This window comes from uncultured Idiomarina sp. (assembly GCF_964010655.1).
Classification (GTDB): domain Bacteria; phylum Pseudomonadota; class Gammaproteobacteria; order Enterobacterales; family Alteromonadaceae; genus Idiomarina; species Idiomarina baltica.
Map to the genome: position 1 here is coordinate 1 of NZ_CAXGLS010000011.1, position 55,958 is coordinate 55,958.

Annotated in this window: 49 protein-coding genes; 22 read left to right on the plus strand and 27 right to left on the minus strand. The window is 46.6% G+C overall.

Features of this window, described 5'->3' with window-relative positions:
- The 3 genes from ABNS04_RS04625 to ABNS04_RS04635 all read right to left on the minus strand — a co-directional run.
- The coding region (locus ABNS04_RS04625; RefSeq protein WP_348671207.1) for an ATP-binding protein at nt 1-916 on the minus strand (916 nt) is incomplete at its 3' end.
- Nucleotides 917-1,001: 85 nt separating this feature from the next.
- Nucleotides 1,002-1,742: a ferredoxin--NADP reductase gene (locus ABNS04_RS04630; protein ID WP_006953949.1), complete on the minus strand. Its 741-nt coding sequence runs from the start codon at nt 1,740-1,742 to the stop codon at nt 1,002-1,004.
- A 14-nt stretch (nt 1,743-1,756) separates the two neighbouring features.
- Entirely contained in the window at nt 1,757-2,008 is a 252-nt protein-coding gene (locus ABNS04_RS04635) for an accessory factor UbiK family protein (protein WP_006953950.1), read from the minus strand.
- A 98-nt stretch (nt 2,009-2,106) separates the two neighbouring features.
- On the opposite strand from ABNS04_RS04635, the gene rep reads away from it, so the two are divergent.
- On the plus strand, nt 2,107-4,125 hold the full coding sequence (gene rep / locus ABNS04_RS04640) for a DNA helicase Rep (RefSeq protein WP_272978320.1): 2,019 nt from the start codon (nt 2,107-2,109) through the stop codon (nt 4,123-4,125).
- Here rep and ABNS04_RS04645 read toward each other — a convergent pair.
- Entirely contained in the window at nt 4,122-6,722 is a 2,601-nt protein-coding gene (locus ABNS04_RS04645; RefSeq protein WP_272978319.1) for a diguanylate cyclase, read from the minus strand. The two genes, rep and ABNS04_RS04645, sit on opposite strands and share 4 nt — an antisense overlap.
- A 194-nt stretch (nt 6,723-6,916) precedes the next feature.
- Nucleotides 6,917-7,288: a cytochrome c5 family protein gene (locus tag ABNS04_RS04650; RefSeq protein WP_083773210.1), complete on the minus strand. Its 372-nt coding sequence runs from the start codon at nt 7,286-7,288 to the stop codon at nt 6,917-6,919.
- A 143-nt stretch (nt 7,289-7,431) separates the two neighbouring features.
- Here ABNS04_RS04650 and dinB point away from each other — a divergent pair, with 143 nt between their 5' ends.
- Nucleotides 7,432-8,493, plus strand: a complete 1,062-nt coding sequence (gene dinB, locus ABNS04_RS04655; protein WP_242603635.1) for a DNA polymerase IV — start codon at nt 7,432-7,434, stop codon at nt 8,491-8,493.
- On the opposite strand, the gene ABNS04_RS04660 is transcribed toward dinB, so the two are convergent.
- From ABNS04_RS04660 to ABNS04_RS04685, 6 genes are read right to left on the minus strand one after another with little or no spacing between them, the layout of a single operon-like run.
- On the minus strand, nt 8,490-8,927 hold the full coding sequence (locus ABNS04_RS04660; RefSeq protein ID WP_272978318.1) for a DUF4399 domain-containing protein: 438 nt from the start codon (nt 8,925-8,927) through the stop codon (nt 8,490-8,492). The two genes, dinB and ABNS04_RS04660, sit on opposite strands and share 4 nt — an antisense overlap.
- A 19-nt stretch (nt 8,928-8,946) precedes the next feature.
- Nucleotides 8,947-10,839, minus strand: a complete 1,893-nt coding sequence (locus ABNS04_RS04665; protein ID WP_006953956.1) for a methyl-accepting chemotaxis protein — start codon at nt 10,837-10,839, stop codon at nt 8,947-8,949.
- A 29-nt stretch (nt 10,840-10,868) separates the two neighbouring features.
- Nucleotides 10,869-12,239, minus strand: coding sequence for a TrkH family potassium uptake protein (locus ABNS04_RS04670; RefSeq protein WP_272978317.1), 1,371 nt, complete (start codon nt 12,237-12,239; stop codon nt 10,869-10,871).
- 1 nt (nt 12,240) lies between these two features.
- Nucleotides 12,241-12,894: a TrkA family potassium uptake protein gene (locus ABNS04_RS04675; protein WP_006953958.1), complete on the minus strand. Its 654-nt coding sequence runs from the start codon at nt 12,892-12,894 to the stop codon at nt 12,241-12,243.
- Nucleotides 12,894-13,925 carry a GGDEF domain-containing protein gene (locus tag ABNS04_RS04680; RefSeq protein ID WP_272978316.1) on the minus strand — a complete coding sequence of 344 codons (1,032 nt, stop codon included), beginning with the start codon at nt 13,923-13,925 and terminating at the stop codon, nt 12,894-12,896. Before ABNS04_RS04680 ends, ABNS04_RS04675 begins: the two co-directional genes overlap by 1 nt.
- Before the next feature lie 18 nt (nt 13,926-13,943).
- Entirely contained in the window at nt 13,944-16,625 is a 2,682-nt protein-coding gene (locus tag ABNS04_RS04685) for a M14 family zinc carboxypeptidase (RefSeq protein ID WP_272978315.1), read from the minus strand.
- 92 nt (nt 16,626-16,717) lie between these two features.
- Between ABNS04_RS04685 and ABNS04_RS04690 the strand changes: the two genes are divergently transcribed.
- The 5 genes from ABNS04_RS04690 (at nt 16,718) to ABNS04_RS04710 (ending at nt 21,147) form a co-directional block, all read left to right on the plus strand.
- On the plus strand, nt 16,718-17,200 hold the full coding sequence (locus ABNS04_RS04690; RefSeq protein ID WP_006953961.1) for a DUF4870 domain-containing protein: 483 nt from the start codon (nt 16,718-16,720) through the stop codon (nt 17,198-17,200).
- Nucleotides 17,201-17,264: 64 nt separating this feature from the next.
- Complete coding sequence (locus ABNS04_RS04695; RefSeq protein WP_006953962.1) at nt 17,265-17,651, plus strand: YbaN family protein; 387 nt, start codon at nt 17,265-17,267, stop codon at nt 17,649-17,651.
- Nucleotides 17,652-17,750: 99 nt separating this feature from the next.
- Nucleotides 17,751-19,106, plus strand: a complete 1,356-nt coding sequence (hemN, locus tag ABNS04_RS04700; protein ID WP_272978314.1) for an oxygen-independent coproporphyrinogen III oxidase — start codon at nt 17,751-17,753, stop codon at nt 19,104-19,106.
- Between the two features lie 161 nt (nt 19,107-19,267).
- The gene (locus ABNS04_RS04705) at nt 19,268-19,957 is read left to right on the plus strand and encodes a helix-turn-helix domain-containing protein (RefSeq protein WP_242603632.1); all 690 of its coding nucleotides are present in this window, start codon (nt 19,268-19,270) and stop codon (nt 19,955-19,957) included.
- Nucleotides 19,958-19,974: 17 nt separating this feature from the next.
- Complete coding sequence (locus ABNS04_RS04710) at nt 19,975-21,147, plus strand: acyl-CoA dehydrogenase (RefSeq protein WP_272978313.1); 1,173 nt, start codon at nt 19,975-19,977, stop codon at nt 21,145-21,147.
- A gap of 24 nt (nt 21,148-21,171) precedes the next feature.
- Here ABNS04_RS04710 and ABNS04_RS04715 read toward each other — a convergent pair whose 3' ends face one another.
- The 5 genes from ABNS04_RS04715 to ABNS04_RS04735 form a co-directional block, all read right to left on the minus strand.
- Complete coding sequence (locus ABNS04_RS04715) at nt 21,172-22,872, minus strand: bacteriohemerythrin (RefSeq protein ID WP_272978312.1); 1,701 nt, start codon at nt 22,870-22,872, stop codon at nt 21,172-21,174.
- A 139-nt stretch (nt 22,873-23,011) separates the two neighbouring features.
- Nucleotides 23,012-24,526, minus strand: coding sequence for a Ppx/GppA phosphatase family protein (locus ABNS04_RS04720; RefSeq protein ID WP_272978311.1), 1,515 nt, complete (start codon nt 24,524-24,526; stop codon nt 23,012-23,014).
- On the minus strand, nt 24,510-26,585 hold the full coding sequence (gene ppk1 / locus ABNS04_RS04725; RefSeq protein WP_272978310.1) for a polyphosphate kinase 1: 2,076 nt from the start codon (nt 26,583-26,585) through the stop codon (nt 24,510-24,512). The genes ABNS04_RS04720 and ppk1 overlap by 17 nt, the downstream gene beginning before the upstream one ends.
- 80 nt (nt 26,586-26,665) lie before the next feature.
- Nucleotides 26,666-27,364, minus strand: coding sequence for an OmpW family outer membrane protein (locus ABNS04_RS04730; protein WP_272978309.1), 699 nt, complete (start codon nt 27,362-27,364; stop codon nt 26,666-26,668).
- An 81-nt stretch (nt 27,365-27,445) separates the two neighbouring features.
- On the minus strand, nt 27,446-28,162 hold the full coding sequence (locus ABNS04_RS04735; protein ID WP_272978308.1) for a YebC/PmpR family DNA-binding transcriptional regulator: 717 nt from the start codon (nt 28,160-28,162) through the stop codon (nt 27,446-27,448).
- Between the two features lie 160 nt (nt 28,163-28,322).
- On the opposite strand from ABNS04_RS04735, the gene ABNS04_RS04740 reads away from it, so the two are divergent.
- A complete protein-coding gene (locus tag ABNS04_RS04740; RefSeq protein WP_272978307.1) occupies nt 28,323-29,132 on the plus strand; it encodes a UDP-2,3-diacylglucosamine diphosphatase in 810 nt (269 codons plus the stop codon).
- On the opposite strand, the gene ABNS04_RS04745 is transcribed toward ABNS04_RS04740, so the two are convergent.
- Entirely contained in the window at nt 29,129-30,775 is a 1,647-nt protein-coding gene (locus ABNS04_RS04745) for a sensor domain-containing diguanylate cyclase (protein WP_272978306.1), read from the minus strand. The genes ABNS04_RS04740 and ABNS04_RS04745 overlap by 4 nt on opposite strands.
- 163 nt (nt 30,776-30,938) lie before the next feature.
- Here ABNS04_RS04745 and ABNS04_RS04750 point away from each other — a divergent pair, with 163 nt between their 5' ends.
- The 9 genes from ABNS04_RS04750 (at nt 30,939) to ABNS04_RS04790 (ending at nt 38,870) form a co-directional block, all read left to right on the plus strand.
- A complete protein-coding gene (locus ABNS04_RS04750; RefSeq protein ID WP_272978305.1) occupies nt 30,939-31,988 on the plus strand; it encodes a 2-oxoglutarate and iron-dependent oxygenase domain-containing protein in 1,050 nt (349 codons plus the stop codon).
- Nucleotides 31,989-32,004: 16 nt separating this feature from the next.
- A complete protein-coding gene (locus ABNS04_RS04755) occupies nt 32,005-32,637 on the plus strand; it encodes a peroxiredoxin (protein ID WP_272978304.1) in 633 nt (210 codons plus the stop codon).
- A gap of 214 nt (nt 32,638-32,851) precedes the next feature.
- Complete coding sequence (gene sufB, locus ABNS04_RS04760; RefSeq protein ID WP_006953975.1) at nt 32,852-34,288, plus strand: Fe-S cluster assembly protein SufB; 1,437 nt, start codon at nt 32,852-32,854, stop codon at nt 34,286-34,288.
- A gap of 3 nt (nt 34,289-34,291) precedes the next feature.
- Nucleotides 34,292-35,053 (plus strand): Fe-S cluster assembly ATPase SufC, encoded by a 762-nt coding sequence (sufC, locus tag ABNS04_RS04765; RefSeq protein WP_272978303.1) that lies wholly within the window; start codon nt 34,292-34,294, stop codon nt 35,051-35,053.
- Nucleotides 35,050-36,297: a Fe-S cluster assembly protein SufD gene (gene sufD / locus ABNS04_RS04770; RefSeq protein ID WP_272978302.1), complete on the plus strand. Its 1,248-nt coding sequence runs from the start codon at nt 35,050-35,052 to the stop codon at nt 36,295-36,297. The genes sufC and sufD overlap by 4 nt, the downstream gene beginning before the upstream one ends.
- Nucleotides 36,294-37,511, plus strand: a complete 1,218-nt coding sequence (locus ABNS04_RS04775) for a cysteine desulfurase (RefSeq protein WP_006953978.1) — start codon at nt 36,294-36,296, stop codon at nt 37,509-37,511. The genes sufD and ABNS04_RS04775 overlap by 4 nt, the downstream gene beginning before the upstream one ends.
- A gap of 16 nt (nt 37,512-37,527) precedes the next feature.
- A complete protein-coding gene (locus ABNS04_RS04780; protein WP_006953979.1) occupies nt 37,528-37,887 on the plus strand; it encodes an iron-sulfur cluster assembly accessory protein in 360 nt (119 codons plus the stop codon).
- 10 nt (nt 37,888-37,897) lie between these two features.
- Nucleotides 37,898-38,431, plus strand: coding sequence for a putative Fe-S cluster assembly protein SufT (gene sufT, locus ABNS04_RS04785; protein ID WP_272978301.1), 534 nt, complete (start codon nt 37,898-37,900; stop codon nt 38,429-38,431).
- A gap of 31 nt (nt 38,432-38,462) precedes the next feature.
- Nucleotides 38,463-38,870: a SufE family protein gene (locus tag ABNS04_RS04790; protein ID WP_006953982.1), complete on the plus strand. Its 408-nt coding sequence runs from the start codon at nt 38,463-38,465 to the stop codon at nt 38,868-38,870.
- 115 nt (nt 38,871-38,985) lie between these two features.
- On the opposite strand, the gene ABNS04_RS04795 is transcribed toward ABNS04_RS04790, so the two are convergent.
- Together ABNS04_RS04795 and ABNS04_RS04800 are read right to left on the minus strand one after the other, a co-directional pair.
- The gene (locus ABNS04_RS04795; RefSeq protein WP_272978300.1) at nt 38,986-39,216 is read right to left on the minus strand and encodes a hypothetical protein; all 231 of its coding nucleotides are present in this window, start codon (nt 39,214-39,216) and stop codon (nt 38,986-38,988) included.
- Nucleotides 39,217-39,235: 19 nt separating this feature from the next.
- Entirely contained in the window at nt 39,236-41,413 is a 2,178-nt protein-coding gene (locus ABNS04_RS04800; protein WP_272978299.1) for a prolyl oligopeptidase family serine peptidase, read from the minus strand.
- A 115-nt stretch (nt 41,414-41,528) separates the two neighbouring features.
- Here ABNS04_RS04800 and ABNS04_RS04805 point away from each other — a divergent pair, with 115 nt between their 5' ends.
- Complete coding sequence (locus ABNS04_RS04805) at nt 41,529-43,427, plus strand: alkaline phosphatase family protein (protein WP_348671208.1); 1,899 nt, start codon at nt 41,529-41,531, stop codon at nt 43,425-43,427.
- An 11-nt stretch (nt 43,428-43,438) separates the two neighbouring features.
- Here ABNS04_RS04805 and ABNS04_RS04810 read toward each other — a convergent pair whose 3' ends face one another.
- The 7 genes from ABNS04_RS04810 to ABNS04_RS04840 all read right to left on the minus strand — a co-directional run bounded on the left by ABNS04_RS04810 (nt 43,439) and on the right by ABNS04_RS04840 (nt 49,258).
- The gene (locus ABNS04_RS04810; protein WP_272978123.1) at nt 43,439-45,667 is read right to left on the minus strand and encodes a glycosyltransferase; all 2,229 of its coding nucleotides are present in this window, start codon (nt 45,665-45,667) and stop codon (nt 43,439-43,441) included.
- Nucleotides 45,664-46,713, minus strand: coding sequence for a lysylphosphatidylglycerol synthase transmembrane domain-containing protein (locus tag ABNS04_RS04815; protein WP_272978124.1), 1,050 nt, complete (start codon nt 46,711-46,713; stop codon nt 45,664-45,666). Before ABNS04_RS04815 ends, ABNS04_RS04810 begins: the two co-directional genes overlap by 4 nt.
- Nucleotides 46,713-47,387, minus strand: a complete 675-nt coding sequence (locus tag ABNS04_RS04820; protein WP_272978125.1) for an SDR family oxidoreductase — start codon at nt 47,385-47,387, stop codon at nt 46,713-46,715. The genes ABNS04_RS04815 and ABNS04_RS04820 overlap by 1 nt, the downstream gene beginning before the upstream one ends.
- Nucleotides 47,388-47,445: 58 nt before the next feature.
- Nucleotides 47,446-47,814, minus strand: a complete 369-nt coding sequence (locus ABNS04_RS04825) for a diacylglycerol kinase (RefSeq protein ID WP_006954002.1) — start codon at nt 47,812-47,814, stop codon at nt 47,446-47,448.
- Between the two features lie 16 nt (nt 47,815-47,830).
- Nucleotides 47,831-48,535, minus strand: a complete 705-nt coding sequence (locus ABNS04_RS04830; RefSeq protein ID WP_006954004.1) for a ZIP family metal transporter — start codon at nt 48,533-48,535, stop codon at nt 47,831-47,833.
- 83 nt (nt 48,536-48,618) lie between these two features.
- Nucleotides 48,619-48,837 (minus strand): helix-turn-helix transcriptional regulator, encoded by a 219-nt coding sequence (locus ABNS04_RS04835; RefSeq protein ID WP_006954006.1) that lies wholly within the window; start codon nt 48,835-48,837, stop codon nt 48,619-48,621.
- A 1-nt stretch (nt 48,838) separates the two neighbouring features.
- The gene (locus ABNS04_RS04840) at nt 48,839-49,258 is read right to left on the minus strand and encodes a hypothetical protein (RefSeq protein WP_348671209.1); all 420 of its coding nucleotides are present in this window, start codon (nt 49,256-49,258) and stop codon (nt 48,839-48,841) included.
- A gap of 43 nt (nt 49,259-49,301) precedes the next feature.
- On the opposite strand from ABNS04_RS04840, the gene ABNS04_RS04845 reads away from it, so the two are divergent.
- The 3 genes from ABNS04_RS04845 to ABNS04_RS04855 all read left to right on the plus strand — a co-directional run bounded on the left by ABNS04_RS04845 (nt 49,302) and on the right by ABNS04_RS04855 (nt 54,540).
- Entirely contained in the window at nt 49,302-49,529 is a 228-nt protein-coding gene (locus ABNS04_RS04845; protein WP_272978888.1) for a cupin domain-containing protein, read from the plus strand.
- Nucleotides 49,530-49,602: 73 nt separating this feature from the next.
- Nucleotides 49,603-51,195: an ABC-F family ATPase gene (locus ABNS04_RS04850; RefSeq protein WP_006954012.1), complete on the plus strand. Its 1,593-nt coding sequence runs from the start codon at nt 49,603-49,605 to the stop codon at nt 51,193-51,195.
- Between the two features lie 138 nt (nt 51,196-51,333).
- On the plus strand, nt 51,334-54,540 hold the full coding sequence (locus ABNS04_RS04855; RefSeq protein WP_348671210.1) for a S41 family peptidase: 3,207 nt from the start codon (nt 51,334-51,336) through the stop codon (nt 54,538-54,540).
- A 64-nt stretch (nt 54,541-54,604) separates the two neighbouring features.
- On the opposite strand, the gene ABNS04_RS04860 is transcribed toward ABNS04_RS04855, so the two are convergent.
- Entirely contained in the window at nt 54,605-54,769 is a 165-nt protein-coding gene (locus tag ABNS04_RS04860) for a hypothetical protein (RefSeq protein WP_272978886.1), read from the minus strand.
- 1,007 nt (nt 54,770-55,776) lie between these two features.
- Here ABNS04_RS04860 and ABNS04_RS04865 point away from each other — a divergent pair.
- Nucleotides 55,777-55,958: hypothetical protein (locus tag ABNS04_RS04865; protein ID WP_348671211.1), on the plus strand; the 182-nt coding region annotated here is incomplete at its 3' end.

Genomic DNA, 55,958 nt, shown 5'->3' on the forward strand with positions numbered 1-55,958 from the left:
GTTCATCAAGGAACAACACGCCCTGATGAGCGAGACTGACTTCACCGGGTTTAGGTGGTGAGCCACCACCGACCAATGCCGCTGCCGAGCATGTATGATGAGGCATACGCAAATTGCGTTGAGTCAGTTGTTGTGGCGCAAGATGTGTCTCAACCAATGACTTAATACATGCGATCTGCATACCTTCACTATGAGTCGGGGTGGGTAGGATAGTTAGAAAACGTTGCGCGAGCATTGTTTTACCAGTCCCAGGCGGCCCAACAAAGAGCAAGTGATGGCGACCTGCTGCAGCAATAAGTAAAGCACGTTTCGCTTGTGTTTGTCCGATAATATCCGCGAGATCGCCAACATCGTTTTCTTGCGATAAATACGGTTTATCGCTTTCTGCGGCGTTGAGTTGATTGTGTCCCTGCAAATGTTCGAACAGCGCAGCTAAATCGGGCACTAAAAAGTGATTTTGCTGCGCCGCATATCCCGCTTCGGCGACATTAGTAGAGGGAACGAAAACAGAGCGATCTGCACGCTTAGCCGCTATTAATGCCGGTATAAGGCCAGACACTGCTTGCGTATTTCCTGCTAAAGCGAGCTCTCCATAAAATTCGAATTTAGCCAGTTGACCCGCATCAATCTGATCGGAGGCGGCAAGAATACCTACGGCTATCGCCAAGTCGAAACGAGCCCCCTGCTTGGGAATTTCAGCGGGAGCTAAGTTGACGATAATACGCGTTGCCGCGGGGAATTCGAGACCTACATTGAGAATCGCTGATTTAACACGATCCCTCGCTTCTCTTACCGATGTCGCAGGCATTCCAACAATCGTGAATGACGGTAACCCACGAGCGAGATCAACTTCTACGCGAACTTCAGGAGCCTCAATACCAATACTGGCGCGGGTAAAAACAGTTGCTGTGGCCATACTCTCTCTCGCAAATAGAGAGAGCATAGCCCTAAACAAGGTTCATCGATGTCAGCTTGTACCGACTTTCATGTCGGTGCAGCTATTACCAATAATTCTCGGAGGTTACTTGTCCGGGTTTACGGCGCGTATTTTTCTCTAAACCGAGCGCTTTTAACTGTTCACGCGATGCTTGTATCATATCGGGATTACCACATAGCATGACCTGACTACGCTCGTTAAAATGAACACCACAGGCCTCTTGTAATTCATTACTCGCGATTAAGTCCGGAATCCGACCGGCCAATGCTTCCGGAAGCGCCTCGCGAGATACGATCGGCTGGTACACGAGCTGCCCAGGATAACGTTGCTGACATTCATTAATAAATTCCCGATACGTCAGATCTTGCGCTTCGCGGACACCTTGCACTATTACGATGCGTTTAAACCGGCGCCAAGGTTGCTCAGTACGCAACATTGAAATAAAAGGGCCAATGCCCGTGCCTGTTGAGAGCATCCACAGATCATCGCCATCGGGTACCTCATCCAGCGTAAAAAAGCCCCCTGCCGGCTGAGTGATATTGACTTCATCGCCTGGCTTCAGCTCTGCTAATAGTGGGCTCAATAATCCACCTTCGACCTTTGCAATCACAAAATCGAGAATAGACTCTTGCGGTGCACTGGCGACCGAATACGCACGTAGAACCTGCTCGCCGCCCACATTTAAGCCGAGTCGCACAAACTGACCGGCTTTAAAGTCAAATGATTCAGTGATTACGCGTAGGCTAAAAACACTGTCACTCCATTGAAAGTTCTCAACGACTTTACCGCTAATCCATTGAATCATCGTGCTCTTTACCCTTACTCTTGAGTGTCGTCTTGCTTATTCTGTTCAGCTAATTGCTGCTCTAACTGCTCTACACGCTCTCGCAGACGTAGCAACAATTGTTGCTGAACATCCATCTCTTCGCGAGTGACGAGATCGAGTTTAGAAAGTTGTGATTGCAAGGTTTGTTTAACACGCTGCTCAACATTACCGGCTAACTCTTTAACGCCAGATGGCATGCTTTCGCTAATTTGTTTAGCAATGTTTTCAATGGTCTTGTTGTCCATAAGGGGTCCTTAATTAATTTAACCGTTTGGGCTCAGACAAAAGTACGCTAAAATCGCCGCTCTTGATTTATTGTACCACTCCTAACCGAGCCTTAATAATGTTAAACGATCGACAGCGACAAGCCGTTCACTATGTGCAAGGTCCTTTACTCGTTTTAGCGGGCGCAGGCAGTGGTAAAACGCGCGTAATTACAGAAAAAATCGCTTATCTTATTCGTGAAAATATTTACACTGCCCGTCAAATCGCTGCGGTTACGTTCACCAATAAAGCCGCGCGCGAAATGCGTGAGCGTGTCAACCAAACCATGGGGGCCGGTGGTGCACGCGGCTTAACAGTATCCACGTTTCACACGCTCGGTCTGAATATTATCCGACGCGAGCTCAGCGCACTCGGTCTCAAGCCCGGATTTTCTTTGTTCGATGATCAAGATACCTATGCACTGCTCAATGGTCTTACCGAAGATGCGTGGGAAGGCGATAAAGCCGTCATTCAAAAATGTCAGCACCGTATCGGTCAATGGAAAAACGCCATGATATCGCCAGAGCAAGCGTTGCAAGAGGCTTCGACGGAAGATGACCGACAATTTGCTACGGTCTTTGCGCAATACGAGAAACACTTGCTGGCATGCAATGCAGTGGATTTCGATGATCTAATTCGCTTACCGAGTCAATTATTACAACGCAACGAACACGTTCGCGCTCGCTGGCAAAAGAAATTTCGCTACTTACTCGTTGATGAGTACCAAGACACTAATACGAGCCAGTACCTTTTGGTCAAACTACTGGTCGGTGAGCGTGCGCGCTTTACTGTAGTTGGTGACGACGATCAATCAATTTACTCATGGCGCGGCGCACAACCACAAAACCTAGCGCTTTTGCAGCAAGACTTCCCTACTTTGAAGGTCGTTAAGTTGGAGCAAAATTACCGCTCTCACGGTCGTATTCTAAAAGCGGCGAATATTCTGATAGAAAATAACCCTCACGTATTTGAGAAAAAATTATTTTCAGATAAAGAGTACGGTGAATCCCTGCGGGTTATTTTTGGCCGCAACGAGGAACATGAGGCGGAGCGTGTAGTCGCCGAAATCGTAAAGCAACGCTTTTTAAGCAAAACACCTTATCATCATTTTGCGATTTTATATCGGGGTAACCATCAGTCTCGTTTGTTCGAAAAGGCGCTGATGAACAACCGGATTCCTTACAAAATTACTGGTGGACAGTCGTTTTTTGCGCGGGCGGAAGTCAAAGATATTATGGCGTATCTACGCCTACTGGTTAACCCTGCTGATGATACTGCGTTCCTACGCATAATAAATGTGCCACGTCGAGGGATAGGTCCACAGACGGTGCAACGCATCGGTGAGCTGTCTAAGCAGCTAGGCTGTAGCCTGCTAGAAGCCTGCGACTCGATTCACTTGAAGACCTTACTGAATACGCAGACCTTTAACGCGGTCGATACCTTTGCTCAGATGATTAAAAACGCTGCGCGGGAAACCGATCATAACGACAGTGCTGCCGTCGCTGTGCGTACTCTGCTTGCAGAAATTGGCTACGATGACTGGTTATTCGAAACCAGTCCAAGCGCTAAGGCCGCGGAAATGCGCGTTAAAAACGTGTATGAGTTGCATAAGTGGGTGTCCGATATGTTAGCGGGCAACGACGAATACGAGCCAATATCACTGGAACAAGCAGTCGCCAAGCTGTGTTTGCGCGACATGATGTCCCGCAATGAAGATGACGAGCAGTTTGATCAAGTACAGCTAATGACATTACACGCATCCAAGGGCTTGGAATTTCCTTTTGTTTTTCTGGTTGGCATGGAAGAAGGCTTGCTTCCCCATCAAAGTAGTATTGAGGGTGATGATATTGAGGAGGAACGTCGACTTGCGTATGTAGGAATTACCCGTGCTCAACATCGTTTAGTGTTTACTCTAGCAAAAGAGCGGCGTCAGTTTGGCGAGGTATTTCAACCTCAACCGAGCCGTTTTTTGTTGGAACTTCCGCAAGATGATATTTCTTGGGAGCACGACAAACATAAACCGAGTGAGGAAGAGCGTGAAACAACCCGGCAGCGCGGTTTAGAAATGCTTAAAAACGCACTCAACAAACCCTCTTAACTTAGCGTGCCATTAGCCTTGCTAGGTGCCTTGGATTCCAGCGACCTGAGTCGTTTTGTGACATAGTTACCTTGGCCAAACTCTACGCCTAATTCACAGAGAATGTTCGCCAAAGATTCATTTTTCACGCCGGCTGCATAAAGTTCAATTTCTAACTCATCACACAGTGTGGCAACGTGACGCAACATTGCTCGAGCACGAGTACTCGTTTCAAGCCGCTGCACATAGTCTTGGTCGAGTTTAAGCTTAGAGAACGGGTAATTGTATAAAAATTGTAGTGGTCCGGCGCCCCGACCAAAGTGATCAATAACCAATTTGAAACCCGCCTGAGATAACCGTCGTAAACTCGCCACCGAGCGTTTATCGTTTTGGGTTAACGCTGTTTCTGAAAACTCTAAAACCAGCTGCGCTGGATTGACCTTGTAGCGCTCGACGATATTGAGCAACTGCCGTATGTAACCGGATTTAAGCAAGTGCCGCACAGAGAGATTTAAATGAATACGTTCAGCTTCAACCTCCGTATTCAATAAGTGCTCGCAGCAACGCTTTAACAGATATTGGTCTAACTTAACGATCAAACCTGTTTTTTCAGCGAGAGCGAGATAATCCGAAGTCTTTACTCGATTGTTTTCGATATTCCATCGCAGAAAAGCTTCTGATGCATGTTTGTGACGACCCGAAATATCTGCAATGGCTTCAAACTCAACGAAGAAATCTTGGTCGATTCGGGCATGACGCAACGCGCGCTCGCGTTTTACCGACTCAACCAATGTACGGTGCATGGTATTATCGAACACCACATAACGACCACGACCCTGTGATTTAGCTTCGTACATTGCCGCATCTGCATCTCTCAGCAAACGTTCAACAGAATCCTGAGAGTCATCACAAATAGCAATGCCAATACTGGCGCCCGAATAATGTTCATGTCCGTTTAATATAAATGGAGCATTCAAACTCGAGATAATACGTTTAGCGATTTCACGCGCATCATCGACCGAAGACATCGTATCGAGTAAAATAACAAATTCGTCGCCCCCAAGTCGGGCAACTAAATCATTCTCTCGAACACAAGTTTGAATGCGTTTACTCACATCGAGTAAGAATTCATCACCTGCCGAGTGTCCCAGCGTATCATTGATATTTTTGAAGCGATCTAGGTCTAAAAATAAGACCGCAAAGAAGTGTTCTGGATGACGCCTCTGGTGAGCAAGCGCTTGTTGCAAACTCTCGGTAAATAAGGCGCGATTCGGTAATCCTGTTAAATTATCGTGGTGCGCATCATGAAACAGTCGGGCTTCGATTTTTTTACGGCGCTCGATCTCGGAAACAAGTTCTTCCGTGCGTTCCTCAACTTTTTTCTCGAGGAATTGATTAACCCGTTGGATTTCTTCGTTCGCTCGACGACGTTCGATTGCTACCGCGACATGTTGAGAGACAAAGTTAAGTAACTCAAGATCCTCGTGCTTGTAGAAAAACTCCTCATCGTACGTTTGTACGGCAATCACGCCAAACACCTTGCCATCGAGGACTAACGGGCTTCCTAGCCACTGCTTTGCAACAATACCTGTATCTTCGGTTAAATTAATTTCGCCATTTTGGGTCAGCAGAGCACGTTGTTCTGCGTCAATGAATGCAGGCTCCGCCTTGCGCATGACGTACTCAGTCAGTCCTTTTCCGATTCGCCGCCGTTCGGCCTTATTGTCTCGTTCATCTTTATGGTAAGGAAAGCGAATATACTTTTTGTCTGTGGACACGAGCGCGACATAAAAATTGTCCGCATGAATCAGTGTCGCAATTTGCTTATGTAGCGCTTCGTAGAAAGTAACCATGTCTTCCGATGTGTTGGTCAGCTCTGAGATTGCAAATAACACTGAGGTTTGTTGCTCGACCTTTTCTCGAACGGTTATTTCTTTCATGAGGCTTTCATTGGCATGACGCAGCTCAGCCGTTTGATGGGCTATTTCCTTTTGTAAAATTTCCTTTTGTTTAAGCCGTTCAAGCGCATTAACAACATGTTGGGATACAAATGTAAGGAGATCTTTGTCACTCTCATCATAGCGGTGGTTATCGTGATAACTCTGTACAACCATCGCGCCAATCACGCTGTTACCGGATATCAGCGGGACGCCAAGCCAATCGATTGGGGCAGACCCCATTTCCTCAACTTCATTTTGCTGAATAAGTTCTTTAAATACTGCTGGAGGACAAAGAAGTGATTGACCCGTTCGCATTACATAGCCCGTTAAGCCGCGTGCCAAGGACTCCATAGGCATTTGTTCGATCACTTGCTTTTCGTCGAGTTCATCTACGAAGTAGGCAAAGTTGACAACCTTTTTATCGGGTTCATAAAAACAAACGTAGAAGTTGCGAGCGTACATTAGCTCGCCAATAATGGCATGCACAGATTGGTAGAAGTTATCCATGCTGCGTGCGGACGCAGCAAGCTCAGAAATACGAAAGAGCGCCTTCTGCACGACTTCTGCTGAGCGATAACTATACGTAAGCCGCTTTAGGCGTCCAATGACCTTAGTCAGCTTTTGATTTTCTTTAGCAAGCGCCGTTTGATTATCATTCGGGCTATTCGTTGCCGCCATGCTGCGGGGACTCCCTACCCATCACTTCTAATTATAGTTGTTTGTTGTTTTTCTTATTGGCTTGTTATAATTATTAACAAACGTAAAGTATAAACTATAACCAGTGGGTTGCAAGAAATTGCCGCTTATATATACAAAAAAGCCACCGCGACTTGCGATGGCTCATATTCTGCCTTTGAGGCACGCTGTAATAATCAGATTTCAGCTGTCATGTATTCAATAGCAGCTTTGATTTCATCTTCAGAACAATCAGCACACGTACCTTTCGGAGGCATCGCATTGTAACCATTAATCGCGTGTTTTAAGACAGTATCCATACCTTGCGCTAGACGCGGCTTCCAATCATCTGCGTTATTGATTTTTGGGGCGCCCATCACACCTGCCGTATGACACGCTGTGCAATACTGACCGAATACTGCTTCGCCTGAGCGAGGTCCACTCGCCGCGGCCTCGTTAGCTGCGCTTTCGCCTGCTACTCGGACTTTACCAATCGGCTCAATACGTTTTGCAATGGCGTCCTTAGACATGCCATCTTGAACAGCGGCAGAGGCACCAAAACTAATCATGGCGGCCAAGCCAAATGAAAGGCCTTTAAGTGCAAGTGTCGTCAATCGTTTCACGAGTGTCTCCTAAGAATCTGGCTGGTACACTATACCCAGTGCTAGGAGATTATACCCACAAAAGCTCAAAGGATAAACACTTGAAAGAAGTGACTCGTAAAATTGCGTTACTTGATCTTGACGCCTTCTTCGCGGCGGTTGAAGTGTTACGCGACCCAAGCCTACAAAATCGTCCCTTTGCTGTCGGTGGCGGGGGCGACCGTGGCGTGGTGGCTACGGCCAATTATATCGCCCGTCGCTTTGGCGTGCACAGCGCCATGTCGGGGCATCGAGCGCGCCAACTATGTCCTCAGCTTGTTTTTGTAAAACCCAACTTTGCCGAGTATAAAGCGCTATCCTATCAAGTCCGCGACATACTCGCTCGCTACACGCCGCTGGTTGAACCTGCATCAATCGATGAGTTTTATCTCGACCTGACTGAAAATGATGCTTTCAAGGGCAGCGCTAGTCTTACCGTTGAGGCGATTAGGAGAGAAATCAGTCAACTCGGAATTACCGGTTCTGCGGGCATTTCTAATCAAAAAATGGTTGCGAAAATTGCTAGTGACGACAATAAACCGAATGGGCAAAAGGTGGTGCCCCCAGAAAACGTATTTGATTATTTAGCCGTTTTGCCGCTTAAACGTGTCCCCGGCGTGGGACCGAAAAGCCAAGCAACCCTTGCGCGATATGGATTTACACACGGGCACCACATACAGGCTGCAAGCACTGAGCAGCTACAACAAATACTAGGGGAAAAAGCAGGTTGGTTGCTCTTTCAACGTTGCCAAGGTATCGACCCACGCCCTGTGACTGTCGACCGAATTCGTAAAAGCGTCGGCGTTGAACAAACGTTACCCGCCGATATACAGCAACTCCGTACTGTACAAGATTATATACAACAACAGTTACTGCCACAGTTAAAGAAACGACTCAAAATTGACCATTGGCGCGAACAGCCTATCAAGACTCAAACGCTGAAATTAAAGTTTTCAGATTTCAACCAGACGACCGTTTCAAAAGGGCACGGGTTTGTGTCACCCAGTTTGTATTATCAGTTGGCTGAAGAGGCATGGCAACGGGGCGCGGGAAAACATGTAAGATTGATTGGAATCAGTGTAACTCTGCCTGATCCCAATCAACAAACTCAACTCGAGCTTGAGCTCGATTAGTCAGCTTTTACAGTGATGGTGATTTTTTTCGAAACAACAGCTGGGTTGTGGGGAACGTGATTCTTATCACCAAGAATAATTTGTAAAGTATGTTCACCCGGCTCAAGCGTTAGCGTTGTCTCTGTCTGACCGCCACCAAAATGGATGATATCACCGCCCATCGGCTGATCCATTGGTGGTAACGAATCCATATCCACTAACAAATGATGGTGTCCAGTATTCTTCACATCAACGCCAGCGGGCGCGACACCCATGCCTGATAAGCCAAATTTAACCTTAAAGGTAGAATTTACAACTTCCCCATCTTGTGGCGAAATAATATAGGCATGAGCATCTTTCGGTGCTTGGCTCTGCGCCATCTCTTGAGCTTGTGCCGTCGCAACGACAGTACTACCGAACATTGCTAGGGCACCAATTAACCATGCGCGCTTCATAATCCTTCTCCTAAATTAGTTACGACAATTTAAACTTACTGACCAAGGACTCTAAACGATCAAATTCACCTTTCAATGATTGACAAGCCTGATGCGTTTTCTTCAAGTTGTGCTGGCTACGCTCATTCATTTCATTGATATCAGTCACATCACGGTCCAGCGAGCGAATCACTTGGCTTTGCTGCTGTGTCGCAGAAGCAACAGAATGATTCATATCATCAATTTGTGCAATGACTTGATCAATTTCGCTCATGTGGCGTGTAGATTCATCGGCGCTTGCCACACAGGCCTCACTGGTTTCTTGACTATCATTAATGATATCGACCACTTTACGGGTACCCTCTCGGACTTGCGAGATCATCGTTTCAATTTCGCCAGCCGACTGCGACGTGCGCTGAGCTAAGCTACGTACTTCATCAGCAACAACAGCAAAGCCACGCCCTGCTTCTCCCGCACGTGCAGCCTCTATGGCTGCATTCAGTGCAAGCAAATTGGTTTGCTCGGTTATTCCCATGATAACTTCGACAATCTTACCAATATTTTGTGTGTTCTCGTCTAAGCTATGAATGGCATCAACCGACTCTTTCATCCGGCGCGAGAGCGTCGTAATCTGCTGCATATTAAACTTCAAAGCCTCACGTGCCGAAACCGATATTTCTGTTGCTCTCGTTGCTTGCTCTGATGCACTGCCCGCGCTTGTGGATATTTCACTTGAACTGGCGCCTAATTCATTGATTGCAGTCACGACCGTATTGGTGCGCTCGGACTGTTCATCACCGAGTGATACTGAGTCTCTATTTGCTGACACCATTTGCTGAACATTGGTTTCCAGCTGATGGGACGCTTTACGAACATCCATAATCGCGTACTGAATTTTTTCGATAAATTCATTCATGCGAGACGCAACCACACCGAATTCATCGTGACTCGTCACCGAGATACGCTGGGTTAAATCGCCCTCACCTCGTGCCAAGTCAGTTACTGCATAGTTGAGTTGACGTAACGGCTTCAGCAGAACCGATAACAACGCATTAAGAAGTAGGATGACGGCAACAATACCAATCACCAGATAGATCAGCGCTGACCATGCAAACGATTCAACGTCGGCGTACGCTTTCTCACTGTCTATTGCTACAGCAAGGTACCAATCTACGCCATCAATTCCTTCAACAGGCTGAAAAGTGAGCATGAATTCGCGATCGTTAATTTGATAATCAACGAGATCTTTAGTAATTCGCGCATCCTTACCTAAGTATTGCGTAATCGTCTTATCGACATTTTCAGTTACCGGATGACTTAAAATTTTACCCTCTTTATTCACCAAAAAGGCAAATCCCAAGCCCATAAAATCGGTGTTATTAACAATCCCGGATACAGTATCGAGCATCATATCGCCACCCGCTACCCCCACTAAACGCCCGTTCTCTTTCATTGGAACAACGGCAGAAATAGTCAGTTCGTTGGTGGTTACATCAATATAAGGTTGTGTATAAGTCGGCTGCTGTTGCTTAACCGCTAATTGATACCAAGGTCGTTGTCGCGCGTCATAATCATCTGGTAAGTCAATTGTTGTGTCATCAAGAATAAACTGACCGTCCGTCAGACCATAGTAAACATTTTTGAAATCGCCCGATCGCTTTGCTTGTTGGACTTTACGTAACGCTGCTTGCGTATCATCAGAAGCGTCATAAGACTGCGCTGACGCTTGAATTATCCGCATGCGGTCATTCAGCCACTGAGCAATATTGTTTGATACCGAGTCGGACATTGCGTTTATCTGGGTACGCAGGTCCTCGCGTATCTGGTCTGACATCTGCCAAAAGTTTGTAGCCGTAAAAATACCGAGTACCAACACCAGTATTGCCGATGCAGCAATAATAACTTTTTGAGTAAACTTCAATGATTTCAACATGTTTTACTATCTCTCAACACCACTTCACGCTAACCGACCTGAATTGTGGTTTGTGGATAACGAATTCTTCTTTTATTTGGGGTTGTTAAAAAATAAACTAAAGTCAATGGTCCAACGCGTCCCGCAAACATCAAAAGCATAATAATGCATTGACTCAGCGGGGTTAGCTGATCAGTGACTCCTCTGGACAACCCAACGGTTGCAGAAGCCGATAAAACTTCAAACGCTATATCTATAAACGGCAGATTGTTCAGAATCATTAGCACAAATATACCAATAAATAGCATTGCGATGGTTACCATCGTCACCGCGAGCGCTTTCATCACCGCTTCTTGAGAGAGCGAACGTTCCATCAATGTGACATGCTCTCTACGGCGAATAAAGGTGTAGGTAGCGAGCATTAAAATAATGAAGGTGCCTAATTTTATGCCGCCCGCAGTACTCATGGAGCCACCACCAATAAACATCAGCAAAAGCATATATACAGCGCTTGCATCAGTTAATGCACCAATATCCACACTATTAAAACCCGCGGTCCGTGGGGTCACGGCTTGAAACCAAGCAGCCGTCCACTGCCCAACGTTTGATAACCCCCCCAAGGTCTGGGGGTTATTATGCTCAAGCCCATAAATCACGAACATTGATACGAGGTTAATAACGAGCGTGGTAATCAGGATACTTTTTGTGTATACCGAAAAATTGCGCCAGCGTCTTCCTTCATACATGTTGGTAATGACCGAAAACCCGAGTCCGCCGACAATAAACAAGCATGAGATAATGAGGTTAATAGGCACATTGCTCGCATAAGGAATCAAGCTATCGGGTGAGAGCCCAAAACCCGCATTATTAAAGGCAGAGATCGCGTAGAAGAGACCATGCCCAAAGGCTTTCAAAAGTGGCATTTCAGGCCACCATAACAACGTCAAAGCAATAGCCGCTACCAACTCACAAATCACAGCGAGTATTAATACGGCTTTTGCCGTTTTAACGATATTCATAAGACTGGTTTGATTCATCGCTTCCTTGGCGAGCAAACGCTGCTGAATTGATATTTTTCCGCCGAGCGACGACACCGCCAGAATCGCAAAAGTCATAAAGCCAATGCCGCCTAATTGAATTAAGACTGCGATAACACTGGTACCGAAGAGCGTAAAATCGCCCCCCGTATCTGCTACAACCAAGCCTGTTACCGTTACCGCCGACGTTGCCGTAAACACCGCTTGTAACCAAGTAATAGGGACAACCGTAGCAAAGGGTAATTTGAGCGCAAGTGTGCCTAAGAGAATCAATACAGCAAAGCCCGAAGCAAGCACCACGGGCGGGCTTGCTTTAAGCGCTTTGCTTTGGGTTCGCGCAGAAGTTTTATATAAAAAGGCGAGTGACGGCTTCCACAACTTCATATTATTTCAACTTCGGAGCCATTGATTTGAGCGCTTTTAAGCTACCCGCAATGACCATTGTCTCATTTCCCTGTAACTCACTCGTGAAGTCAGGACTTGCATGCACTTCATCACGACGTTTAAGTAGTAGGACATGAAAATTATCAACATCATCAGGTAGAATATCGTTGATTGTTTTACCCTCTAAGTTTTCGCTCACTGCGATCTCAACACAAAACCAGTTGTGACCCAGCGACATGTATTCGTTAACCATTGGATAGTTTAGCGATTGCGCGACACGAATACCCATTTCCTCTTCCGGGTGGACGATTCTTGAAACACCGAGCTTAGAAAGTATTTGGTGATGTTCTTTTGAGGTCGCTTTGGCCCAAATTGTCTCAACGCCGATGCTTTTCAAATGCAGGACGGTCAGCAAACTAGCTTGCAGATCTTCACCAATAGCAACCAATACCGTGTCACAGCTTTCCAGGTTTAATTCGCGCAACGCTTGTTCATCGGTGACATCGGCGATAGCGGCATGTGTTAATTGATCAGCCAACGCATCGACACGTTTCTCATCCGAATCAACACCGATGACTTCATGTCCTAAGTTAAGTAATTCTAAAGAGGTCCGTGCACCAAAACGCCCTAAACCGACCACACCAAACTGCGCCATTACGTTATCTCCTGCACCGTATTACGGACTTGGTTTCGTCCCATGTCTTTTGCATGATAAAGCAACTTATCAGCACGCTCTAGCCATGCCAGCCAATTCTCTTCACTCTCAAGTTCACTGACCCCAATCGATATCGTCATATTGACGGGGTCTTCTTTCAACTCAAAGTGATTTGCTGAAAATGTCGCACGCAACTTTTCCGCTGCTCGGGTGGCGCCCTCAAGATCGGTATCTGGCATTAATATAACAAACTCCTCACCACCCACTCTGAATACTTTATCAGACGCCCTAAAACTTGATTTAATCAGCTGCGCTGCCTGGATTAGTAGCCTATCTCCATCAAAGTGACCGTATTTATCATTCACCTCTTTGAAATAGTCAATATCACATAGTGCCGCTGAAATAGGTCGACCATGCCGCTTTTTTAGCGCCACGAGATGTTCAAGATCAGTTTGTAATTGCTTACGGTTATAGACTCCCGTTAAAGTATCCGTCACCGCCAACTCGGTAAAGTGACGTTGCATACGAGTCAATAATCTAACCAAGGTTAAAGTGAGGATCATCAGCACCAACAGAGAGACTAAAGCCCGCCAAGCAACATCAGGTTCTATGGTATAAATGCTGACAGCGGTCAACAGTGTGACGAATACCACGGTCACTACAATAGCTAATTTCCACGCAAGCAAAAAAGCAATCGAAGCCATCACCGGATACGCCCACAGTAGACCGTGGATACCATTAACGAGTGTCGAGTACATCACTGCGGCGCACAATAACGTAATAAAAATAATGTGGCGCCCACGGCGCTTACTCATTTTCTTTACACGCAATGCAGTAAAAGCTGTGTAACACAAGAAAGCACATAGCCATGCCAGCATGAGCCACTTACCCTCAAGTGCCTGAATAACCGTCAGTGGTAAAGTGACTAAGAACGCACCCCAATATATCCGATGGGCAACCTTCCCAGTAAATTGACTAACAACGTCCTCAGCTGAATCACTCGGCGTTTCACTGACCTTGTTTAAATCCATGCTAAAACATGTCCTCTATTAGTGCGTTTTTGCAGGCGCTAAAAACAAACTATTTGTCAAAATAGGTATCCAACCATCCATGTAAGCACGGTAAGTCGGTGATTGCGCATAGGCTATGAGCATTCCATCGCCCATGGGTTCAACCATTAACTGTGGCTTAAATGGAATCTGTCGCTTTATTTCCGGCCACAATAAACCGCTTGCAAGCACTTCCTCTTGTTGGGCGAACCAGGCTAAGTTGCGCCCATCGTCGATACTCAAAGGAGCGAAGACCTGATCCCCAGTGAACGTTGCCACGAGCTCGCGCTGAACGCCAGCGGTTAGCCAGTAATTCTGGTCAACCTTGACTCGCACCAGCGCCCCGGGAACGTAATCAGGGCGTTTATCGGACGCCTTCACTACTTCCTTCAGTTGGCTTTCTGATTCAATCAGCTGCGCTGCCTGCAGAGTCTCCTCTTCATTCATTGCTGGGGTAGCTGAGTCAGCCGCATACTCCATGTGGGTCGATAGTAAGTTCGCCTCTACCGCCCAGCCTGTCGCACTCCCCAAGGTAATGAGAACACCTCCCTGCTCAACCCAACGACGTAATTTCTCCACACTAGCGGTTGAGAAGTAGCTTGAATAACTTGCTTGACTCTCCGGCATGACCAATACATCGATCCCGGCCAGATCAGACTGAACCAGTTGCGTTGTGCGAATCGCCATCACGGGATAGCCGATTTGTCGCTCAATGACAAAGCGCGTGTGACCCGCGCTTAATGAAGAAACAGGCTCATCCCACGCCATAGCGATAGTTGGCGCTGCCAATGATTGCACATTCTCGGAGCCAAAATTGGGTCCCTTAACGATCCAACTGCTATCGACACCTACGATATCGACACCCGTCTCTCGAGCTAAACGCGTTAGCACCGACGGGAGATCGCTTCGTTGATTATCAGCGCGAGTTACAATCACACTGCCGGCAGCAAAAGTGCCTGCTTTTTCATGCGTAAATGACAATTCACTTTGTTTTAGGTTCACGCCTGCGCGGAGCGCTGAGGCGATAAATCGGCTACTATTCGTATCTCCTGACCGCACCAAAAAGGCAACACGAGCCTCTAGATTCTGGACAGTGCCCGGCTTAATCGGCTCAATTATTTCCTGAGCTGTTGGCACGCGTACGACCTCATCGCAAGCGCTGATATTGACGTTAAACATCAACGGCAACGACCAACCGGTGACATCATATATTTGATCAGCTAATAAGTTCGCCTTACGCTGCTGTTGCTGCTCGATAAAATCGCCCGCCATATTAATCTGTTCGTCTAGCAAAACCCGAATGAGGCGGTAATTCGGCTGTGCCATATCGATAAAGTAGCTTCCCTCTGGATATTGATTACCACAGGCATCAATGGCTTTAGAGTTACGCGAGACCTCGATACCGTGCTCTTGCAATAACGACGCTAACCGCTGTTGTCCGGCAACGTTTTTGGGGTCTGCAATAATTAACGTACGTTGCTCACTTTCGCGCCCTTCATTCACGGCACTGACTCGATAGTCACGATATCTTTTTAACAATGCTTCACGACGCTCGCTCGCAGTTTGAATAGTAGCTAAGCTGCTTGTGAAATGGCGTTCAACACCGTCTAAATAAGTCAACGTAGTTCCGTCTTTGCGCGCGAACGTATGTCCTCGCGCTGATGCCATTTCGTAGGTCATCGCTACTGAACCGGAGTATAGCGGCCAACTCGCACCATACCCCGGATAAAAGGCATCAAAAATTTCTCGCGTGTAATAATCGTAGCCAGCGTTATCAAACCAGTTCGCATTATTTCTTCCCACCCAATGTAAAATCTCGCGTTGCGACTCGGTAATGTAGGGGTTGTAAGGTCGCGCCTCGGGCGTAAAGTAGTAGCTTGAGTCCCCCCCCATCTCATGCAAGTCGACAAAAAGTAGCGGTGGAAACTCTTTAAGCGCTGCAACTTGCCCTTTTATTTCTGGTTGCGTCAACGCAATCCAATCACGGTTGAGATCAAATAAGTAGTGATTTGAGCGTCCTTGCGGCCAAGGTTCATTGTGTTCTGCGCTCCGTCGATCGGCATCATGAGTAAGCCCAACGGTGGCATAATAGCGACTCACAAAACGCGCTCTGCCGTCTGGGTTTTGTAGCGGATCGATAAATACCACAGTGTTCTCTAACCAATTTTTTGTTTCGTCTGATGTATCGGCTAAAAGATGATACAGCGTCATCATTGCGGCCTCAGGAGACGATATCTCGTTTCCATGTACGCCGTAAGATAACCAAACACTACTTGGGAGCTTATTCATTAACTGTTCTGCTTCACGAGCAGAGGTTTTGCGCGGATCACCGAACGCTGCCATTCGTTGGGAGTATTTATCTAACTGTGCAATATGGTGAGGTGCCGATACGGCAACGAAGTACAATGGACGATCTTCCCATGACCGGCCATATTCTATTAAGCGCACACGCTCGCTATAGCGCTCGCTTAGAGTTTGGAAATACTTATAAATAGCGTCAGGTGACGAAATTCTTGCGCCCATTTCGTAACCCAATGTGTCCTTGACAGTAGGCACAGACTGTTGATACTGATTGAACACTGGTTTTGCATTCAAAAACGCCGGCGTAGCGAATGAGCAGGCCCAAATTAGCGCGCATATTAAGGGTCGTTTAGGACGTGATAAGCGAATCAGTTTAAGCATTTTCCGTACCTTTTTTAAGCAATAAGCTTACCGACTTTTTTACGTATTGGATAGATATTTAATATCTCGTTTTCCAATCAGATGGACAAATTATGGATTATGAAAAATTAAGAGTGCTCAATCAGTTAAAAGACGAAGGTTCTATTTCAGAGGAAGAGTATCAGCGGCAACGTGAGAAGCTGAGTCGTGAGAGCGAACTCTCTTCCAAATCTGAATTCGATGATCTGCGAAAATTAACTGAAGATGAAAAAACCTACGCATTTTTTATGCACCTGTCTCAGTTCGCTACTTTTATTCTTCCATTAATCGGATTACTAGCCCCCATGATTATGTGGATAATGAAACGAGAAGATCCTTATATCGATGCTCACGGTAAGGTCATTTTCAACTGGTTGCTGAGTATTACTATATATACCAGCGTACTTTTAGTGCTTGCAGTATTCACGTTAGGACTCACTTTTATTCCCATCGTCATTCTTGGGTTGCTTTCAATCATATTCGTCATTCTCGGCGCTAAAAATGCTAAAGAAGGCATTATCAAGGATTACCCATTGGCTATTCGTTTCATGAAGTAGCGCTACTGGTGTTAGTAGCCCCTTTTGCGTAAACTCGGGCTACCGTAAAAATAGAGCGTTTACCATGAAGTGGATGTACATCACAGTCTGGCGTTGTATTGCTATTTTATTTGTCTTGTTGGGCATCATCGGCCTTGCGTTGCCGGTCATGCCCACGGTGCCATTTCTTATTGTCGCTTTATGGGCCGCCAGTAAAGGCTGGCCACAACTGGAAACTTGGCTGTTAAACCATCCTAAATACGGCCCTGATTTGATTGCCTGGCGCGAACATCGACAAATACGGCGTCGCAATAAGATTATTGCCATCCTTATGATGGCAAGTGGATATCTTATTTCTTGGTTTATACCGTTACCCATGTGGCTGCGCATTACTGTGGGAAGTATCTTACTTGTTGTTGCTGTATGGCTCGCGTGCCTTGATGAATATAAAGAGTCTAAAGAGCATGTTTGAACGTTTTTAAACCACCCTTGATGCAAATCAAGGGTGGGTCTAAACCCACCACACTTAACTGCTAAACTGCCATCGTATTGATAGAACGAGAGGTGCAGTATGCAACACTGGGAATGGAACTGGTTAAAAAAGTACAATATTAACGGACCGAGATATACGTCTTATCCAACCGCGTTAAGCTTTCATGAGTCCGTTAATACGGCGACTTGTCAAAACGTCGTTGCCGAGTATCAAAAGCCGATCTCGCTCTATATCCATCTACCGTTTTGCGCTTCACTTTGTTATTACTGTGGTTGTAATAAAGTGATTACTCGGCATCAATATAAAGCAGACGAATACCTTGATGCGCTTGGCACTGAGTTAGAATTATATCGCAGTGTGCTCGCTAAAAAGGATATCGCCAGTGTGCACTTGGGAGGCGGCACGCCAACCTTTTTGAACACGCCACAACTAAGACGTTTAATGGCGTTAATTAAAGACGTCAGTTCAAATCAAGCAATAGATGAACTGAGTATCGAAGTCGATCCACGCCAATGTGATAATGATAAGCTCAGTGTCTTAAGGGCGCTAGGTTTTAACCGCTTAAGCTTCGGCATTCAAGATTTCGATAATGATGTTCAAGTCGCTATCCATCGTACTCAGTCTTATGAGCTTGTTGCTGACCAAGTCAATCATGCTCGCTCACTCGGATTTGAGTCGATTAGCTTTGACCTAATCTATGGACTGCCTCTGCAAACAGAAGCCCGTTTCGCACATACACTGGCTTTAGTTGAACGCCTAAGTCCCGACCGCATATCGCTATTTAACTATGCTCACTTACCCGAGCGATTCGCAGCACAGCGCAAAATAAAAGAGAGCTGGTTACCCAAGGCAGCGCAAAAGTTAGGTTTATTTAAACAGGCCATCGAACACCTGACAGGACTGGATTATCAATTCATCGGTATGGACCATTTTGCAAAACCCAACGACAAACTGGCGATTGCGCAGCGAGAGGGAAGACTCACACGTAACTTCCAAGGGTATGTCACTAAGGATCAGAGTGCAGTACTTGGGCTCGGTGTATCTTCTATTTCTCATATTGATGGGCATTACTGGCAAAATGAAAAAGATTTAAAAAGCTACTATAATGCGCTTATCAAAAATAAGTTGCCCATCGTTAAAGGTTATCACTCGACCACTGAAGATAAAATTCGCGGTGATCTGATAAAACAATTACTGTGTGAATTTGAAGTCAATCTTCAACAATTTTCGACTCGGTGGTCTTTAAATAGCTTTTCTCAACACTTTCACGACGAGCTTCAGCGCCTACAGCCATTTATTGATGACGGGCTAGTCAAGCTATCCGAAGAGCATTTGGTTATCACGAACCCAGGCAAATTACTTGTACGCACAATTGCTAGCTGCTTCGATGAGTATTTAAATATTCATCAAATGCGTTATTCTCGTGTAATATAAGGATAGCGGATAATTTATAACCAACTTGATATAGATCAAGTTTTGCAAAGCAGGCTTTTGCTACGCTCTGCATCACGATTAATACTGATCTATATCAACACCAATAGGTGTTAAGGGGACGTCAGATGTGCCGCATGAATCACCGTCGAAGCGAGTTAGGTATGAGAAACCCAATCCAATGTAACCAATGCAGTATGCAATCTATATGCGTGCCCGCAGGTCTTGTCTCGAGCGAGATCGATAAATTGGATAAAAGCAGCCGTGAGCCTCACGTATATAGCAAGCGTGATATGGTATACAGCCCTGACCAACCGCTTAACTCACTATTTGCGGTAAAGAGTGGTTCCGTGAAATGCTACACCATCGATAGCGAAGGTAAGCAACAAATCACCAGTTTCCATTTAACCGGCGATATCATTGGCATGGAGTCTATTTCTAATGGTGCCGCGGTGACCTACTGCGAAGCGATGGAAACCTCGATGTTGTGCGAAATAAAGCTTAACCGGTTATTCGCACAAAACTTCACCGGTGTTGATAAAAATCTCTTGAGACTCCTCAGTCATCGCATTGGTCAACGTAACACGCATTATCTAAACGTGGTCAATACAACAGCTGAACAGCGGGTTGCTTCATTTATAATGGGTCTTTCAGACCACCTTTATGAACATGGCTTCTCCCGTCATGAGTTTAAACTTCCCATGACACGTACTGACATTGCGAACTACCTTGGTTTAGCAGTAGAAACTGTGAGCCGCGTATTTTCCTCGTTAAAACAAAAGGATATCATCGACACCAAACAGTCGATTCTATTTATCCAAGCGCCAGCTGAACTTAAACAAATGGCGAACTAAAACTTAAGAGAGGTATCATGCCACAACCTGCGTTTGATTGGTCAGATCCACTGAACTTACGCCATCAACTGACTGAAGAAGAGCTGTTAATACAGAAAACAGCTCATCAATATGCGCAGGCGAGGCTGATGCCTCGCGTTCAATCTGCATTTCGCGAAGAACGCTTTGATCGTGAGATTATGCAAGAGCTCGGTCAGTTAGGCTTGCTCGGTGCGACCATTCCAGAAGCATACGGTGGTGCCGGTGTAAATCACGTCAGTTATGGCTTAATTGCTCGGGAAATCGAACGCGTCGATAGTGGTTACCGCAGTGCGATGAGCGTTCAATCCTCGCTCGTCATGCATCCTATTTACGCCTTCGGGAACGAACAGCAACGTAAAAAATACCTCCCTAAACTGGCAACTGGCGAATGGATCGGAAGCTTTGGTTTGACGGAGCCTGACGCGGGCTCTGATCCTGCGAGTATGCGAACTAAGGCGATAAAAACCGAGGCGGGTTATCGCATAACGGGTTCAAAAATGTGGATTACTAATTCACCTATCGCTGATGTGTTTGTTATCTGGGCTAAACTCGAAAACGATATTGTCGGCTTCATTTTAGAACGAGGCATGAAAGGCTTATCTACACCGGAAATCGAGGGTAAGTTTTCATTACGCGCATCGATTACCGGTGAAATTGTAATGGATGAGGTTGAAGTCAGCGAAGAACAACGACTTCCTAATGTGCGCGGGTTGAAGGGACCGTTCAGCTGTCTCAATAAAGCACGATACGGTATCGCTTGGGGAGCCATGGGTGCTGCCGAATTTTGTTGGCATGCAGCGCGTCAATACACCTTGGACCGTGAGCAGTTTGGACGTCCGTTGGCAGCAAACCAACTTATCCAAAAAAAGTTAGCCGATATGCAAACGGAGATAAGCTTGGGCTTGCTTGCAGCGCTTCAGGCGGGTCGTCAACTCGATTTAGACGCACTTAACCCAACGGCTATTTCGCTTATTAAACGCAATAACTGTGGCAAAGCGCTGGATATCGCTCGTCAAGCGCGTGATATGCATGGCGGGAACGGTATTTCCGATGAGTATCATGTGATACGTCACGTTATGAATCTCGAATCGGTTAATACCTACGAGGGAACCCACGATGTGCATGCACTGATCTTAGGTCGCAGTCAAACGGGTATCAGCGCTTTTTAACCACGTAGATAGATTGACGAGGGGTTAATGAACCCCTCGATCATTCAGGTGGGCTTGATAGGCTTTATCACTGTGCTGAATGTGCTGCAATAGCCAACGCTTCACAAATTCGAGCAACTCACCGACCACTTGGTCGCCCCGCTCGATACGGTTACGAAAATCAACGACTTGCTGCACCAACTGCTGATGCTTGTGTTTATGTGCATCCAGGTCGGGGTAGTCGTGGCGCTCCATCAACAGTTCTTCGTAACTAAAATGAGTCGCAGTGTAGTTAATCAACGAGCTCAACAGCCGTTCGACCGCCTGACGGTCGCCACCTCGCTGCTGTATTCGGTACAACTCATTAGCAATGTAAATCAATCGCTGGTGCTGACGATTAATCTCCTCAATGCCTACGTCAAATTGCGACGACCATTCAATTAGCTTTTCCTGCTGCGCCAGACGTGATTCGATTATTTGCGCGTCGACTGAATAGCGGTCGCCTAATGATTGTATCTCACCGCCGAGCGTTGTTAACTGCGCAGCGCTTTCAAGCGCATGTTGAGAGTAGCTGTCGACCTCTTTCGCTGCATCGGTTGCAGTAGTAATCGCTTCTTTGATCGTCGCCGTCGTCATTGCCTGCTGCTCAGTCGCAGAAGCAACTTGAGTATTAAGGTCAGTAATCTGATGAGTGAAAGTGACTATCGTATCGAGTGCAGCTTCCGCCTCTTCAGCTGATAACTTAGCTCGCTCTGCTTGTTGCGCATTATTGTTGAGACTGCTCACCGCTTGCTGAGTATTTTGCTCCAAACGCTCCACCACACTTTGGATCTCGCCGGTTGATGTTTGTACTCGATGAGCAAGCTTACGCACTTCATCAGCGACTACCGCAAAGCCACGTCCTGTCTCCCCTGCTCGCGCTGCTTCGATAGCGGCGTTAAGAGCCAGTAAATTGGTTTGCTCAGCAATGTCATTGATAGTGGTTAAGATCGTGCCGATGGCTTTGCTATCCTCAGAGAGACTCTTGATAACCGATTGAGAATGAAGAATATCTTCGCTTAACGTAATGTTGTGTTGCGCTAACTGTTGAACACGTTCACGTCCTCCGCTAGCAGCATTAAGGCTCTCATGTGCACTGGTTGCTGCACGCTGTGTCGACTCTGATACCTCATTAATAGCTGCCGTCATTTGTTCTGCCGCTGCCGACACCTGATACATCGTGTCTGCCTGTTGCTTCGTTTTTTCTGCCAGCGCCTTGTTTGCATCGTAATTGGCCGTCCCGAGACGGTTTAAACCATCACTTGCAGTCCGGATCGCGTGTACGGAATAGCTTGTCTCAACAGAAATCGTGTTGAGTCGCTCGGTGAGTCGTGCTAGCTCGTCGCTCCCCTTGAGCTGGGCAGTATTATTAAGATCGCCGTTTGCCAGGGCATTTGAAATTCGATTCGCTTCAGCCAGAGAGCGCTTGATACCAGTATACATTGCTGTAAAGACAACCAACTGCACCAAGACCATCCCGGCCAGCATAACCGCGTTCCAAAGAATTACCTGCTTTGGGTCGCTGATATCCATTGCCTGTCCACTGATCGCCGCTTGTTGACGCTGATAAGAGTCCCACATCATGAGCAGGCTCAGCACGATCACGGGTAGAAATAATAATATTCCGGTAATGATAAACTTATTTCTAAAGCGCAGACTGTTAAAAAACAATTGAATTGGTTTAGTGACTGAGACAAGTACCTGCACAAGTCCTCCGCAAATTGACTCAAATAGCTGCCCGGACGGCAGTATTTCAGAAGGCACGTTATCCAATTTGCGTCGGAAATGATTTGATCCCGATCAAAAGTTAACCAAAGATTTGATCTGAACCCGTGGCTTGCGTTAGTTAAGCGATGATCAATTGGTACCCTAAAACACTCAGGTGCTTGTTTTCGCGAGCAATATCGGCCTCTAAAATAGCACTTTTTGCCAATGGCCCTTGTAGGGTAAGAATCAGTTTTGCTCCCTTCAACGAGACCGAACATAACGCCTCGTGAGTTTGCCGACTCGCATTAAGCAATACAGCTAAGCGTATCACCACTATCATGCGCGCCACCGTAAAATGCTCGAACTGAGCAAAATCGGTCAACTCTTCAGCGATGATTTTTTTACGATAATAACGACACAACATCGCCAACACACGCTGTTCATCAGAGCTAAATCCAGGCATATAGGCATTCGCTAGAATATAACCTGAATGCTTTTGAATGCCGCTTGAGCTAATGTTCATACCTACTTCATGTAGGCTACACGCACCGGCCAATAATAATCGGATATCGGGTGTATTAAGTTGCCATGTATTGCCTACGCCTTCCAGTATTAGCTCTGCCGAGGAAAGGACCCGCTTGGCTTGTGCTTCATCGACTTGATAACGAACCGCCATACTTTGAATCGTCTTATACCGTATATCTTTGTGAAATACAGCCTGTTCAGCAAGTTCAAATAGCACACCCTCGCGCAAGGCTGCATCAACAGAACTGAGCTCATCAATACCGATCTCTTCACAGACAGCGATAAGCACTGCTAACCCGCCGACTATCGAGGGGATACGCTGCTGTTCAACATCACTCGAGTTAATCTCCGATATATGCCTTAAAGTTAAAAGCCTATCGCGTAATTGATGCAATGCTTTGAGCGTAATCGTGAGATCACCGTCTGTGCTACCGTGAATCCACTTAGCCAGCGCCTTGATCGTTCCTGAGGTACCTAATACCTGTTCGGCTCGTGCTTTCTTAAGCTGTTTACTAAACGGCTCAAGCTCCTGCTTCACACTCAATACGGCCTTATTAAAACGCTTGGGAGTGACTTTTCCTTTTGCAAAAAAGCGCTCAGAAACCACTAAACTACCAAAACTTTTTGATAATAATAATTCTGGTTCCTCAGCGTGGCCCACGGCAAATTCAGTACTACCACCGCCAATGTCGATAATCAGTCGTACACCACGAAACGGAACTGCTTGTGCCACACCCAAGTATATGAGTCGCGCCTCCTCTCGACCCGAAATGACCTCAATTGGAAACGGCAGTAACTGGCGAGCCGCCTGGATAAACTCCTTGCGATTATTGGCTTCTCGCAACGTATGAGTCGCCACGACACGGACGCGTTCAGGCGCAAAATCTCGTAAATGCATAGCAAATTGGGATAACGCATCTAAGCCTCGATCAAAGGCCTCAACACTAATCCCCTTATTGACTAACCCTTCCGCCAACGATACTCGCTGCTTAAATTTATGTATGGGTTGAATTTGCCCCTCAATGACTCGACCAATGATCAAGTGAAAGCTATTGGAGCCTAAATCAAGCGCCGCCAAGTGTTCTCGACTGTCAGACGTTAGCCGCTGCGTGTCATTTGTTTGAGTCATAGGCTCTGCTTTTAAAGTAGTCATGTATTTTTAACTGTGACCTCAAGCGCTTGCGACGAGGGATTTTGCCACGCTCAGACACTGGAGTGACATACTCATTCACTTGTTCCGCATCGATGCGGCGTGCTTTGATGTTATCGCGCCACTGCATGTCCATAATCGTCAGTATATCTTGTTGTGCCGTGTGATCGTATATGGGACATGCGACCTCAACACGATGATCGACATTACGTGTCATCAAATCAGCCGACGAAATAAAGACCTTTGTATCACCATCGTTACCAAAGATATAGACACGCGCATGCTCTAAAAACCGATCAATAATACTAATGATTTCGATATTTTCGCTGAGCTTAGGCACATTCGGTCGCAGCGTACACATTCCGCGCACAATACACCGAATTTTTACGCCTGCGCGACTCGCTCGGTAGAGTTGTACGATCAGCGCATTATCAACTAGGTTGTTCAGCTTTAGAAAAATTTCCGCGGGCTTGCCATTCTTTGCGTGGTTAATTTCCCGCTCAATAAGTTCGTTAATTCGGGTGCGCAGATTATTCGGTGCCACCAACAACTGGTGCCAAGGGTAAAAACGATAGGGTTGCTCGAGATAATTAAACACATTCTCAATGTCTGAGCAGATCTCAGGATGACAAGTAAACAAGCTAAAGTCGGTATAGAGCTTTGCTGTTTTTTCATGAAAGTTCCCCGTTCCAATAACACCATAACGACGAATAGCATGATCCTCTTGCCGATGTATCAATAATAACTTCGAGTGCACTTTGAGCCCTTGCAGACCAAAAATCACTTTCACACCCGATTCAGTCAGTTCCTTCGCCCATTCTATATTAGCCTCCTCGTCAAACCGCGCTTGCAGCTCGACCATCACAGTGACTTTCTTTCCATTTTGCACAGCCTCCATGAGCGAATGAATAATCCTAGAATTAGGCGCAACACGGTAAATACACATGTGAATTTTTAATACATGAGGGTCATAACAGGCCTGGCGAATTACCTCAGTAAAATGTGCAAACCGGTGATACGGGTAGTAGAGTAAAATGTCATTACGCTTAATCGCATCAAATACATTGTCAGCCTGCTCAAAACGCGGGTGCTTCAGTGCGGGAATCGGTGGGTGCTCGAGCTTTTTGCCACCTAAGTTTTCAAAACTTAGAAAGTCTTTCGTATTACGATAGCGCCCGCCCGCAACCATGGCATCGTACTGATTGAGATGCAGTTTCTTACTCAACAGGTTCAACATATGAATTGGCATTGCACGATCATAGACAAGCCTGACCGGGTCCGCTTTTTCGCGCTGTTTTAAGCCTTCTTCCATACGTTCAAGTAAACTCTGCTCAATATCATCAGAGGGGCGGTACTCTGCATCACGGGTCATTTTGAAAGAAAAGGCAATGATAGACTGAAACGGCACGATGCCTTTAAACAAACTGGCCAAATTGAGTAAAACAACATCATCTAAAAATAGTACTTTACGCAACTTACTATCACGCTTTTTAGGCAAAATAACAAAACGCGATAACTCATGAGAGGGGATCTGCACCGCAGCGTACTTACGTTGCCCAGATTGCTGCAATTGCGCCAGTAAATAAGTTTTGTCTTCGTTTATGACTTTAACTAAATCAGTCGTGTCGTTGATAAGGATGGGAACAATTTGTGGCTTTATTTTGTTATCAAAATATTCCCGTAAGCCTGCCTTTTCGTCTTCTGTAACCTGCTCACCAGAGGCCCAAATAATATTTTCAGCCCGCAACGCTTTTATCACTTTACGGTGAATCAGCTCGAACTGTTCCTGTAACTGCACTACCTTTTGTTGGATAAGATGCAGTAGACGTTCGCTGTCTTTACGCTGTGCATCGGTTTGAGCAAAGAAAATTCGTCGACGCACGTCGGCGACACGGACCTGAAAAAACTCGTCCATGTTAGAGGAAAATATACCAAGGAATCTTACCCGTTCGATAACGGGCACTTCCTCGTCATTGGCTTCTTGAAGCACGCGCTCGTTAAACGAAAGCCAACTCAACTCTTTAAAATAGAACTTCATACAAAAACGCCTGGCCGCTTATCTATTTAATATACAGAATAGCGCGACCAAGCGATTACAGTATGACAGTAAAATGACAACTAGAAGGTATAACGTAGAGCAATCATCGCTACATAAGGGTCAATTGCTACATCCGTCTGCTCAATTGTACTACCATTTAAACGAACCGACGCTGTGGTATCAATATCGATATGGCTTACCATTAACTGCGCGCCCCATTGTTCTGATAGCTTCCAGTTGACACCCGCTTGTATTGCGGCTCCCCAAGAGTTCGACAACGCCAAATCTACGGAGTCGTCAGCGCCCGCTACACCGAGTGTTTGTAACGTTTGGGTTAGCTCGCTCGATGCCTGGTCATCGAAAAACGTGGTGTAGTTAACACCTACGCCAACAAAGGGCTCAAGTCCTTGTACGCCAGTATCCCAATGGTATTGCACGAATAAGGTCGGCGGTAAATGTTTGGTCTTACCAATTGATAAGCCACTCAACGTACCCGAACCGTAGATGTCGTGCGCGAATGGCGTCGCTGCTACCAATTCAAGACCCCAACCATTTTCCCACTGATAGTCAAAAGTCAGACCGAGCTGGGTGTTAGTGTTTACGGCGACACCGGTTGAATTAGCAGGTAGTCCTGCCACTTGCTCTACGGTATTTAATGAGCTGCTGCTATCATCAGGAATCACTGAAATAGCGCCCACATTAATTGAAAAGTCTTGCGCTTGAGCGAAAGATGCGGCGAAAAGTGTTGCAAGTGCAACGGCGGAAGTTAAACGCTTCATGGGTCACTCCTACTTTTAGATGACCCATGAAGCATAACGAGTTTGAGATCAGCGAGGCTTGACCTGTATCAACAGAGCCTTTTATACCTCAGCATTGTGATAGATGTTTTGCACATCATCACAATCGTTAAGCATATCCATCAAACGCTCAAACATCGGCATGTCATCTTCCGCAATTTCGGTCGTGACATGAGGAACAAATTGAATTTCGTCCGTGTCAAAGTCAATATCGGCGAAAGCAGCGGTTAATGCTTGGCGCGTAGCTGCATATTCGGTATGGGGAGCAAATACAGTAACAACACCGTCATCAAACTCCACGTCGCCCACATCCACATCGGCTTCCATCAATGCCTCTAGCACGTCATCTTCGTTGTCATGTTTGAACGCAAAAATCGCACAATGTTCGAACGAGTGCATGACACTGCCCTGCTCACCAATCTTACATTTGCTTTTCGTGAAGCAGTTGCGCACCTCACCAAACGTGCGGTTTGGGTTATCCGTAAGACACTCGACGATAACCATACAGTTACTGGGTCCATAACCCTCGTAACGAGCCGGTGAAAAGTCTTCACCCGCACCGCCCTGAGCTTTATCAAGCGCTTTATCAATTACGTGAGACGGCACTTGCTCTTTTTTAGCCCGGTCAATCAAGCTCCGTAATGCCAAGTTCGCATCAGGGTCGGGCCCACTTTGTTTTGCACAGACATAAATTTCGCGACCAAAGCGACTGTAAACACGGCTTTTTGCGGTCGCTGTTTTTGCAATGGATTCTTTTCGGTTTTGATAGGCGCGGCCCATAATAGTCTCTCTTACCTTACAAATCAGTTCATAAAACGCACCAGATTTTACACAGCCAGGGCTGAACGGTCTATTTTATTCACAGATTTGTCATGCGTTATTAAACGGGCTGTCATCTTTACGGGCTATTTTTTCAGCGTTCATCATCGGGAGGCTGAACATGAGCAAACACAAGCCATCGGTTAATACGCTGTTTCTTTCTGATATTCACCTCGGTTCATCCACCAGTCATTGTGAACTGCTACTTGAGTTTTTAAAGCATATTCGCTTTAAAAAATTAGTATTGGTGGGCGATATCATTGATTTATGGGCGATCCGTAGCAAAGGCCAAGGGCTGGATGAGTCGCATATTAAAGTGATCCGAAAACTGCTCAAGCAGGCGCAAGAAGGCGTACAGGTAATTTATATTACAGGCAATCACGATGGTGGCTTACGCCAGCTACTCGACGACTACCCCTTTGATAAGGGTATCGTCAATATCCAGTTGACCAACACCTATGATTACCAAGCGTTAAATGGTCGCCGTTATATCGTAATGCACGGGGATCAATTTGATAATCAAGTAAGAGGACACCGCCTGCTCAATTGGGTTGGCGATAACATCTATGAAGGGTTGCTTAAAATTAACCGTTGCTTTAATCGTTGGCGCTCTCGAAAGGGTTATGTCTATTGGAGCCTAGCCAAAGCGGTAAAGTCGCGTTCTTCGCAAGCATTAAAATATGTTCACCGTTACCAACATGCTGCGACCGCCTACGCAGAGCGTAAAGGTTATGATGGCGTGATATGCGGACATATTCATGTGCCTGCTGAGCGCCATTTTAATAACACGCACTACTTAAATACCGGTGATTGGCAAGACTCCTGCAGCGCTATCATTGAGCACGAAAATGGCGATTGGGAACTATTAGATGTGCCTTCATGGCTCAACAGCCAAGCGAGCATCAAACAACTCAAACCTCGCGTAGCTTAGCTCACCACACAATTACGTCCGCGACTTTTCGCGGCATACAGTGCCTTGTCAGCGTGACGCAGCACTTCATTATGTGTCGCGCCATTGTGGTGAATAGCAACGCCAAACGACGCTGTCACTTGAATTTCATGACCCTCAGATCGAATCACTAACGCCTCTAAAGCGGCGCGGAATCGCTCAGCAGTACGGGTTGCTTGTTGCAGCGTCTGATTGGGTAACAAAAGCGAAAACTCTTCACCGCCAGTACGCGCAAAGATATCGCTTTCCCGTACCAACCCGCCGAGTGTCTGCACCAACTCAATTAATACGCGATCACCCGCTTCATGACCAAAGTTATCATTAATTCGCTTAAAATGATCGATATCAAACGTGACGATCGCCAAGGATTCTTCGTAGCGCTCACTTCGATACACCAATGTTTCTAAAGCCTCGGTAAAGAAACGTCGATTGTAAGCGCCCGTTAACGGGTCACGTTCAGCTTGTTCTTTCAGTTTCAACTCGAGTTCTTTTTCCTCGGTAATATCCCTGAGTGTACCCAACACCATTTCACCGTCAGCTTCCATTTCCACGATCTGCCGCACCCATAGATAATGCCCATCGGTGTGTTGGATGCGATGCTGAATATCAACCGTGTGACCCGGCTTTAAGTCATGCTCGGCTTGCAGAATTTGTTCAAGATCATCAGGATGGGAGCGCTCTCTAAAGAAATGAAAATCACGACTTTCTGGCTTTTTTTGCCAACCCAGAATGGTATAAATCATGTCTGACCAATAGATTGTTTTTTCTTTAAGGTTGGCTTCCCAGTGGCCAAGTTTGGTTAACGCTTGCGCTTGTTTTAAATTCCGCCGACTGCGTTCGAGCTCGAGTTCCATCATTTTACGCTCAGAGATATCGACAATCATGCCGTACCAGCTAATCGAGTCGTTCGTTTTATAAACCGGTCGAGCTTGCCCGAATACCCAGCGCTCTTTACCATCCACGACCACGCGATATTCACAGATCCAATCAGTCATATTGGCACGCGATTCTGCGATAGTTTCTGTGATGTGAGGCATATCGTCCGGGTGAAGGGTTTCAAAAACCGCCGATGCATCCTCAATGACGTGCTCCGGTTCGACGCCATAAATTTCTTTAATGCCTGCGCTCGCGTATGGGAATCGTGTGCGACCATCTTTAAACTGCTGAAACTCATAGACGACACCTGGAATTAACGAAGCAATCGTCGAAAAGCGATGTCGCAACTCAACCAGATGGGTAATTTCAATATGACTTCCAATGACCCATTCAGGTTTGCCGTCGTCGGTCCACGTCTCACATCGTCCCGAATCGCGTACCCACACCCAATGTCCGTCTTTGTGACGCATACGCGCTTCACATTCATAAAACGGTGATCGACCCGCAAAATGATCCTGTAAGCGCTGATTCGATAGCACCAAATCTTCGGGGTGTGAATGTTGCAGCCAACTATCAATGGTCGGCGCTAGCTCATCTAGTTGATAGCCAATGATTTCAGCCCAGCGTTTGTTAAAACGACACTCGCCGGTTTGTACGTTCCATTCCCATGTGCCTGCTTGAGTCGCCTCAATCATCGATAAAAGCTTTTTTACATACAATGATTCAGGCGGAGTTAAGGATGTAAACATCAGAACGCAGGTTCCTTTTGCTCAATGGTTTTTGATTCAATATTCAGCAAAACAGAATATAGCAGTGAATATAGCGTTTCAATCTAATATAGAAACATTCGTTCGTTTATAAAGTATACCGTGCGTCATATATTGAGCGTCATTAAATTTAAAGGAGGCGCTTATGAATGCACCGACATTACCCGTCATCTCAATGACTGCGCTTGAATCTGAGTCTGGATTAGCTGAACTTCGTCGCGCTGCCAGTGATGTAGGCTTCTTTTATTTAGTTGATCACGGTATCAGTCACGAGAGTCAGCAAGACTATTTGCGGCTAAGCCGTGAGTTTTTTCAACTCTCTGCACAACAAAAACAGTCAGTCGATATGATTCACTCACCACACTTTCGTGGCTATAACGCGATGGGCAGTGAGATGACTGCAGGTCGACTCGATGCGCGTGAGCAGTTTGACTGGATGAACGAAGAACAGGCAATTCCTGACTCAGCATTGTCGCAACCTTGGCAAAAGCTGATTGGGCCTAATCTATGGCCAACCAGTATGCCGGCGTTAAAGCCGTCGTTAACGAAGCTACAAGATCAGTTGAGCGACATCACCGTTAATCTATTACAAAGATTATGTGCGTCGTTAGGTGTTGAAGCGCATGCCCTCGATCACACAATAGGTAAGCAGCCTTATACCCACGCCAAATTGATTCGCTACCCTGGTCAACATACGCCACAGCAAGGAGTCGGAGCGCACAAAGATCCAGGTTACTTAACGTTGGTCATGCAAGATGAGCAAAGTGGGCTTAAGGTTGAACGCAACGGTCAATGGATAGCTGTGGAGCCTATTCCCGGCGCTTTTGTTGTCAATATTGGTGAACTGCTAGAACTTGCATCAAATGGCTTTTTAAAGGCAACTAATCATAAAGTTGAAAGTCCAAAGCAAGGTGTCGAACGCTATTCGATCGCTTTTTTTATGGCGGCTCAGCTCTCTGCGACAGTGCCTGTGCTCGCGTTACCTGAGGAGCTCAAGGCTCGTGCATTGGGGCCAACTACTGATCCCGATAATCCGTTACTGACCGATGTCGGTAATAATGTACTCAAAGGTCGTTTACGTTCACACACACATGTGACACGTCGGTATTACTGTCAGCAACAAGCACGGACATTGTTGGCAAGAAGTTTTGCATACATGCCGATCACCGATATTTGTAATGAATGCAGTATTTAATGTAAGGAGAACAGCAATGGGTTTACGAATTGGCGATACAGCACCAAACTTTGAAATTGAAACCACTCAAGGCAAAATCGACTTCCATGATTGGGCAAAAGGCTCTTGGGTCTTCTTTTTTAGCCATCCAGCCGATTATACCCCCGTGTGTACCACCGAGATGGGCCGAACAGCTCAGCTAGCGCCTGAATTTGAAAAGCGTAATGTGAAGCCACTGGGCTTATCCACGGATACAGTCGACGCACACAAAGGCTGGATTAATGACGTCAACGACACTCAAAACACATTACTTGAGTTCCCGATCGTTGCCGACCAAGAGCGCAAAGTAGCTGAACTCTACGATATGATCCACCCGGGTGAAAGCCAAACGGCAACGGTACGTTCAGTATTTATTATCGATCCCGATCAGAAAATTCGTTTAACCATGACTTACCCGATGACGGTAGGCCGTAATTTTGCGGAAATTCTGCGTGTGATCGACGCACTACAAACTACGGATTCACAAGAGGTGGCTTGTCCCGCTGATTGGGTGCCGGGCGATCGCGTGATTATCCGTCCGACGGTATCGGAAGAAGACGCACAGAAGAAGTTCCCACAAGGCTATGAAACATTGCGTCCATATCTACGCTTAACGGATATCAACAAGTAATTTAAACGAATCTGTTTAATTGAGCCGGCACTTTCGCCGGCTTTTTTGTTTCCTCTCGTGCCACAATCGATCCTTTCATGATCATCCACCGATCCCAGCAAAGACTTGTGCATTAAAAAAGCATATAATACGCGCCCGAAGGGCGGTTTAAAGTTGAGTGTTTTACTCGGGTATTTTATAATGAAAGTATCTTAAGTTCAGCAAGGTGGTAAGCATGAGCGAACAAATTGATCAGGCACTCGCACGTAAATATGATGCGGGTTTTGTCTCAGAAATCGAATCAGAAACCTTTCCCAAGGGGTTAGATGAGGATGTCATCCGCCGCCTGTCGGCCATTAAAGGTGAACCTGAGTGGATGCTTGAATGGCGATTAAAAGCCTACCGAACGTGGCTCAAGCAAACCGAGCCCGAGTGGGCGCACGTGGATTATCCAAAGATCGACTATCAAGATATTTCCTATTACTCTGCGCCGAAGTCGATGAAAGACAAGCCGAAGTCACTGGATGAGGTTGACCCTGAGTTATTACGCACCTATGAAAAGCTTGGGATTCCTCTGCATGAGCAAGAAATGCTTGCGGGCGTGGCGGTTGATGCTGTGTTTGATTCTGTTTCCGTGGTCACCACCTTCCGCGAGAAACTCGAGGAAGCCGGTGTTATCTTCTGCCCAATTTCTGAAGCACTGCACAAGTACCCCGACTTGGTAAAAAAATATCTTGGCACGGTAGTGCCGCGCGGCGATAACTACTTCGCTGCACTCAACAGCGCTGTATTTACTGATGGTTCTTTCGTGTACATCCCGAAAGGCGTTCGTTGCCCGATGGAGCTCTCAACGTATTTCCGCATCAACGAGCAAAATACAGGTCAATTTGAGCGTACATTAATCGTTGCCGAAGAAGGCAGTTATGTAAGCTACCTCGAAGGTTGCACGGCACCGCAACGTGACGAGAATCAGTTGCACGCTGCGGTAGTAGAGCTCGTCGCCTTAGACGATGCAGAAATCAAATATTCAACGGTACAAAACTGGTATCCAGGCGATGAAAACGGTAAAGGCGGCATCTACAACTTCGTTACCAAGCGTGGTCTGTGCGAGAAAAACGCCAAGATCTCTTGGACGCAAGTTGAAACAGGTTCTGCTGTGACGTGGAAGTATCCAAGCTGTATTCTTAAAGGTGATAACAGTGTCGGTGAATTCTATTCAGTGGCGCTCACCCGCGGTAAACAACAAGCCGATACCGGCACTAAGATGATTCACTTGGGTAAAAACACCAAATCGACCATCATCTCTAAGGGTATTTCAGCGGGCTACAGTAATAATGCCTATCGTGGTTTGGTACGGATGGGGCCAGGTGCCGAAGGCGCGCGTAACTTCACTGAGTGTGACTCGCTACTCATTGGCGATAAGTGTGGCGCGCACACATTCCCGTATATCGAAAGCAGCAATCCGAGTGCGATTGTTGAACACGAAGCAACAACATCTAAGGTCAGCGATGACCAGCTCTTTTTATGTCAGCAACGAGGCCTTGACCCTGAGAAAGCAGTCTCAATGATTGTGAATGGCTTCTGTAAAGAAGTATTCCGCGAGCTTCCTATGGAGTTCGCCGTGGAAGCCGGTAAGTTGCTTGAAATCAGTCTTGAAGGTTCAGTGGGGTAATAAATGCTTACGATCAAAGATCTACATGCACGCGTCGAAGAAAAAACCATTATCAAAGGGCTTAATTTAGAGATTAAACCAGGTGAAGTGCACGCAATCATGGGCCCCAACGGTGCAGGTAAAAGTACCTTAGGCTACGTATTGTCGGGTCGTGATGGCTATGAAGTGGAACAAGGTGAGGTGACCTTCAACGGGGCAAACCTGCTCGAGATGGAAGTCGAAGAACGTGCCCAAGCAGGTCTCTTCTTAGCATTTCAGTACCCTGTCGAGATTCCTGGCGTGAGCAACATGGAGTTCATGAAAGAGTCTGTTAACGCAATGCGTAAAGCGCGTGGCGAAGACGAGCTGAGTTCGGCGGAGTTTTTGAAGAAAGCGAAAGAAGCGTGCAAACAAGTCAACTTGCCGCTTGACTTCCTCAAGCGTGGTGTCAACGAAGGTTTCTCGGGCGGCGAGAAAAAGCGCAACGAAATCATGCAGTTAATCATGCTAGAGCCCAAGTTGGCGATTCTCGATGAATCAGACTCGGGACTCGACGTTGACGCATTACAAGTGGTCGCTAACGGCGTTAATAGCCAACGTGACGGCGAACGTAGCTTTATCGTTGTAACTCACTATCAGCGCCTACTTGATTTCATCGAGCCAGACTACGTGCATATCTTGGCACAGGGTAAAATCGTCAAGAGTGGTGGTCCAGAGCTTGCGAAAGAAGTTGAAGCATCCGGTTACGCTTGGTTAGGTCAAGCAGACGAGGGAGAAAAAGCATGAGTCAATGGTTAGCCCACGTAATTGAGCGTGCCGCCGCCGTTGATGATTGGTTATCACCAGTACGTGCGGAGGCACTGGCCAAGCTGAAAGAACAATCTTGGCCTGGACGTCGCACCGAAGCGTGGCGATACACGTCGCTGCACGCGGTCGAAGATTTATCGTTGCCGACCGAGAGTAATGCGCAAGCAGAAGCGCCCGCGATTAAAGGGCTCGATGCCATCGACTTAGTATTTGTTGATGGACGCTTAACCAGCGATTTGGCGGCACTCAACCTGCCCGAAGGCTTAACAATTCGTTCTTTGACGGATAAATCGGACATCGCTGAACAAGTCTTTACTCAGGTAAAACCAAGTCACCATTTATTTGGACTGGTTAATGACGTACTCGCGACACAGGGGATCGTTATCGAGGTAGCGGCTAACGCAACCATTGAGCGCCCTATCCGGGTCGTGAACTTTGCGACCGACAACGTCGAGTCGCACACGCGTGTGCTGGTAAGCTTAGGCGACAATGCTAAAGCAACGGTAATCGAGCACGGTAGCGGTACGGGTCATAGCTTGAATACCGCCTTTGCTGAGTATGATATTGCTGATAATGCACGTTTAGAACATTATCGTTTTGCACTGCATCAGGGTGAAGCGATCCATGTCGGCGGTAGTCACTTTAAGCTCGCTAATAAAAGTCGTTTAAATAGCACGTTAATCGGTTACGGTTCACAATTAACGCGTTTAGACATGGATATTATTCACGCAGGTGAGCACGCCCACGCGAAATTTAATAACGCGTACTTGTTAGCACCCAAAGAGCATTTTGATTTACACAGTACGATTGAGCACGCGATGCCTAATGGTACCACTGAAGAAAATGCGCGCGGTATCATCGGCGATAAAGCGAAAGCTGTATTTAACGGTCGTATCCACATTCATCGCGATGCGCAAAAAACATTAGCAGAGCTGAATAACCGCAACCTACTGCTATCGCGCGGAGCGCAAATTAATACCAAGCCCGAGCTAGAAATCTACGCCGATGACGTGCAATGTGCTCACGGTGCAACCGTCGCAGAAATAGATGAAGAAGCACTGTACTACTTGTTAACGCGTGGTATTGATAAGCAAAAAGCGTTGGTGATGCTCAACTTTGGTTTCGTCCAAGAGATGGTTTTCGACATGCCAAATGAAGCGTTAGCCGAATGGTTACAGCCTATTCTGAAGCAGCGCTTTGAAGACATGATGGAGCGCTCATGAGCCTGAATGTGGAGCAAATTCGTGCCCAGTTTCCGGTGCTGCAAGAACAAGCTAACGGTCAGCCGTTAGTTTATCTTGATAACGCAGCAACCACACAAAAGCCGCAAGCGGTTATCGATGCATTAGTCGAATACTATTCGACTTATAATTCGAATGTTCACCGTGGCGCGCATTTTTTATCGGATAAAGCAACACGACGTTATGAAGAGGCGCGTCAAGTCGTTGCACACTATCTTAACGCTTCACGCACCGAAGAAGTGATTTGGACTTCAGGCACCACCGAAAGTATTAATTTGATTGCTAACGGTGTTGCACAGCGCTTAGAAGCCGGCGATGAAGTTGTGGTGACCGAAATGGAACACCATGCCAACCTGGTCACCTGGCAGCAAGCTTGTAAAAAGGCAGGAGCCACACTTAAGGTTGCACCAATTAATGATGCAGGCGAGCTTGATATCACGGCATTTGAGGGCCTCGTCACTGAGCGCACAGCGTTTGTGGCGTTCCCGCATATTTCTAATGCGTTGGGCACCATTAATCCTGTTCAAGAGCTGACCCAAATCGCCAAGGCGGTAGACGCATTGGTTTTGGTGGACGGGGCTCAGGGTGTTGCTCATGGCGCCGTTGACGTGCAGGCAATAGGCTGCGATTTTTACGTATTCTCAGGTCATAAAGTATTTGGTCCAACCGGTGTTGGCGCGCTGTGGGGCCGTTACGAATTACTACAAGACTGGCCTGTGTGGTTGGTCGGTGGCGAGATGATTGCCACAGTCACCTATCAAGATGCAACCTGGGGTGAATTACCCAACCGGTTGGAAGCTGGCACACCTAATATCGCTGGTGTTATCGGTCTTGCTGCTGCTTTGCGTTGGTTACAGCAGTTCGATGCTGATGCAATTTTGGCGCATGAGCAAGATTTGCTGACCTATGCCACCGAGTGTGCGAGTACCATTGAGGGTATGCGCTTAATCGGTACCGCGAAAAATAAAATTGGCGTGATGAGTTTTGTGCTCGAAGGCACTCATCCAGCGGATGTTGGTTTTATCCTCGATAAACAAGGCGTGGCGATCCGTACCGGTGATCACTGCGCACAGCCTTTGATGAAACGGCTAGGCGTGCCAGGCACCGCGCGGGCATCGTTCTCAATATATAATACGCGAGCTGACATCGATCGCTTGTTTAGTGCAATCAAAAAAGCACAAATGATGTTAGCGTAACGACAGGAGGTAAATTATGTCTGTCGAATCTTTTGTACCTAATCAACAACTCATTAGCATGACCCCAACCGCTATTAAGCATTTTGAGGGCAAACTAGCTGATCAACCTGGCGCGATACTGCGCCTATCGACCAAAATGAGCGGTTGTACTGGTTATGCATACGTGTTGAATGCGGTTCCTGAAGCTGAGGCTGATGATGAGCTGGTGCAAGTTAATGACACACTCACCGTGGCGATTGCTAAAGATGCCGTTGATGTCCTGCGTAATACAGAAATTGATTACGTCAAAGAAGGCATCAATGGTGTGGTAAAATTTAATAACCCTAACGTGGTTAATGAGTGTGGCTGTGGTGAAAGCTTCAGCGTGCAGGAATAGGTACTGATTCATGCAACAAAAAATGGTCACCACCCAACGCGAAGTTAAGTGTCGTAAAGTACCCTCGGGCGAAGTTAAGATTATCCCTAAAGGCGAATTCGTCAACATAACCCAAGACTTAGGTGGCAACTACACCGTGACTTGGATGGGTAATATGTTGCGCATTGACGGCACAGACGCCGATGCGATTGGTCGTAAGCCGCAGACGCTTGACTTCGAGCCGCCTGTTGATGGCCAGATTAGTGAGTCCCAAGTATGGGAAGCACTCGAGACTATTTTCGATCCAGAGATCCCTATCAACTTAGTCTCTTTAGGACTGATTTATGCCGTCAACATCGATCAAGATGCGCAACGCATTGATATTGATATGACGCTAACGGCTCCCGGTTGCGGTATGGGCCCCGTACTCGTAGGTGATGTCGAGTATCGCTTGAGCTTAGTGCCCCATGTGAAGGACGTCCAAGTCAATTTGGTATTCGATCCACCGTGGTCGCGCGACATGATGTCCGAAGAAGCTCAGCTTGAAGCAGGCGTATTCTTTTAATTGTTAGCAGTCAATAAAGGTCGACGTGAAGATGAATCTACCCAGCACTGATGAAATCATTGAAGATCTCGAGTTTTTAGATGATTGGGAGCAACGCTACCAGTATATTATCGACCTCGGTAAGGGCTTGCCGGGTCTCCCCGAGGCGCTTCGTAAAGACGAATTTATTGTGCGGGGTTGTCAAAGTAATGTGTGGCTCATTGCTGAGCAAAAAGACGGCCGTTTATTGTTTCAAGTCGACAGTGACGCAGTCATCGTACAAGGCCTACTGACATTAGTATTAGCGGCATTTCACAATAAGACACCTGAGCAAATTTTAGCGTTTGATATTGATGGTTACTTCAAAGAACTGGATTTAGAAAATCACATTACGCCGACCCGTGGTAATGGGCTTAAAGCGATTGTCGCTAAAATTCAGTCAATAGCACAGAACGCTTAGTCGCGCCGACCTGTGATCATTGGGCGTATTAATTGAATGCGCCCCCACCATTGCACAAAGATAACGACTCCACCTAACGGATTGTGCCCGGCATCTCGAGGTAACTGACGTTGTTTTAACTGCGTGATGTGAGTCTTAATGCGCGAGGGCGTTGGAAAAAGTCACTGAACCTCGCCCGTTGAGGTCCTAAAAAGCCCCAGACAACGCGGAAAATAAGCCAAGCAAAGGCATAATAACCAGCAATTTGATGCGCTGTCTCACCCGGCTCGAGTAAGAAATAATTCAGTACAAAAACGAGCGCTATGCTCCAATGAAACAAACGAATACCGATGTCCCAAACTTGCATAGCGCTCTCATTACGCCTCCTATTCGTTTGGTAGCGACTGATAACCCATGTGATATAGGGTAAAGCCGAAAATATCCGAATACTGCTCAATGGTCTTCGATACAGGCGTGCCTGCACCATGTCCCGCATTTGTTTCGATACGGATCAGCTGCGGTGCATCACCACCTGCTTTATCCTGCAACTCTGCGGCAAACTTAAATGAGTGCGCAGGCACCACACGGTCATCGTGATCACCGGTAGTAATCAATGTTGCTGGATACTCCACACCTTGTTCTACGTTATGAACGGGCGAGTAGTTCAGCAAGTATTGGAACATCTCTTTGCTGTCCTCTGCTGTACCGTAGTCGTAGGCCCAGCCTGCGCCAGCAGTGAAAGTATGGTAACGCAACATATCCAAAACGCCGACGGCAGGTAAGGCAACCGCAAACAAGTCAGGACGTTGTGTCATCGTTGCCCCGACCAACAGACCGCCATTGGAACCGCCACGGATAGCAAGTTTTTCTTTTGACGTGTAATCTTCATCAATCAAGTACTCTGCCGCGGCAATAAAGTCGTCAAAGACGTTCTGCTTTTGCATCTTCGTACCGGCATCGTGCCATGCCTTACCATACTCACCACCACCGCGTAGGTTAGCAACGGCATAAACACCGCCCATTTCTAACCACGCCGCATTTGCGATGCTGAACGAAGGCGTTAAGCTGATATTAAAACCACCGTAACCATACAGAATTGTTGGATTACTACCATCGAGCTCCGTACCTTTTTTATAGGTAATGATCATCGGCACCTGAGTGCCGTCTTTTGACGTGTAGAACACCTGTTTTGACTCATAGTTACTTGAATCGAAATCCGCGCCCGACTCTTCATAAACGGTTGATTCGCCAGTATCCGGATTCAAAGCATAAATAGTTTGTGGCGTGCTGTAATTAGTAAATGAGTAGTACAACGTTTCAGCGTCGTCTTTACCGCCAAAACCACCTGCACTTCCGACACCTGGCAAGTCGATTTGTCGAATTTCTTTACCTTGGTAGTCAAACTGCTTCACTTGCGAGACCGCATCGACCATATACTCCGCGAAAATGTAGCCTGCCCCGGTGGTTGGGTTGAGGACGTGCTCAGTTTCAGGGATCAAGTCGCTCCAGTTCGCTTCTTGTGGCGCTCCAGCATCAACTACTACGACACGGCCGTTAGGCGCTTCACGGTTGGTCTCGATATAGAGTTTACCGTCTTCACTATCTAACACCGACACATCTGAGTCATAGTCGTCAACCACAGTGACCAGAGGCGCATCCTCTTTGCTCAAGTCTTTGATAAAGAGTTTATTGCCTGATGTTGAATTAGCGGCAGAGATCACCAAAAACTGATTGTCGTCTGTCACGTAGCCGCCCACATAGCGGTGCTTCTGCGCGTCCGTGCCACCGAATACCAGCTCGTCATCGCTCTGTGGCGTACCTAACTCATGGTAATACAGCTTATGTTGATCAGTTTTTGCCGAGAGCTCGCTACCTTCCGGCTTATCATAGCTTGAATAATAGAACCCTTCGTTACCTTTCCAAGAGATACCACTGAACTTCACATCAACCAGTGGGTCCTCAAGACGTTCTTTTGTTTCAGCATCAATAACAATAATTTTACGCCAGTCACTCCCGCCCTCAGAAATCGAATAAGCTGCCAGCTTTCCATCTTCACTGAACGTCAGTTGTGCTAATGACGTTGTTCCATCTTCGCTGAAGGTATTCGGATCCAAGAACACTTCTTCTTCGTCACTATCGTTCTTCTTACGATAGACCACGTATTGGTTCTGCAAACCATCGTTCTTATAGTAGTAGGTGTAGTCACCCTCTTTGAATGGTGCACTGACTTTCTCGTAATTCCACAACTCCGTCAGGCGCTTTTCAATTTTGTCGCGGAACGGGATTTTTTCTAAATGATTGAAGGTAACCTCATTTTGCGCTTCTACCCACGCTTCGGTTTCGGCACTCCGATCATCTTCTAACCAACGATACGGGTCTTTCACTTTTGTATCGAAATAAGTATCGACGGTATCCCCTTTGCGTGTTTCTGGGTACTTCACTTGCATCGACTCCGCTTGTTGCTTTTCCACTTGCTGAGTTTCGGCTGTTTGCGACGAATCGTTTTGTGCTGGAGAGCACGCAACAAGTACGCTAACAGCGACAGCACTGAGTACGTATTTCATAGATAGTTCCTTTGTTGTTATTTTGTAACTATTAAGTTAACAGACTGTCCTGAATTGCGAAACTTTGATAGAACAGTATTTCGACCGAACATGCCTAACTTGAGACAAAGCCAAAATGAAGAATGAATCGACTTTAAAAGACTTACCGCAACTGCTCTGCGGTCCCTTAGTTCGGCATGTTGAGTCTGATCATTTTTACTTGTGGCTGGTCACGAAAAGCGACCATGTTCCTCAGGTGGAATGTAGTATCGATGAGACGCCGGTCGATATCAAACAAACAGACCGAGTCATTGCTATTGGCAAACATGCTTATGTGATGTTGATAAGGGTCGAGCCTGCTCAACCGCTTGCCCACAACCAACGAATCGGTTACGACCTGGTTTGGCCTACCGAAAACGAGCGTTTATCAGAACAACACGACTTCTTGCTTTATTCAGGACAAACATGTCCGCAGTTTGTTTATAAAGAGACGATTGACCAACTGCTTCATGGTTCATGTCGCCGCCCTCATCATCCCGCTGATGATGGGTTATCACGTGCTGATAAAGAGATTGAGGCACACCTCGATCGCCCCTCGAAACGCGCGGGTATTCTTCTGCACACAGGGGATCAAGTCTACGTTGATGATGTCGCCGGCCCGATGTTGGCATCCATACACGCATTAATTGAAGTACTAAAGCTATCTGATGAGGCTTTGCCCGATGATCAACTGAATCAACTGGATGATTTAATTCAACACCCAAATGGCTATTACAGCCGCCAATCCTTGCTACCGGATACTAAAGCGAATGAAGCGCTGACTGAGAAATTTTTTGGTGGCGTGAAAAAACCGATTTTTACCTCAGCACACGCGGGTAACCACCTGATTACTGCCGCTGAAGTCTTCGCCATGTATCTGCTCTGTTGGTCACCCACGCCTTGGCGTTTAATCAAGGTGCAACAACCGTCGCAGTTAAATCAAGAACAACAAAAGCGCTTTACCGATGAACAGGCAACCGTTGATAAATTCGTTAAAACATTGCCTCAAGCAGCGCGTGCCATGGCACACAGCATCAGCTATATGATGTTTGACGATCACGATGTGACCGATGACTGGAACTTATCAGCCGCTTGGGAGCTCACGGCCTACCACCATCCTTTTTCAAAACGTATTGTCGGCAACGCGCTGTGGGGCTATTTAATTTTTCAAGGTTGGGGCAACCAGCCCGAAGTGGTAACCCCCCTTATGGATGCCACTGCACGATTACTTGAAAAGCCATTAACTGAGCAACCGGAAGAGCACGATCAACTTATTGAGCAACTGCTGGGTTGGGAGCAATGGCAGTTCACCCTAGACACGCAACCCAAAATTCTTGTGCTCGATACCCGTACCCGCCGCTGGCGAAGTGAACGTAGCATCCGCAAGCCATCGGGATTAATGGACTGGGAATCTCTAATGGAGATGCAGCACCAAATTATGGATCAAGAGGCTGTGATTTTAGTGTCCCCGGCACCGATTTTTGGCGTGAAACTAATAGAAGCAATCCAAACGGTGTTTACCGCGTTGGGTAAGCCACTCGTTGTCGATGCTGAAAACTGGATGGCGCACAACGGTGCCGCCAATACCTTACTTAATATCTTTTCCCACAAACGCACACCGCAAAAGTTCACGATTCTGTCGGGTGACGTGCACTATTCATTTGTATATGACGTGCAGTTACGACGCGAAAAAGCCGAATCATCGATCTGGCAAATTACCAGTAGTGGCGTTAAAAACGAGTTCCCGAACACCTTATTAGAGTGGCTCGACCGTATGAACCGCTGGCTATACTCCCCACGATCACCTCTCAACTGGCTAACTAAACGACGCCGTTTCGCCGTGTCTCCACGGCTGCCGACCGGCCGTGATGCCGGCGAGCGACTCTGGAACCACTCCGGTATCGGCTGGGTCAGTTTTGATCAGGACGGCGCTCCGTCGCGTATCCGACAATTAAATGCAGACGGTAACGAAACCGAGTTTCTAAAAGAACAGTAGAAACTCGTTTGTTAGTCGCGCTTATCCTTATTATTGAATCGCGCTAAAGTTTCACCGTAGACACACTCAACATGGCGAGTAAACGCCTCCACAGAGTAGTCCGCAGCGAACCTAAGTGCTTGTTTACCGAGTCGCTCACGAAGCTCATCGTCATTGATGAGCTTGACCACTTGCTCACTCCAACGGTCTTGTTTTGCAGGCGTTTTATAGCCGTTAATATCATCTTCGACGACATCTTCTATACCGCTCGAGCGCACAGCAACAACCGGCATACCCGCAGCCATCGCCTCAAGAATAACCATACCTTGAGTTTCAGACTGCGACGCAAACACAAATAAGTCACCCAACGCATACCATTCAGGCATGTCCTTGGGCGGTACGGCACCCACTAACTGAACACAGTCAGTCAGCCCATTGTCATCAATCCGCTGTTGCAGATAGTCGCGCTGATGTCCTTCACCGATTTGCAGCAGGCGCACAGACTTATTGGCACGCTTACGGATATCCACCATCGCGTCTATCATGAAGTCGATATTTTTCTCGTCAGAGAGACGCGCCACACTTACCAATATACATTCGTCGTCATTCATGGACTGTGACGCTTTTATTGACTTAATTTTATCGTGGCTGACTTTTTGAAAGCGCTGATACTCAATACCCGTTGGTTGTACGTAGATAGGTCGCGTCACACCAATCATACGCAAATACTCTTCAACCGACTGGGTGGGCACAATCACACTATCGCATTTGTTGGCAAAACGGCGCACCATAATATGCGCGATGATATTCCGAAATAGGTTACCCGGCAGCATGACATAATGAGCGTAGTGTTCTAGCCGTGTGTGGTAGGTGTAAACGACGGGTACTTTCAAACGCTTAGCCATATAAACACCAAGCGAACCTATCCAGAACGGATGATGCACGTGAATAATATCAGGCTTGAGTGCTTTCACCTTTTGTCTCACTACACGTGAAAATAAATGCGCGAACTGGAATTCACTGTTTTCACCAAATGAAAACCAATTGGGCATACGAATAACATGCGCTTCATCGGTACGCGCATTCGCGTATTTGGGTGCTACGATCGAGATCTTATGACCCAGATGCTTTAGACCGACTCTTAAGCGCTCGATAGAAATAGGTACACCGCCGATGAACGGCAAATAGTTGTTAGTGAACATCACGATGTTTAGTGGCTTACTTAACCATGGCTTCGGGTCGATATCATAATCAGGATAATAAGACTTGCCCACGAACACCATTTGATACAGCTTTACGCTCACAAGTAGCAGTGCGCTTACGATAAGAATAAAGTTGATGTAGCCTGCATAAAGCAAAGAGTAAATAAAGAACCAGAGGCTTTCGAGTATTTTGAGCACCGGATGTTGACCGACTTCAAGCTCATTCACATTCACCTCGATACCGGCATCTGTTACACGCACCATCAAGTAATGGTAGAAGCTGTTATCGTGATTAAGTACTAAGCCACCTGCACCACCCGTGATATAAAATGGCGTACCTTTGTACATGACTTTATCGTAAATCGATAAATGACTGGAAAATACCGCGTCAACTGAATGCTGCTCGACCAGTTGCAATAGCCCAGAGCGAAAACCCAATGGTTGTAAAAAGTCATCCTCCGTCGCAAACAAGGTCTCGTTTTTCGGCTGCACCGGGGGGTGAGATACAAAAATAAAGCGATGCTTTGACTCATCGGCGCGCAAAATATCCGTCAACCAACGCAACTGCCACTGCCATGGCGTTTTACCCGTACTATCCAAAAAGATAAAACGCGTGCTGTCTGCTACAAAGCTAAAAAAGTGAGGGCCAAAATGTTCGTAGTAGCGAAAACTACCAAACTCGTCGTATTCATTGTCACCAAAGGTGAGCAAATAAGGTTTATTCAAGTGTGAAAGACTGCCATAGAGCGCGCGATATTTATCCTCTCCACCACCGCTGACCGCATTACCAGCAGATACGACAAAGTCGATATCAGCTTGATTTAATTCAGGAATGATCCGCTGCTCAAAGATACCAATCGAATTGTTAATATTGCCGAGTACCGCAAACTGATAATCTGAATCCCCTTGTAAGCGACTACTGATGCTGGCGACCTGTTCACTGTGTACTACTTCAAATTCTGGTTGGCTAAAATTCAAATAAATCTTATAGCCGATAACCAGCCCCACAATGACGACATTGACGTAAAACAGTATCTTCAGCCATTGATTTTTATTCATGCGCCCTTCCTGCGACTTGCCAACATCTCATACTGCAACGTCACCATGCCAATCAGCATGCCCAAATAAATAGTGATAAAGCGCCAGCTAAAGATAATTAATAATAAATGATGACTTTGCACAAACTGTGCGAAAAACGAACCGAAAACTCCCTCAGAAACGCCTGATGCTCCGGGGGTTGGTGCAAAATACATGACAAAGGTAGTCACCACCAAAAGACCAACGGACTGCCAATAAGGAACCGTATAGTCGAGTCCCCATAATAGAATAGCGGGGAAGCTGAAAAGGCTTAATAAAAAGACAACCGTGAAAAACACAGAGCCCCACACATAGAGCGGTTTGCCCTTACAATAATCTCGAAAACTGCCAGCAAAACGGAGCATTTCACGTTTGCTCCAAAAGCCAAGTACACGGCATTTATGTGCACTAATTAAATTGACTGTCGCAAGTACTCTAAGCACGCCATTGATTGGCGCAATCAGCCAGTGGGTTTTAAACAGCACCATCGCAAAGAATGCTAAGTAAGCCGTGACCAATATAGCAAGCGAGCCGCCAATGCCTTTAGACAAAGTTGAGTCAGAAAGTGCAGGCAGTGTCAGCAATAACACCGGCGTAAATGTGAAGATAAAAATCACCGCTAACACAGTCCGAATCGTTGTGGCTGCCGTCGCACGTCCCACCGGCACGCCCTGCTTCGCCAAATACCACACTTGCGCAAAGCCTCCACCGGTCGCCATCGGAGTAACATTGGAAAAAAACATATTAATAAAAATCAGCCGAGTCATTGGCGCTGCCGGCACACGATACCCCAGTGCCCGTAAAGTAAAATAGAGGCGCAATCCGTCACTGGCGAAATAAACAATTAGTAGCGCCAGCAAACTGAGCAACACCGCAGGTTGCAATAACTGGCTATCAAATTGTAGCTCGGCACCTTGGAAAAACTGCTGAATGCTGTAAAAACCAAGAGCCGTTAATACAACAAAGAGGCCACTGAAAATCAGCAGCCTCTTCCACGCGATAGGTTGTTTCTCTGTGTTGATAGGCATTAGTAGCCAGGCATTAAGAACACTTCGCGAACACAGTTACGCGGGTGCGCATTAAGCGCATGTAAGACCGCGTCGGCGACATCTTGAGGGTCTAATTTATCCGGTTTGGGCTCATCAAAGAACGGCGTATTGACCATACCCGGTGCAATCACCGTGCAGCGTCCGCTCCATTCGCGCATCTCTTCCGCTAAGTTTTGGGCAAAACCATGCACGAACCACTTGCTTGCCCCGTAGACAGAGCCTTTAATCGATGTGCGACCGGCTGCCGAACCGGTCATAATAAAGTGACCCGTGGATTTCTTTAAGTGTGGCAAAGTAAGCTTGGCGGTATAAAGTAACGCATTGATATTAAGATCAATCATTTCGCGCCACTCGTTAGGGTCGCCATTTTCAGTGCCTGCAGCGTTTAATCCTTTGCCCGCATTAGCGAACACGGCATCCAGTTGACCAAACTGATCAACGGTTTGCTGCACCACGCGCTCCAGTTGCTGATAGTCCGTTACATCGGCCGCAATGGGTAATACGTGCTCAGCGCCCAAATCATTTGCCAATGCTTGCAGCTTATCTTCACTGCGAGCGGTTGCCACAACCTTGTAACCTTGCTTTACTGCTTCTTTCGCGGTGGCTTCGCCAATCCCCGAAGAGGCGCCTGTAATCAACAATACTTTGGCCATGGAAACTACTCCTTTCGGTTTGTTAAAGTCGTTCTTACGATAAATTCGATTAAACGGTTTAGCTCGGCGCTAAAAACAAGATACTCACCCATGTGATTAACATCAGCAGAATCGAAATGAAAACCGCTGCCGAGGCAATATCCTTTGCTTTACCACTCAGCTCATGAAAGTCAGGGCCAATACGATCAACGACCGCTTCAATAGCAGAGTTCAATAATTCAGTGATCAACACAATCCCGTAAGTGATGATCAATAGCAGTTTGGCAATCAAACCTGTCTGAACAAATAGCAATGTGGGGACAATAATAATAAGCAACGCACATTCTTGTCTAAATGCAGCTTCACTTCGGAGTGCGGCGACTAAACCACGGAAAGAATAACGGTTCGCATTAATGATTCTGCGTAAACCTTTTTGACTTGGCTTCACTTAACGTTTCCTTGTTTTAACCGAGTAGTTGATTACCTAATAAACCAATAATAAATCCAAATACAGCGCCTAGCGGCGGCGTCCAATAACGTGGCATGGTCGATTGCGGCGCGATATCTTGAAAGATAAGATAGAGAATACCACCTGAAGCAGTCGCCATGATAACAGCTGTCGCCTCGGTATAATCAGCAAGAACCCAGTGCCCAGTGAGTGCCGCCAGAGGGCCGATAAACGCCACCAGAAAAAAGCCCACTAAACGCTTTTTCTCAGACAACTTAGAACCTTGGAGTTCCCTAAAGGCATTAAAACCTTCAGGTAGATTTTGCAAACCGATAAATAGCGCCAGTAACATGCCAAACTCGGGCTTGATTGCAAACATCGCACCCAAACTCAAAGCTTCTGGAATAAAGTCCAACAACATTGCCAGTAGTTGGGAGGCTTGGCTTGCCTGCTTTGCTAGCCATTGGTCAACTAAACAGAACAGGACACCGCCAGCCATAAATGCCAACGCGACAGCCCAGACGGGCAAGTTATTGTTGGCCTCCGGTAACAATGCAAACATAACCGCGGAAAGGAGGATCCCTCCACCGATGGCGACAACGCCATGCACTAATTTCTGTTTATTCGCAGATTCGGCCGACCCCTCCCACTTGGCTAACAAAGCGCCTAAGAACGCCGTAAAACCGGCTAGCCAAGTTAAGGCAATCATGTTCAAAATCATACAGTGCTCCCTTGCACAATGATTCAAGCCATCTTAAAACAAGCGGCCTATGTTAAAAAGCTCGATGCGTGATTAAAAACGCATTAGGAAGTCGCACTCTCGTCAAACCAGAATACATCTTCAAGGCGTTGCCCAAAAACGCGCGCTATCAGAAATGCAGTTTCAAGTGAGGGTGAATAACGTCGTTGTTCAATTGCCGCAATGGTCTGACGCGTTAAATTAACCTTGTCCCCGAGTTCGGCCTGGGTCATTCCACCGTGTTGTTCGCGCAAAGCACGCACACAGTTATCAATGGGCAACATATTAATAACCCCGTCGATAGCCGATAATTTCTACAACGTACTCCGCAGCTTGCGCCACCACTAAACTCAGCAATGCCATCAAAAACAGAAGATCCCCGTCTTGATGCACCAAGTACGTCATTAAACTAGAAACAATGAGCACACCCAACAAGATACCAGAATAGGCATCCGCACGTTGTTGAATGGTTTTCTCGCGTTCATCTGCGGGGCGATTCGCCGACTTACGATCAATAAACGCTAACGCGATCTGACCGACAATACTCAGCACAATGAGCCCCACCGTCAAACGTGTAAAGACCGAAACAGCTGGCGGCCACTGGCTTGTTGAATTAAAGCCCTGCACAACCTCAAAAGTAAGACCGCCACCGACCAATAACGTAATGATTAACATCAGCCATGCTGATTTTTCACGAAATGCCATAACCCACCCACCATGTTAAAAATAGTTAACATCAGCAGATTAGATTCATAGCGCCCTCGTGTCAAATATTTTTAACATCGCAACAAAAGAGAAATTTAAGCCTCATAGGCACCTCGGTGGCGAAGAAATATTTGTATTGTCCGGCGAATTTTGTGATGAACACGGTCGTTATCCCAAAGGAGCCTGGCTCCGTAATCCACATATGAGCGTTCACCACCCGTTCGTGGATGAAGAAACCGTTATCTGGGTCAAAACAGGACATTTAGGATAAATGCAATCTTCCTTTGTCATTTGCGCCCAAAACGCGTAGATTACGCGCCTATTTTTTATTCAGGTGCGTAAACGTGATTTCTGCTTCAAACATCACCATGCAATTTGGTGCAAAACCTCTATTCGAAAACATATCAGTGAAATTTGGCGAAGGTAACCGCTACGGTCTGATCGGCGCCAACGGCTGCGGTAAATCGACGTTTATGCGCATCCTCAGCGGCGACCAAGAGCCCTCGTCTGGCAATGTATCCACTGATCCAAACATGCGCGTCGGTAAATTGAGGCAGGATCAGTTCGCTTATGAGCAATTCAGTGTCGTTGATACCGTTATCATGGGTCACGAGGAACTGTGGCAAGTAAAATCAGAACGCGATCGTATTTATAGCTTACCTGAAATGAGCGAAGAAGACGGCATGCGTGTTGCTGACCTTGAAGTCGCATTTGCCGAAATGGACGGTTACACAGCAGAGTCACGCGCAGGCGAACTATTACTCGGTGTCGGTATTCCGCTCGAAGCGCACTTTGGCTTGATGAGCGAACTTGCACCGGGTCTTAAATTGCGGGTTTTGCTCGCACAGGTCTTGTTTTCAGAACCTGATATTATGTTACTGGACGAACCGACCAACAACTTGGATATCAATACGATTCGTTGGCTAGAAACGGTACTCAATGAACGCCAAGCGACGATGATCATTATTTCGCACGATCGGCACTTCCTAAACAGCGTGTGCACCCACATGGCTGACATCGATTACGGCGAGTTACGCGTGTATCCAGGTAACTACGACCAGTACATGTTCGCCGCAACACAGGCACGCGAACAACTGCTGAATGAGAATGCGCGTAAAAAGGATAAAATCGCCGAACTGCAACAGTTTGTCAGCCGATTCTCTGCTAACGCATCAAAAGCCAAACAAGCGACCTCGCGGGCAAAACAGATTGAGAAGATTCAATTAGCCGAAGTCAAAGCATCGAGCCGAGTGAGCCCATACATTCGTTTCGAGCAAGAAAAGAAACTTTATCGCTTAGCACTCGAGATCGAGGGACTCAATAAGTCCTTTGGTGACTTACACGTATTAAAAGATTTGAATGCCATGGTCGAAGTCGGCGAAAAGGTCGCCATACTCGGCGCTAACGGTATCGGCAAAACCACGCTGCTGAAGTGTTTGGTCGATCAATACGCAGCTGACGATGGCATCATTAAGTGGTCTGAAAACGTTAATATAGGTTACTATGCACAAGACCATGCCGACTGGTTCAAACAGGAAATGACCGTATTTGATTGGATGAGCCAGTGGAAGCAACCACACCATGATGAGCAGGCAATTCGCGGTGTATTGGGTCGCATGTTGTTCTCTCAGGACGATATCAAAAAGCCAGTGTCGATTTTATCGGGTGGTGAAAAAGGACGCATGATCTTCGGCAAGCTCATTATGCAGCGTCCCAACGTATTAGTGATGGATGAGCCGACCAACCACTTGGATATGGAATCAATTGAAGCACTGAACCTAGCACTCGAAAACTACGATGGAACAGTGCTCTTCGTCAGTCATGACCGCGAGTTTGTATCGTCACTGGCATCTCGTATTATTGAATTAACCGACAAAGGCATGCGTGACTTCTCGGGAAGTTACGACGACTATTTGAAACAACTTCAATCCGCTTAAGTTAATTAATTAAAAAATGGTACGTCGCGCAAAATGCGCGACCTACCGAGTAATGAGCTGAACCTCCGTACCCGACCTCATATTTTTGCTACCATCAACAAAATTTTAATAATTCTAACTAAAATAGGTAGTTAAACTATGAAACGACTGGTAACCAGCCTGCTTGTTTCTGCGGCCTTTGGCGCCTCTGCGTCAAACGGAGCTCCAGAACGACCGCTAATCATGCAACCCGAAATCAGCCCCGATGGCACCCAAATCGCCTTCAGTTATCAAGGTGATATCTGGACCATGTCAACGTCGGGAACAAACCCCAACCGTTTAACCATCCACGAGGGCTATGAGAGCTCACCAAAGTGGTCAAAAGACGGTAAAACCATCGCATTTAGTAGTGACCGATTTGGTAATGACGATGTGTTTGTGATGCCTAGCCAAGGCGGTCGTCCCGATCGTTTGACCTATCATAGTGCGCCTGATCGTGTGCTTGGGTTTGGTCACGACAACCAAGTGCTATTTAATACGCGTCGTTTATACGCTGAAGTTGAGCGTGAGTGGGAAGTTTACGGCGTTGCGCCGAGTGGTGATGCAACCGAAGCACGGTTTATGGATGCGCTCGGTTTTGACGCGGTGGTATCGCCTGACGGCAAAAAAATTGCTTTTGTTCGAGGCACATGCCGTATTTCACGCGAAGATTATCGCGGCCCGGCAAACCGCAATATCTGGATTTACGATACCGAAACGGGTGAATACGAACAATTGACCGACTTTGATGGCAACGACTTTATGCCACAATGGTCTAGTAACAACGAGCTGTATTTTATTTCATCGCGCGCGGGCAAATACAACGTGTTTAGGCAGAAGTTGGGTTCAAACCGCGCCGAGCAAATTACTGATGAGCGCGAGTTTGGCGTCGAGCACTTCAGCATCGATAAGCAGGCCAATCACCTCGTTTATCAAGCCGCCGATAAAGTACAGTTAATAGCCGGTAGCAAGCGCCAATCACTCGACCTATCGATTCCTACAGACTTTCGTTTTGACCCGGTCACCAACAAGTCAACCACCAACGCTTTGGATGAGTACAGTGTCTCACCCAACGGTAAGTTGATTTCTTATGTTGTGCGCGGCGACGTATTTGTAAAGCGCAACGATAAAGAAGATAAGCGCTCGGTCAGACTCACCACGGGTGCCGCACGCGACAGAGATGTTGCTTGGTTAGACGACAACACCGTGTTGTTTGTTTCTGACCGCGATGGTCAAAATGATATTTTTGCAGTGACATCAGCGGATTCTGAAGAGCCAAACCTATTTAGGTCGTTAAAGCATTCAGTTAAACCGGTAACGCGCACAGATGCCGAAGAACATGAGCCTTTGGTCTCGCCAGATGGTAAAAAAGTGGCTTACCGTGAAGGTCGTGGAAAACTCATTGTCGCGGATGTAGCCGATGATCAGTCACTGACCAACCCCGTTGTGCTATTAGACGGCTGGGCAACACCGAGCGGTGTCAGCTGGTCGCCAGACAGCCAGTGGTTAGCCTACGCTAAATCTGACTTATCATTTAACAGCGAAATCTTTATTCATGCGGCGGATAACTCTCAAGAACCCGTTAACGTCAGCATGCATCCAAAAGGCGATTACAGCCCAGTCTGGTCTCCGGATGGCAGCAAGTTAGGCTTTAGTTCCATGCGGAACAATGGCGATTACGACATTTGGTTTGCATGGCTAAAAGAAAGCGATTGGCAACGCTCGCAAGAGGAGTGGAAACGCGACGAGTTTGTTGAGGAAACTGCGGATACCAAAGAATCTGAAGACGATTCGGACGCTGCGGAAGACGCCGTTGAGCCTATGCAGATTGATTTGGACGGCATCTATAAACGGCTTGTTCAAGTAACACGTTTTGCAGGTAACGAATCTGGTTTAGCGTTCGACAAAGAAGGCGAGCACGTTTATTACACCATCGGTGGTGCCGGTCGCCAGAACTTCGAGATGGACCAAGACCTGTTCAAAATTAAGTGGAATGGCGAAGACAAAGAGCACATCATTAAAGGTGACCAAAGCCCTCGCAGCTTATCGCTAAGTACCGATGGCAAAAGCCTTTTTGCACTTGTCGAGCGCGGCACTTTAGTCAAGGTAGATACCAAAAAGGACGAACCAGAAACCTTATCGACGGTATCTCAACAAACCATCGAGCATATGGCCGAACGGGCGCAGATCTTTGATGAGGCGTGGCAAGCGCTGAACGCAGGTTTCTATGATCCTGAATTTCACGGTAACGACTGGAAAGCGCTGAAAGAAAAATATCGTCCACTGGCGTTAAAAGCATCAACGAAAGAAGACTTTCAGTACATCTTTAACTTGATGCTTGGCCAAGTGAACGCAAGTCACATGGGCTTGTATCGTGGTGAAAACCCGAAAGACACCCAAGAAACCCGCACCGGTTTGCTCGGTGTCGAAGTGGTGCCCACTGCCGATGGCTTAAAAGTGACCTCTGTCTTGGATAAAAGCCCTGCCGCCCGTGATGAGAGCCGCCTACAAGTGGGCGATGTCATCACACAGGTCAACCAACAGTCGGTTAAAAGTGCAAACTTTTATCAGCTGCTGAACGGCTATGCTAACCAACGCGTATTGCTCGATATTAAGCGAGCCGACCAGCCAACCGAAGTGGTACTTTGGCCAACCACAAGTTTAAGTGACGAGAAGTACGACAACTGGGTCGAAACACGTCGCAAGCTGACCGAAGAATATTCCAACGGTCGCCTAGGCTACTTGCATATTCGCGGTATGAACTGGACCAGCTTCGAACGTTTTGAGCGTGAACTAATGGCCGCCGGCTACGGCAAAGACGGTATCGTCATTGACGTACGCTACAACGGTGGTGGCTGGACAACCGACTACCTCATGGCGGTATTAAACGTAGAGCAACACGCTTACACGATCCCGCGCGGTGCGACTGACAATCTGGACAAAGACCAGAAGAAATTCAGAGATAAATACCCCTACTCTGAACGTTTACCTTTGTCAGCATGGACTAAACCATCGATTGCCATGAGCAACGAAAACAGCTACTCAAACGCTGAAATTTTTGCTCATGCGTATAAGTCATTAGATATTGGTAAACTCGTTGGTCGCCCGACCTTTGGCGCAGTTATCAGTACCGGCGCTGAGCGCTTGGTCGATGGCTCAATTATCAGAATGCCATTTAGAGGCTGGTGGGTAAAAGAATCTGACGCCAACATGGACTTTACCCCAGCACAACCTGATATTGAGGTCTTTAATCCACCGGCATATAAAGCCAAGAACGTGGATCCGCAATTAGAACGTGCCGTTGAAGAGTTGTTGAAGACGCTTTAAGCCGATTTAAGGGTGGTTTAATAAAAGGCGGGCTCTGTTAAGGGCTCGCTTTTTTTGTGGGGTATCAGAAACTTCTAAAGAACTGAAACGCCTGCGGACATTCAACGATATTCGGCGGTTGCAATTCAGGCTCCGGTGGCGTTTGATAGAACAACTTCTGCTGTGCCATCAGCCAGTCAGTTACATCCCAACGCAATGTACAATAAAGCCAGCGTCGAAACAGACTCACATCGTTTAAAGATCCAATCGTCGGCCCGCTTTTATACAGATATATGTATAAACTTGCTTTATTCACAATTCTGCATAAAAAACTGACATGAAAAAGTCTCTGTCGATATGCTTATCAAACTGTGTGCGGTACTCGAATTGGAGTTTAAGATCGTCAACCTGCCCAAGAATGAAGTGTCCACGCCGACTAATTCACTTGCGAAAAAATCATTGAGGTTCTAATGGGACGAAAATCGCATACCCGAACGCTTTATTGCTCTATGAACGGGTTTCCGGTAGGTGAGTTGTACTTAAAAAAAGGCCGTATGAGCTTTAAGTACGCCACAGAGTGGTTAGAAGTAGATGGAGGTCGTGCTATATCCCTAAGCCTACCGATGCAAAAAGCGGAGATAACGGACGACTCTGTGACGGTAATAATTTTTTGAGCGTTGCCGCTTTGCGCTCTTCAGAATAACATGGCATACATGAACCTATGCCGCCCACTGCTTATTAACTAATGGCGAAATTGCCAACTGAACAACTAGACTGACATAGTGGGTTTTCCTAAGTTAATAAATAATGTCTCATTGGTTGAGGGTTTTATTTAATGATTTCAAGTAAAATATTTATTAGTTTATTTTTTAATTTTTTAGCCGTAGCCTTTATTAGTAGCTGTTCAACATCAACTATCTACTTAAATGATTATAATTTAAAAGAGCATAATACTGAAAAAGTAAGAACTTCTCTCGAGAGGGAGGGGTATAAGGTAAAAGTTATATCTGTTCGGCCACCTAATACTTTTAACATATCAACAGTTGTTAGTGGTTCGAAAGCGATTATTAAAGACTCTTTTGATCAGTTTATGCCTATTTTGATTTAGGGTACGACGATATTGAGGTAGCATATATAGAAACTGGCAATCACTGGTATCGAGACGGAAACATTGGACTTTATCTTGTCGACAAAGGATATAGGCGTAAGCCCAGGGACAAGATTGCTGGCAAGTATATAGCTGAAAGCTGCGCGTCAATGAAGTCTCTTACTCTCTACAGCGACTCCAAGTTCTCTATTGAATATACAAATAGTGGGCAATTGACTGGAGTGTGGAAAATTAATGAGATGCCATATGTAAATCTCAGTAAAAATAGTACCGGGCCGGTGTTTTTCAACCGAGTTGTCCAAAAAACCTGTTTTAAGCAACCGCAGTATTA

Bases quoted from the DNA above. Each gene is read 5' to 3' on its own strand.
- ABNS04_RS04790 (WP_006953982.1), top strand. From the start codon at position 38,463: ATGAATCTACCCAGCACTGATGAAATCATTGAAGATCTCGAGTTTTTA.
- sufB (WP_006953975.1), top strand. From the start codon at position 32,852: ATGAGCGAACAAATTGATCAGGCACTCGCACGTAAATATGATGCGGGT.
- ABNS04_RS04835 (WP_006954006.1), bottom strand. From the start codon at position 48,837: ATGTTGCCCATTGATAACTGTGTGCGTGCTTTGCGCGAACAACACGGT.
- ABNS04_RS04840 (WP_348671209.1), bottom strand. From the start codon at position 49,258: ATGGCATTTCGTGAAAAATCAGCATGGCTGATGTTAATCATTACGTTA.
- ABNS04_RS04775 (WP_006953978.1), top strand. From the start codon at position 36,294: ATGAGCCTGAATGTGGAGCAAATTCGTGCCCAGTTTCCGGTGCTGCAA.
- ABNS04_RS04815 (WP_272978124.1), bottom strand. From the start codon at position 46,713: ATGCCTATCAACACAGAGAAACAACCTATCGCGTGGAAGAGGCTGCTG.
- ABNS04_RS04750 (WP_272978305.1), top strand. From the start codon at position 30,939: ATGAATGCACCGACATTACCCGTCATCTCAATGACTGCGCTTGAATCT.
- ABNS04_RS04780 (WP_006953979.1), top strand. From the start codon at position 37,528: ATGTCTGTCGAATCTTTTGTACCTAATCAACAACTCATTAGCATGACC.
- ABNS04_RS04665 (WP_006953956.1), bottom strand. From the start codon at position 10,839: ATGTTGAAATCATTGAAGTTTACTCAAAAAGTTATTATTGCTGCATCG.
- ABNS04_RS04650 (WP_083773210.1), bottom strand. From the start codon at position 7,288: ATGATTAGTTTTGGTGCCTCTGCCGCTGTTCAAGATGGCATGTCTAAG.
- ABNS04_RS04675 (WP_006953958.1), bottom strand. From the start codon at position 12,894: ATGGCGCAGTTTGGTGTGGTCGGTTTAGGGCGTTTTGGTGCACGGACC.
- ABNS04_RS04740 (WP_272978307.1), top strand. From the start codon at position 28,323: ATGAGCAAACACAAGCCATCGGTTAATACGCTGTTTCTTTCTGATATT.
- ABNS04_RS04810 (WP_272978123.1), bottom strand. From the start codon at position 45,667: ATGAATAAAAATCAATGGCTGAAGATACTGTTTTACGTCAATGTCGTC.
- ABNS04_RS04645 (WP_272978319.1), bottom strand. From the start codon at position 6,722: ATGGCGGCAACGAATAGCCCGAATGATAATCAAACGGCGCTTGCTAAA.
- ABNS04_RS04745 (WP_272978306.1), bottom strand. From the start codon at position 30,775: ATGTTTACATCCTTAACTCCGCCTGAATCATTGTATGTAAAAAAGCTT.
- sufC (WP_272978303.1), top strand. From the start codon at position 34,292: ATGCTTACGATCAAAGATCTACATGCACGCGTCGAAGAAAAAACCATT.
- ABNS04_RS04690 (WP_006953961.1), top strand. From the start codon at position 16,718: ATGGATTATGAAAAATTAAGAGTGCTCAATCAGTTAAAAGACGAAGGT.
- ABNS04_RS04855 (WP_348671210.1), top strand. From the start codon at position 51,334: ATGAAACGACTGGTAACCAGCCTGCTTGTTTCTGCGGCCTTTGGCGCC.
- ABNS04_RS04795 (WP_272978300.1), bottom strand. From the start codon at position 39,216: ATGCAAGTTTGGGACATCGGTATTCGTTTGTTTCATTGGAGCATAGCG.
- ABNS04_RS04710 (WP_272978313.1), top strand. From the start codon at position 19,975: ATGCCACAACCTGCGTTTGATTGGTCAGATCCACTGAACTTACGCCAT.
- ABNS04_RS04820 (WP_272978125.1), bottom strand. From the start codon at position 47,387: ATGGCCAAAGTATTGTTGATTACAGGCGCCTCTTCGGGGATTGGCGAA.
- ABNS04_RS04755 (WP_272978304.1), top strand. From the start codon at position 32,005: ATGGGTTTACGAATTGGCGATACAGCACCAAACTTTGAAATTGAAACC.
- ABNS04_RS04805 (WP_348671208.1), top strand. From the start codon at position 41,529: ATGAAGAATGAATCGACTTTAAAAGACTTACCGCAACTGCTCTGCGGT.
- sufT (WP_272978301.1), top strand. From the start codon at position 37,898: ATGCAACAAAAAATGGTCACCACCCAACGCGAAGTTAAGTGTCGTAAA.
- ABNS04_RS04705 (WP_242603632.1), top strand. From the start codon at position 19,268: ATGAGAAACCCAATCCAATGTAACCAATGCAGTATGCAATCTATATGC.
- ABNS04_RS04660 (WP_272978318.1), bottom strand. From the start codon at position 8,927: ATGAAGCGCGCATGGTTAATTGGTGCCCTAGCAATGTTCGGTAGTACT.
- ABNS04_RS04735 (WP_272978308.1), bottom strand. From the start codon at position 28,162: ATGGGCCGCGCCTATCAAAACCGAAAAGAATCCATTGCAAAAACAGCG.
- rep (WP_272978320.1), top strand. From the start codon at position 2,107: ATGTTAAACGATCGACAGCGACAAGCCGTTCACTATGTGCAAGGTCCT.
- ABNS04_RS04685 (WP_272978315.1), bottom strand. From the start codon at position 16,625: ATGCTTAAACTGATTCGCTTATCACGTCCTAAACGACCCTTAATATGC.
- ABNS04_RS04630 (WP_006953949.1), bottom strand. From the start codon at position 1,742: ATGATTCAATGGATTAGCGGTAAAGTCGTTGAGAACTTTCAATGGAGT.
- ABNS04_RS04800 (WP_272978299.1), bottom strand. From the start codon at position 41,413: ATGAAATACGTACTCAGTGCTGTCGCTGTTAGCGTACTTGTTGCGTGC.
- ABNS04_RS04730 (WP_272978309.1), bottom strand. From the start codon at position 27,364: ATGAAGCGTTTAACTTCCGCCGTTGCACTTGCAACACTTTTCGCCGCA.
- sufD (WP_272978302.1), top strand. From the start codon at position 35,050: ATGAGTCAATGGTTAGCCCACGTAATTGAGCGTGCCGCCGCCGTTGAT.
- hemN (WP_272978314.1), top strand. From the start codon at position 17,751: ATGCAACACTGGGAATGGAACTGGTTAAAAAAGTACAATATTAACGGA.
- ABNS04_RS04830 (WP_006954004.1), bottom strand. From the start codon at position 48,535: ATGATTTTGAACATGATTGCCTTAACTTGGCTAGCCGGTTTTACGGCG.
- ABNS04_RS04720 (WP_272978311.1), bottom strand. From the start codon at position 24,526: ATGACTCAAACAAATGACACGCAGCGGCTAACGTCTGACAGTCGAGAA.
- ppk1 (WP_272978310.1), bottom strand. From the start codon at position 26,585: ATGAAGTTCTATTTTAAAGAGTTGAGTTGGCTTTCGTTTAACGAGCGC.
- ABNS04_RS04670 (WP_272978317.1), bottom strand. From the start codon at position 12,239: ATGAAGTTGTGGAAGCCGTCACTCGCCTTTTTATATAAAACTTCTGCG.
- ABNS04_RS04695 (WP_006953962.1), top strand. From the start codon at position 17,265: ATGAAGTGGATGTACATCACAGTCTGGCGTTGTATTGCTATTTTATTT.
- ABNS04_RS04635 (WP_006953950.1), bottom strand. From the start codon at position 2,008: ATGGACAACAAGACCATTGAAAACATTGCTAAACAAATTAGCGAAAGC.
- ABNS04_RS04680 (WP_272978316.1), bottom strand. From the start codon at position 13,925: ATGGATTTAAACAAGGTCAGTGAAACGCCGAGTGATTCAGCTGAGGAC.